Genomic DNA, 45,255 nt, shown 5'->3' with positions numbered 1-45,255 from the left:
CCTGATACAAGTAAGTCCCACCCACTGCTTATTGCTCCTCGCAATTGAAGCAGGGGACTTACTTGATTCGGTTAAAAAGTTCTGACTCATTCTCAATCAAATCTTCTGCCAGATATTTCGCATCCATATTTTCTATTCCATAACTGTCATTTGAAATTTGTTCAGCAAGTTTACTGGAATAATAAATATCAAATGCCTTTCGCAAATCTATCCCTTTCATTTCGGAAATTGCATTAATAATATCGTTTTCCAAATTTTGCTTATAAACTTCTTCCAATTGCTTCTTATCTACCATTGTTTTCCACCTCATATGCTCTTTTAAAAGTGATCACTCGATTCAGTGTTTCCTGATTTACAATACAGATTTGATTATTCATCTTATAGTATCGCAATTCATTTAAAACTTTTTCCTTATCCCATAATCCTCTAAAATACATATCTACAGTCTTAAACACGTCATCATCCGCAACATTTCCTATAATAATGTCATATTCCTTATTTAACGGCTGTCCTTTTCTACATGCACATACAAAATCGAGCCATTTCTCATTTTCTTTTTCAAAAGATAATACCTTAAAATCATCCCATTCTTCAGATAATTCATAAACATTAACTATTGCAGCCTTTTCCTGTCTCATGCCCTTTCGGACTGCCCATTTCTTTGCCTGATTTTCGAAAGTTGTAATATAAAATCCCCGGCCAAAATCCAGATACTTTTTCGAATGTACTACGTCCGGACTTTTTATAATTTCTGTTGATCCATGATATACGATCATACATTAACTCCTTTTTCTCTCACATAATCGGTAATATCTTCTACCAAATATTCCTTTCCCTGTGTATGAAGAACATCGTAACATTTAATAATATAGTTATCCAAAATTCCGGTTGAATTTAATATTTTATACACTTTGGCTGGAGACATCTTCCACTTATCCGCAAGACTATACAGCATGAATATTGAAAAGCTCAATTCTTTTTTCTCACACATAATCACCACCAACCTTTCCGTCATATTTATATTTAGATTATAACAAGTATTTTATGTTCATACACTATATTTTTCATTATTCAAAAAAAGCAGGCAATGAAAAGTCACAAAATCTCTTCAGTCACCCGCTTTTCACCCATACTCTCGCCACTACCACTTCCACGATATTGGATGTTCAACCACCCACATACCAAAAAATACAACTATTGATTCTCTTTATAATCCTCAATATAAAAATAATGTTCTTGCTGTTTTCAGATCATTTCAGCTGTTTTCAGGCGATGCAACGACAGATCCCGTCTAGTACCGATTTCCTGATTATGCTGCTCCATACAAAACTACCCCTTCTTTATGAATATTGGAATAAAATGGATAGTTCACGATCCACTTGTTAAAATGCGCTTCACTTTTTGCAATAGGCTTTATATCCGTGTCATGATCCATATTAAAGTCGTAGGTCATGTACGAGAGCTGTTGTGCATATGCCTTTAATTCCAGATCTGATATATCCACCAGGATCATAATGTCTACATCAGAATCCGGGCGGAAGTCCCCCCTTGCATAAGAACCATAAAGGATTATCTGGCGTACATGGGAACCATAAATCTTCTTGACCGCTTCCACATACTGTTTAATTAAATCCTGCATAATCTTTGGCATACATCATCACCTCATTTTCTGCTGATAATACTATAAGTTTCTCAATTCACAAATCTTTCTTCTTGATTTTATTATAACCAGTTTACCTTCGTTTCTCAATCAATATTTTCCATGTAACAATGTTCCTGCTTTCTTCGATGAATTTTGTTCACCGTTATGGTATACATCTTGTTCTATATTTTTACTGAAATCAAAAAAAGCAGAGCCTGCTCCACTCAGACTCTGCCTCTCACTTTTTTCTTTTTATACTGCCGTTATTCTTCTACTTCTCTCTCATAAACGATCTCACCGCCAAGAACTGTCATATCCACTTTCGTGGTCTTAATCTCATCCGGGTCGATCTCATAGATATCCTTCTCGATAACTACGAAGTCCGCATTTTTACCCACTTCGATGGTTCCGTTCTCTTCTTCTGTATAGGAAGCGTAAGCTGCGTTTTTTGTAAAAAGCTTCACCGCTTCATCTACAGACATTTTTTCGGATGGGATCCAGCCTTCCTGTGGCTGACCGCTGATATTTTTGCGGGTGACTGCAAAATAAATATTCTCCATGGCATCAAAGCTTACCACAGGAGCATCCGAACCGCCGGACGCATGGATTCCCATATCCAGCATACTCTTCCATGCATACACCTTATCCATACGGTGTGCACCGATGGCAGGTTCCACTGTGTTCATATCCAGATCGATAAATACCGGCTGGATATATGCCAAGAGAGCCTGGTCTTTCATCCCCTGCAAAATACGCGGATTGGTGATCTGGCAATGTACGATACCATGTCTGCCCTTTTTATTATCCTTCCGGTAAGGAGATTTCGCAACTGCCTCAATGACCATATCCATGGCACGATCGCCGATACAGTGTACCGCTGCCTGCATCTGATGCCTGTCAAAAAAAGCAAACAGATCGTCAAGCTCATTCTGACTGAATGTGATGATCCCGGTATTTCCCGGCGAATCCTCGTAAGGCTCATTCATGGCCGCTGTTCTTGCACCAAGGGAGCCATCCTGGATCAGCTTCATCGGCCCGATCGTAAAGTGCTCTCCCCTCTGCCCTGTACGATATCCTTCTTCAATAAAAGCCTTCGCATCCTCCGCCCGTTCAAAAAGGCACTGCTCATAATGGCGGATATTCAGCTCTCCCCGGGCATCCAACGCTTTGTAAGAATCCATGATCCGACGCCAGTTTTTTCCCGGAAGGGAGGCAAGATCATCGGACTGTACCCCTGTAAATCCACATTCATTCAGCTTCTTCGCACTGTATTTGATGTAGCCTTCCACTTCTTCCTGGGACGGTGCATCCAATACGGAAGAATAAAACTGTACTGCGTTCTCCTTCAGAAGTCCGGTATCCAGATCAACCTCCTTCTCAAACTCCGGGAACTCCGGGATTTTTTTCAGAAGCTCCAGACCGCAGCTGTTGCACACAGCCACATGCCCGCAGACACGCACCATAATGATGGGGATTTCCATTGAAAGTGCATCCAGCTCATCCTTATGCGGATAGCGTGGCTTATCAAAATGCTCCTCATTCCAGCCTCTGCAGTAGAGCCAGGTCAGCTTCTGACCTTTGCTCTCCTCCAGTCTTTTTTTTGCTGCGGCAAGCATTTCCTCAACACTTGTACAGTCAAACAGTTTCACAGATCTTTCCACAAATGCATAATGCAGCATATGCATATGTGTATCCACAAAACCGGGCAGCATCAGCCTTCCCTTAAGATCGATCCGTTTTTTGCAGGAAAAAGCTTCCGCTTCTTTATCTGTTCCCACAAAAACAATCCGGCCATTTTCGATTCCCACAGCCTCTGCTACTTTTTCACTGTTATCCAGTGTTCTTATACATCCGTTAAAAAAAATCGTATCCACTGTTTATTTTTCCTCTTTTTCTTTTTTATCCTCGTAGAAAAGTGCCATATCCTTGTCTACCTTTCCGATTCCCATGTAACGCGCCTTGTAATCCTTCAGCAGTTTAAAGAAGGTACCACTTAAGATAAATAATGTGGCAACATTTACAAATGTAGGGAATACGGTTGTAAAGTCTGCAATTACCCACAGCTGCGCCGGTGTTCCGTTTCCGTAAAGAGTAAGCACTGTGACCAGAAGACCCCATAATGGTGTTCCAAGGATAAAAACCTTCTCTGCGATCTTCAGAACCTTCTGATTATTTTTCAGCCAGTGCTTCAGGATCACGCTGTAGTAGGTGAACCATCCGGTTGATGTTGTCAGTCCGAAAAGGAAAATACTGATCGCGATCAGTGCTCTCGCAACAGAGCCCATTCCGGACTCAAATGCTGTCAGTGTCAGCTCTGATCCCTGAAGTCCTGAATTCCAGTAGCCGGTGGTGATAACAACAAGACCTGTCATGGAGCAGACTACGATGGTGTCTGCAAATACCTCAAATGCTCCCATCAGGCCCTGTTTTACAGGATGGTCTGTTTTTGCGGAAGCGTGGATCATCGGAGAAGTTCCCCAGCCAGCCTCGTTGCTGTATACAGAGCGGGCAAATCCAAGACGCATTGCTGTTGCAACACCGGCTCCCATAAATCCGCCGACTGCCGCCTGTGTTGTAAATGCCCCCTTGAAGATCAGTCCAAAGGTTTCCGGCAGCTTGTCAAAATTCACTACCAGTATTGCAAGAGATCCTACAATGTAAAGCATGCACATGATCGGTGTCATATAGGAAGAGATCACACCGACTTTCTTTACACCGCCGATGATGATCAGGTAGATCGCTGCCACATACAGAAGTGACGGCACGATGTACGGCAGGTGGAAGGTACTTCCGACAGCCTCTGATACTGTATAATTCTGTAAGGTGATGAACCATGTCATAAAAATACAGCCGCCGAACAGTACTGCAAAAAGTTTCCAGAAGGGAAGCTTTTTCTCTCCGCCAAGACCCTTCTGCATGTAGTAGGTCGGGCCTCCCTGGTACTCACCATTTGGCTGTTTTTCTCTGTAGTACACAGCAAGTGTTACCTCTGCCATCTTGATGACCATAGCAAGAAGCGCCGCGATCCAGAGCCAGAATAATGCACCAGGTCCTCCTGTTGCAATGGCTGTTGCAACACCGGACATGTTGGATACTCCAACGGTGCCGCCGATCGCAATGGAAATAGCCTGGAACGGTGTCAGGCTCTTTCCGTCGTCTCCGCCTTCCTGACGGCGTTCTTTACTGAACATGTTTTTCACAATGTAACCAAAATGGCGGAACTGGAAGAAACCGGAACGTACTGTCAGATATACGCCTGTAGCGAGAATCGTGATCAGCAGCGGCAGTCCCCAGAGCCAGTTGGTCAGGTTTTCAAAAAGTGCAAACATCTTTTCCTCTCCTGTTCTCTTATTCTTTTGTTTTTGCAACCCCTGTCTGAAAATTTACTGCTAGGGTGAGCCATCAGTTCCTGGAACCAATGGCTCACCCTGAATCAATGGTGCAGAAAATCCCCAGAGTATGAAGCTCTGTCCGGTGTTCTCGATGCATGACCTTAATCGATCATATATCTGCGAGCCCCGTTCTTCCTCTTCATGCCCTGGAGATCTTATTTCAGTCCACTTAGTTTTTCAAACCTCTGTAGTATACCATAAACGAAAATATTTTTCTACTTTCCGATATGAAAATCTGTATTTTTATTCAAAAATAATGAATATTTTTGTTCAGATAAATTTCACACATTCTGACAGCTTATTCCGTCACGATCCGGAACCAGTCTTTCTCCTCAAACTCAACGACTGTGCAGTCATTTGCATAAGTACATTCCGGCAGAATGATCATCGCATGAAGCACTTCGTTATTTACAGGAAGCGGACATAAATGCCAGATCGCAGCATTGATCTTTACCATACATCCCTTCGGTATAATGAAAGCCTTTGCAAGCTGTGGTACCGGTGTTCCTGCGGAAGCCGGAGCTACATGAATGATCATATCATCATCCAGAGCTACGATTCCCTCCCAGGTTGTTGTGTGGTACTCCGCACATTTTACGATCCTGTCATCTTTTTTTACTTCGATCGGGGAAAATCCCATACTTCCCATGGCAGTTCCGGATATCCGGTCCGGATAAAATTTATGAATCTCTCCTTCCAGCGGATATCCTTCCGGATGCGTCATATCACAAAATGTTCCGTATGGTGCAAATTCTTCCTTGGTGATCTTTACTGCTTTCACTTCTCTCATAATATATACCTTCTCTCTTTTTAATTTTTCACTATAAAATTCCCCAATTATATCAGCCGTTGTAAAAAATGCAGAACCACTTCTTCTCTGTGTTCTGCATTTTCTTTCATATATATAATATTTCTGATTTTTCCTCTACCGGATGGATTCCGGATATTCCACACCTTCCGGCATGGGGTCCCACTCATTCAGTCCAATGCTCTGCTTATATTTCGCCTGCTCCAGTGTAAGCTTCGGAAGATCAGCTTTGAGATAATCCATCAGCTCACTGATTCCTTCTCTTGTCTTATTATTTACCATGAAGATCCTCTCACAGCCCATGTTCTCCATCCATTGTCTGACCATGGGAATGTTCGCATGGGGAGAATCCACCTTGGTGATGATCCCGATCAACGGCCGGAGAAGAAAATTCCTGCTGCCGTCACTGAACAGGTTAAACGGCTCGTTGGCTGCCTGCACAATAGCGATCACATCCGCCTCAAAGGAAAAGCATGCCAATCCTACACTGAAATGCTTGGACTCCGCATATTCTCCCGGTGAATCAATGGTATCTTCGTTTGTATTTGTATACTGGGTCTTGTGATAATGAAGCTCTTCGCCCTTCAGTGCCTGCGTCAGAGAAGTCTTGCCAGCCTCGCTTCGACCCATCAGAAAAATTTTTTTCATTTTTTATCCCGTCCTGCTGTCAGCTTCTGTGGATCTCACAGACATCAAATTTCAGTGTTTCATGGAAAAAGCGTACAACCTCTTCCACCGCTGTCATAACTTCCATAAAACCGCCTGTCAGTATCAGTGTGCCACAGAAACGATCCATAAATCCGATCTCCACATGTGCAGCCTTCACTGCCACATCCGCTGCCACAACAATCGCTTCCCAGGGTGTGACACGAACCATGCCGATAGAATCCCCTCTGTGATCCTCACCTTCATGGACACCGATATGTAAAGCAAGATTCTCATATACAGATTTATCATTCGGTGTGAACACATGGGCAAAGGATAATTCTTTTCCCGGAACCCGTACCCGGGTGATCCGAAGTCTCTTTCCCTTCAGATTCTCATAATCATCATGGAAAAGCCTCTCCAGCAGTTCTTCCCTTGTTATTCGTTCTTCCATGGTACACTTCCTTATCGCTTGGTGATCTTACATACTACGTATCCAAGGGTATCACGGAAATAGTCCACGATCTCCTGCATAGCAGTCTCTACATCGGAAATCTCACCTGTAATGATCAGTGTACCTGTGAAACGGTCCGCAAAACCAAGATATACATTACCGCTCTTCACTGCAATATCGGATGCGATAACTGCTGATTCGGAAGGTGTCATATTCATGATGCCGATTGCAGATGAGCCATAATCTACCTGCGGGTTCAGTCCCAGCTTCTGATATATGATAGGTGCCGGGCCTCCCATCACATGGGCAAATGTGATCTCTTTACCGGCTACGGTCTCCTGCACGATCCTGATCTGGTCTTTATGTTCATCTGCCATTTATGATTCCTCGCTTTCAAAAATTTCGTACTGTATTCTTACTATTCGATAAGCCGGATCTCTATCGTATCCGGCTTATGATATTTCTACATTTTATCTAGTTAAATTTTACTATTTATAGATTTTAATGTCAAGACAATTCTTTGAAAACAAGGCAAAAAACAACGTTTTCAAAAATGAAAATCCACAAAAAACAACATTCCATTTTCAGTTTAAGCTGTATAACAGGCAAAAACGCCCGTCTTCACCACACATTTCCACAGCTGTCTGCTTTTCAGAACTCAAATGCAGCCTTGATACTGTCATAGTGAAGGAATTTTCCCTCTGCCGCAAACGCCCGAATCTGATCCAGTGTGGCGAACATGTAGCCGTCTGTCTCCTCTGTCTGGAGCTTCAGATCCGCATCCTCCACATCCATGACAAATCTGTACACATCCACAAAATAATTGTCGCCTTCTCCCGGGTTCTCTCTTTTATAGGTAAAAAGATATCCTCCCTCTGCGCTGCCGGCATCCAGCCCTGTCTCCTCTTTTACTTCGCGGAGCACTGCATCACGGGAAGCCTCTCCTGCCTGTGCTGCACCTCCGGAAACCTCCCACCAGCCCGGAGCCCATGCTTTGGTCATCACACGTTTTGTAATCAGAAACGTGTGATCCGATCTTGCCACAACTCCCAGCACTGTCAGATGATATTCTCCATCCTTCAGGCACCAGTCATTGCGTTTCATGGTACGTCCCGTCAGTTTCTTATCTGCATCATAAATATCCCAGTATTCCATTTTTATCTCCTCTTTCGCTGTAGATTCAGCAGTCTTTCTATCTGTTATGATACCACGTTAAAGTATCTTCTGTAAACCCTGGTATATGGAATCAACAGTACTGGAAAATCTATAGATTATTTTTATTATATTACTTGTATTATGAATTAGTTTTATAGATACTTTTGTTATATAATTAACACAAACAAACGATTCTATTTAAATAACCAGGGAGGTTTTTCCAAAATGAAGAATGATTATCCACATATTTTTGCCCCGTTAACAGTTAAAAATATGACGATCAAGAACCGTATTGTTATGATGCCGATGGGCACCAATTACGGTGAGCAGAACGGCGAAATGAGTTTTCTTCACATCAACTACTATGAGGAGCGTGCAAAGGGTGGCACAGGCCTTATCATCGTGGAGAATGCAAGTATTGATTCCCCACAGGGCTCCAACGGAACCACACAGCTGCGTATCGATCATGATAACTATCTTCCGCGTCTTTTCAAATTCTGCGAGAATATTCACAGATACGGAACAAAGATTGCAATCCAGATCAATCATGCAGGTGCTTCTGCAGTCTCTTCCAGAATCAATATGCAGCCGGTTTCCGCATCCAACATTCCTTCCAAGGAGGGAGGCGAGATTCCGCGTCCACTTTCCAAAGATGAAATTCTTCACATCGTAAAAAAATACGGAGAGGCTGCAAAACGTGCACAGACAGCAGGTTTTGATGCAGTAGAGATCCATGCTGGACACTCTTACCTTATCAGCCAGTTCCTTTCTCCGCTTACAAACGACCGTACCGATGAATTTGGCGGATCTGTTGAGAACCGTACACGTTTCTGCCGTATGGTCATCGACGAAGTCAGAAAACAGGTCGGTCCTTTCTTCCCGATCATGCTTCGTCTCAGTGCAGATGAGCTGATGGATGGTGGAAATACACTTGAGGATACACTCAAATACCTTGAGTACCTTCAGGAAGAGGTTGATATCTTCGATGTTTCCTGTGGTCTTAACGGTTCCATCCAGTACCAGATCGATGCAAACTATCTTCCGGACGGATGGCGTTCTTACATGGCAAAGGCTGTGAAAGAGAAATTCAACAAACCATGTATCTCCATGGGTAATATCCGTGACCCGAAAGTTGCAGAAAAAATCCTTGCTGATGGCGATGCAGATCTCATCGGTATGGGCCGTGGTCTTATCGCAGATCCTGCATGGGTGAACAAAGTTGCTACAGGTCATGAATGTGATCTCCGCAAATGTATCTCCTGTAACGTAGGCTGTGCAGGAAACCGTATCGGTGTCAACCGCCCGATCCGCTGTACAGTAAACCCGTCTGTTCTTGAAGGCGATGTCTACAAGAAACAGCATGTAAACAAAAACTGCAACGTTGTTGTTATCGGTGGCGGTACTGCCGGCCTGGAAGCTGCCTGTACAGCCGCAGAGGTTGGCTGCAACACTTTCCTTCTTGAAAAAGGAAACGAGCTTGGCGGACTTGCATCCCTGATTTCCAGGATCCCTGCAAAGAAACGCCTTGCTGATTTCCCTCACTACCTTATGAACCGTGCCGAGCAGCTTGATAATCTTTACATCTTCAAAAATACCGAGGGAACACCGGAAAACATTCGCAAGTTCCATCCGAACATCATTGTAAACTCCACAGGATCTGCTCCGCTTCTTCCACCAATTGCAGGCCTTATGGATCATATTGACAAAGACAACTATAATATTTATTCTATTCTTGGTATGATCAGCCACATTGATCAGTTCCCGAAGGATCTTGAAGGTAAAAAAGTTGTTGTTGTCGGTGGCGGCGCTGTAGGTCTTGATGTTGTGGAATTCTTTGCAGACAGAAATGCAGATATCTCTATCGTTGAGATGATGGATCAGATCGGACGTGACCTTGATCCGGTCAGCAAGAACGATACAAAGACTATGATGAAGAAACACGATGTACATCAGCTTACAAAAACTGCTCTCCTTGAAGTGAAGGACTCCTCCTTCCTTGTGAAGGGCGACGGTGAGCCTTATGAGCTTCCATTTGAATACGGATTCGTATGTCTTGGAATGAGAGCTCAGGGGCAGCTTTTCCAGAGCCTCACAGAGGCATTCGCTTCCGAGGATGTTGAGATCATGAACATCGGTGACAGTCAGAGAGCAAGAAGAATCATTGACGGTACCCAGGAAGGACGTAACATCCTTACTATTCTCGAGCAGAAGGGCTACCTTTAATTCTTTGATATTGCTATAACCTCCTCCGGGTATTCCCAATCCTGCCCGGAAGAGTGTCTATAGATTTTCCACGTCTTCCTCCCGCGGCAGTCATTATAAGAACAATCCGCAAGTTCTTATGATCCTTGTGGCGGGAGGTTTTAAGATTAATCAAACTTTACCCAGGATTTTTACCAACGAGAGGAGTAATTACCATGTCAGAAAGAATCACAGGACACACAGAGCTGATCGGTCTTATGGCTTATCCGATCCGTCACTCCAGCTCACCAGCTATGCAGAATGAAGCTTTTTCAAAACTCGGCTATGACTACGCATATCTTGCATTTGAGGTTGGTGCTGATGAGATCGAGGACGCTGTAAAAGCAATCCGTACTCTGAAAATGAGAGGTTCCAACGTTTCCATGCCGAACAAGACTCTGGTAGGACAGTATCTGGACGAGCTCTCACCTGCTGCTGAAATGTGCGGTGCTGTAAACACGATTGTCAACGATAACGGTCACCTTACAGGCCACATCACAGACGGTATCGGATTTATGGCTGCACTGAAGGATAACGATATCGATGTTATCGGAAAGAAAATGACCATCGTAGGTGCCGGCGGTGCTGCCACTGCTATTGAGATCCAGGCTGCTCTTGACGGTGTAGGTGAGATCGTGATCTTCAACCGTAAGGATGAGTTCTGGGATCGTGCCGTATCCACTGTTGAGAAGATCAACACAAAAACCTCCAGCCATGCTGTTCTCTATGATCTGGCTGATCTTGACCAGCTTAAGAAAGAAATGGCTGACAGCTATCTGTTCGTAAATGCAACAGGTGTTGGAATGAAGCCGCTGGAAGGACAGTCCGTAGTTCCGGACAAATCCTACTTCCGTCCTGAGCTTATCGTTGTTGATGTACCATACTCCCCTCTTGAAACTGCTATGCGTCACATGGCAAAGGAAGTTGGCTGCAAGACAATGAACGGCCTTGGCATGATGCTTTTCCAGGGCTCCGCTGCATTTGAACTGTGGACCGGCGAACCAATGCCGATCGAGCATATGAAAGAGATTCTTAACATCAGATACGATGACTGAGATATCCCATCCGTATCGGAAAGGACCATTATGAAAACAGTTCAGGTAAGAAATATCACTATCGGAGAGGGACGCCCGAAGATCTGTGTCCCGATTGTTGGACAGACGAAGGAGGACATCCTCCTCGAGGCAGGAACCTTCGCAAGAATCCCGGTTGACGTTGTAGAGTGGCGTGTTGACTGGTTTGAGAACGTTTTTGACACAGAAAAAGTACTGGATGTGGCAAAAGATCTCCAGACCGTTTTAAAGGACACTCCGATTCTCTTCACTTTCCGTACCGCTAAAGAAGGCGGTGAAAAAGCAATCTCCAATGAAGACTACAAAGCACTTAACATGGCCGTTGCAAAAAGCGGTTATGTAGACCTCGTTGATGTAGAAGCCTTCACAGGCGAGGAGATCGTAAAAAGCATGATCGAGGAAGCACACAGCTACGGTGTAAAAGTCATCGCTTCCAATCATGATTTTGACGCAACTCCGGCAAAAGATGAGATCGTGCGCCGTCTTCGCATGATGCAGGACTACGGCGCAGATATCCCGAAGATGGCTGTTATGCCTCAGAGCAAACAGGACGTACTTACACTCTTAAGTGCCACACTGGAGATGAGCGAGCAGTTCGCCGACCGCCCGATCATTACCATGTCCATGGCAGGAACAGGTGTTGTCAGCCGTCTCACAGGCGAGACCTTCGGTTCCGCCCTTACCTTCGGTGCAGCTACAAAAGCTTCCGCACCGGGACAGATCAATGTCAACGAACTTGAGCAGGTTCTTGACATTATCCACAAAAGTCTCTGATCCCATACCTCCCTTTGGGGATCGCTAAAAAAAAGAGGAACCGCCGGCAGACCCATCCTGCTTGCGGTTCCTCTTTTATCTTTTTATTTTATCTGCTTTACTCTTCTGTTTTTTCTTCGATCACTTTCTCTTCCGGTTTCTTTCTCGGATCCCAGTTGGAAAGGAAAATATTCAGTCCGAAGCCTACAGCCAGGGCCCATGCGGATGCCCATGCAGTACCCTGTGTTGCAAGAACTGCTGCCATAACGCCTGCGATCATCTTGTCACGGTCTGTCTTGCAGTAGTCCATACCGATTCTTGCACAGACAAAAGCCTGGAACATCAGTGTAATAGAAGAACCAACACCGAAGATCGGACGGAAGAAGCTTACTACCGGAATGATCAGCACACTCAAAAATGTAGCAATACGGAAGGACGCCATTCCGCCAAGAAGAGATTTCATGGCTTTCTTTCCTTCTTTGTAACGGATGGAGACAGATACTGTCATACCAACCCATAACGGACCGGAAAGTGGCGGGAACGGTGCGATGATGGAAAGGATCAGGTTTCTCAGACCGCTGACCAGATTGGAACGGCTGGAATTGAAATCAATATACTCATCATCTCTGGACTGACGTGCCTCTGTAACAAGTGTCTCTGTTGTAACAAAATCACCAAACGCGATAACGTAACATACCAGTGCCAGAGGAAGTGCCTTCACAAACATGGAAATCGGCGGGATACCCACGCCAAAGATACTTACCTGGCTGATGATCTCCTTAAACTGCGGAATCTTGATAAAGGTACCGATCTCAAGTCCCGGTTTGTCCAGCTCTCCTACAAGAAGACCGACTACCATGGCGATCAGATACGGAAACAGGTTTCCATAGCGGGCAACAAGATCCAGAAATTTATTGTTCTTTCTCTTCTCCTGATACTTGTCAGAAAAACTGATCAGGATCAGAAGACCTACACCTGCAACAATGGCCAGCGGATATTTGTGCATGTTGCCGCCCTCTCCCAGCTGACCTGCCATAACCGTAACCGGCGCAGCAAGAAGGATTCCACCTTTTACAGAATCCGGCACAGCATGAACGAATTTATCCGCAAGCTTGGTAATGCCCATGAATATGAATACCAGGCCAACCAGCATCTGCAGGGCTATCATCGCCTGTATTCGCTCTTTTCCCATAGGGAAGCCTTCCAGGAACACGATGGTAAGCGGTAAGGTCGGTGTGATCCATCCCGGAACTACCGGATCACCAAGTAAACTGTGCAGCATGTAAAGCATGGTCTCAATGATGACACAGCTCCATGCCAGCTCATAAGGCAGTCCCAGATACTGTTCCAGATATGGAACTGCTGCCAGTGCCGTAACCCCCAGAATCAGGCCCTGGATAAATTCCACAGATTCGATTTTGTAATGAATAAATGGAAAACGAATCTGAAATGGCCCAAACGGAATGTAGGGCAGTTCGTTTTCTCTTCTCTGTCTCGCTGCACGCGCCATAACGATTCTCCTTTGTCTTTTTTTATAAATACATATATAGTATGTTTTTTTCTTTTTGCCGTGAAAGTTTGTTAATTAACAAACATTTCCAGGAACAGCAAAGTCCAATCCGGGAATTGTTCCCGAATTGGAACTTTACTCTATCTGAATTCAGTCATCTTTGTCTGAATCCAGATAATATTGTTGTCTTTCACTGTCTCAGGCTTCCTTTGCACGGTTCATTTTAACAAACAGGGCAAGGAGGATTCCGATAAATGTTACTGCCATGTTGAGAAGCAGGATCATTCTCGGAGCACTGGTTCCGCAAGTCTTTGTGATGTAGCCTGCCAGTGTCAGAATTGTGTAGTTGGCAATACTGGATGCGATCATTACCATGGATGTTGCTGTTCCCTTATTCTCCGGGAAGAACTCAGCTGTTGTGGATACAGCCAGCTGAAGCACACCGCCGGCACCTGCAAAACCGATCACAAAACCACCGATCAGGCAGATGGCAGGATTCTGTACGAAGTAGCACAGTCCCAGCATGATAAAGGAAATCAGCGGATAAATGATCAGAATGTTGATCTCTTTCAGTCCTTTTTTAATAAATACAGAGGAGCACAGGATCGCTGCAAAGGTTCCTACTGCATAGAAGGACTGGATCTTGGACGGATCACTTAAGTTGTAAAGCTTTCCAAGCTCCTGGTTACAGTTCAGCCACAGCATAAATGTAGAAGAACTTGTAAATCCAATGAGAATAGCAGCAAAAGCGGCCGGTGTAATCTTGATCTTTGCCTTTTCTTTCTTTGCTCCGGCACCTGTTGCATTTCTCTCAGGGAATGGCAGGAACAGGATCAGGATACCATCGATAAAGATCGCAGCACCTGCAACGATAAAGATGGTTCTGTAGGACATATTAGCCGCTGCTACAAATCCGATCAGGAAAGGAAGCAGGAACTGGCTGATACACATGGAGAATTTTGTAAACAGGTTCGCTACAGACGGATTGTTTACGTAGATTTCCATACATGTCGGGCTTACGCATGTATCCAGGAAGGAGTTTGCGATACCACCTACGATAGCGAATGCATATGCGATTCCCATAGACGGTGCAAATGCAATTCCCATGAAATATGCTGCATAACAGATCACGCCGATGATTCCGCTTAATCTGCGTCCGAATTTATCAGACAGAGGACCGGAAAACGGAAGGGAGATCAGTCTTCCAAGTCCCAATGCAGCAATTACAGATACTACCATGCTGACGTCCATAGTTCCGTCACTTAAGGCCTTGGCTCCCCAGTGGGCAGCAAGCTCAGGCTTGTACTGTCCCATGATGGAAGCACCGATTCCGTGAATGAAATATGTAAAGTACAGCGCGATAGAAGTAATCACTAAATTTTTCTTACCTGTCTGGCTCATTTTTCTTATTTCCCTTCGTTCTCAGCCTGGAATTTCTGGTACTCAGCTGTCGGCATCTCAAGACCTGTGTAAAGCTTGTATGCTGCAGCACCCTGCCACAGAAGCATTCCTTTTCCGCCTACTGCAAGCTTAACGCCTGCCTCTTTTGCCTCTTTTACCATTCTTGTTTCTTCCGGATTGTATACGCAGTCTGCAACTACAAGATCCTTATGGAACATGGATTTGTCAACAAGAGTAAGGTCATCATGTGGTTTCATACCTGCAAGTGTTCCGTTTGCAAGGATATCAGCGTTTGCGATCTCTTCTCTCAGTTTGTCCTGATCGTCAAGGCAGTATACGCTTACTTTGCAGTCCGGTACTTCTTTTGCAAGTTTCTCAGCTGTTCCTTTTGCTCTTTCAAGGAACGGATCGTTCGGATTGAAGATTGAGATGGAAGCAGCTCCGTCAAGAGCACTCTGTACAGTAAGAGCTGTTGCAGCTCCGCCTGCTCCTAAAACTACCATCTTTTTACCCTTTACGTCAACACCGTGCTCTTTTAAGTTGCGGACAAAGCCGATTCCGTCTGTGATATGTCCGATGAGTTTTCCATCTTCGTTAACGATGGTGTTTACAGCACCGATGATTCTTGCTGCCGGTGAAAGCTCATCTACGCACTGGGCAACTTTGTTCTTGCAAGGCATGGTTACGTTACAGCCTCTCATCTTGAACAGACGCATTGCATCAAGAGCTGCCGGAACCTGATCCTCTTTGATATCGAATGCCATGTAAGCATAGTCCAGGTTATGGTACTGGAAGCTGAAGTTGTACATAGCCGGTGATCCTGAATGTCCTACAGGGCTTCCGATCAGTGCGAGTAAACCAGTTGTTCCTTTAATTCTCTGTTCCATCTTTCTTTACCTCCTGCATTGGTCCAGGCAGACGTAAGCTTTTGCTTCATGGTCTACCCGGATATCTTTTACTGTCCTAAATATGGTACATTTATTTTATATTTTTAAAAATGTCTTCTTTATCTGTTATAAGATCAGATCTGGGAAGCTACGGCATAAGCCTCTTTCGTAGCATCCAGGGCACGTCTTGCTCGGATCGCATCTCCGATCACATGTGTCTCAGGTACAAGATCTTTCAGCTGCTCTTCCAGAGGATTGTAGTTACGGAATCCCATGGAAAGGATTACGGAATCGTAACCTCTTGTCTCATGACACTGTCCGTCTGCTGTCTCATATTCTACACCATCTTCGTAGAACTTGCATACTTTTGCTCCTGTGATCTCTTTGATTCCGTAGTCCTCGAAATCTTTCATCAGATACACTCTGTGCTCATGGATCACATCTGCACCTACTGTATCACGGAACTCGATAACAGTTACTTCATGCTCCTGCTCGCCGAGGAATGCAGCTGTCTCGCATCCAACCATTCCGCCGCCGACAACGAGAACTTTTTTGCCTGCTGCTCTCTTGCCATCCAGAAGATCAGAACCGTGGATGATAGCCGGGTTGTCGATTCCCTCGATTGGAAGGATCAGTGTCTTGGAACCTGTTGCAATGATCACACTGTCCGGTTTCTCTTCTTTTACAAGCTCCGGAGTCACCTCACAGTTCATCACGATCTTCACGCCATCTTTCTGGCAGCGATGGATGTAGCTGCGGATCATGTTTGTGATATCACCTTTTCCTGGCGGGTATGCGGCAAGTCTCATGTTTCCGCCGAGAATGTCTCCTGCCTCATAAAGAGTTACTTCATGGCCTTTCTCTTTTGCGATGAACGCTGCACAAAGTCCGGCAACACCACCGCCGATGACCATAACCTTCTTCGGCTTTTCAGCTTTCTCAAGTGGCTCTGACTCATGACCCAGGAACGGATTGGTCAGACAGCATACCGGATTTCCTGCATACATGTTTGCAACACAGCCCTGAAGACAGGCGATACATGGAGTCATATCCTCCAGGCGCTCCTCCTGTGCTTTCTTCGGCATAGCCGGATCAGCAAGGCTCTGACGTCCAAATGCAACAAGGTCTGCTCTTCCTTCTTTTACCATAAGCTCAGCAAACTGCGGCTCTGTATAACGGCCTACTGTGATCACCGGAATGCTGACTGCACGTTTGATCTCCTCAACCTCAGAAGCGGAGAATCCACCGTGGATAACAGTCGGTGCCCACATAAACTCATCTTTGATATGAACAGCACGGGATACATGTATCGCGTCAAGTCCACAGCTCTCCAGGTATGCTGCGATCGCTGCACTGTCATGAACGTCAAGTCCACCCGGAACCTCGTCTGCACAGTTGATTCTTGCAAGGATAGCGATCTTGCCCTGTGTTGTCTTTTTGATCTCCTCGATGATCAGACGGGAGAAACGCATACGGTTCTCAAAACATCCGCCGAACTCATCAACTCTCTTGTTTGTTCTAGGAGAGAGGAATGTGCTTACCAGATAGCCGTGTGCCATATGGATCTCAACAGCATCTGCACCGGCTTCCATTGCTCTTCTTGCAGCCTCGCCGTATCCTTTGACCAGCTCATAAACTTCCTCAGTTGTAAGCTCCTTCGGGATATCTCTTCCGCATACAGACGGAATGCTGGTAGCTGCTGTGATCGGTGCTCCTGCATTCTTCGCATTTCCCTCAGGACCTGCATTCTGAAGCTGGATGGAAACCTTTGCTCCCTCTGCATGACATCCGTCGATAACCTTGCGGAAGCTCTCGATAGTGGAGTCATCATAGAGACATGGCTTACGCGGGCCACCTTTTGCTCCTTTGTGAACTACAGTAGCTTCGATAGTGATCAGACCGAAACCGCCCTTGGCTCTTTCTTTATAATAAGCTGCGGACTGCTCGCTCATGGTACCGTCTGTGTTTGCAAAGTTATTTCCCATTGGTGGAACAACAAAACGGTTTTTCACTGTCATAGGACCGATCTCGATCGGCTGAAACATCGCATTGAATTTCATTGATGCGTTCTCCTTTCCTTTTTATGAGGATTCCTGTCCGATGCAGTCTCGGGCAGGAATCCTGGATGAATATTTTTCTTTATCTTCTTATATCAGAGTACTTCCGGCCAAGCCTCTTCCAGTACTTTCTTTGTGTTCTCGTATGTATGCTTTGCAGCGTACTCGATACCTTTTGCAAGGTTTGCATCGCTGATAACCTCTACGCCGATTGCGTTTGGTTTGATGCCTTTTTCTTTGATCATTTTTACGAATGGTACTGTTGTTCCGATTCCTGTTCCAGGAGCAAGACGGTCATGCATGGACTCATCTCTTAAGATTGTTGTCGCATATGGTCTTTCCCATACATCGTTGATCTGGATGGAAACGATCTTATCTGCCGGGATTCCCTCAAGTACGGAAAGCTCGATCGGCTGATTTGCTCTTACCCAGTGCCATGTATCAAGGATCAGTTTTGCATTCTCACAGTCAGCTGCTTTTACAACTGCCCAGCCTTTTTTCACATCCGGGATTCCGCTGTATGGCATTGGCTCAACACCGATGATGTATTTGCCTGCTCTGTGGCAGAGCTCGCGAAGCTTCTGTGCTGTGTATTCTACAGAATAGTTCTCCATAAGACCACAGTTGATCTGTTTTACGTTAAATAATTCACACATATGGAAGCAAAGCTGCTCTTTGTATTTCTGCTCGTAGGAACGATGCTCCTCTGCCCACTGTACGATGTACTCAACCTCTGTTACTTTCATGTCATATTTATCCAGGATTGCCAGGATATCAGAATCAAAAAGTCCCTCATTAAGCGCATCTACATAGGTTTCTGCTCTCAGACCGATTCCTTCATAGCCAGCTTCTTTTGCTGCTTTTACGCGGTCCTCAAACTTGCACTGATCTCCCAGTGTCCAGGAACTGATTGTGATTGGAAATTCTTTAGACATGATAATTCCTCCCGAAAATATAAATAATTTTTTTAGTTTTTTTTAAATTATTTTGTATCTTTTTTCTATGAGCATTATATAACTTTGTTAAATACAAAACAAATTGATTGTACCAGGATAATTCATAGATTTTATCAATATATCGTGTTATACTATATACAGCATGTTCTGCCGTACTACCACCGTCACAGCATACGGCAACTCTAACTCTTACGAAAGGAGCAGCACAAAAATGAATCTGTATCATCTTCGATATTTCGTGACACTGGCTCATCTGGAACATTACACAAAAGCCGCCGATGTTCTGGCGATCACACAGCCCAGTTTAAGCCACGCGATCTCTTCCCTTGAGGAAGAACTTGGAGTGAAATTATTTGAAAAAAACGGACGAAATGTTTCTCTTACCAAATATGGCAAAACCTTTCTGGTTGACGTAGAAGAAACCCTGAACCGGCTGGACTCTTCTGTGAACGGTCTCCAGCTTGCAGGTAAAGGAGAAGGCCAGATCGACGTTGCCTTCTTGCGTACTCTTGGCGTGGATTTTGTTCCCAAGATCATCCGTAGCTTTCTCACTGCCAATGAAGGAAAACAGATCAATTTCAATCTGTTCTGTGACAAGGTTCTGACAGGTGATATCCTGAACGGACTGAAAGAAAAAAAATATGACATCGGCTTCTGTTCCAAATTTGACGACGAACCACTGATCGAGTTTATTCCTGTTGCCAAGCAGGATCTGGTCGTTATCGTCCCACCCAGACATCCTCTTGCGGAAAAATCTGAGATTCATCTGGAAGAAACACTGCCATACAAACAGATCATTTTTAAAAAGCGCAGTGGTCTCCGCCAGATTATCGACCAGCTGTTTAAGAGCATCGGACAGTATCCGGATGTTGCCTTTGAAATTGATGAGGATCAGGTAGCTGCCGGTTTTGTGGCCAATGATTTCGGCATCTGTATCGCTCCGGATATCCCGATTCTTCATTCTCTTGATCTTAAAATCCTGCCTCTTGTTTCTCCTAGCTGGCAGAGGAATTTCTACATGGCCATGCTGAAGGACGTTTATCATCCGCCTGTTGTGGAAGCATTTAAGAAATTTGTGATTGAAAAGACCTCTGAAGAGATTTTTTATAAGACGAATTAATATATCTATATTCTGGTTCTGAAATCAAAAAAAGGACAGCTGCCCGATCTCCGTTACATCTCTGTACGGTTTATCGGACATCTGTCCTTTTATTATGTATTCCAGCGAATATCCGCCATTTACGTTCTTTTATTTATTTCCGTCGGACTCGCGAAGTCTGTGGATCAGTTCCTCACAGATCTCAAGCTCAGTCTTTCCGTCTGTCTCGATGATGATATCTGCGGCTGCCTCATATTTCGGGCGACGTTTCTCCATCAGATCTCCGATGAAATCAACATTCTTGTTGTTCTCAAGAAGCGGACGGTCATGATTATCCTTTACACGGTCGAGAATTGTCTGCGGCTTCGCTGTAAGAAGTACTACGCGGCCGTTCTTCTTCATCTCAGTAACATTGCGCTCTCTCATCGGAACACCACCGCCGCAGGATACTACAACATTGGACTGGGACTGCATCTCAATAAGAAGATTCGTTTCAAGCTCGCGGAAGTATTCTTCACCGTAGGTCTCGAAGATATCGGAAATGCTCATTCCCTGTCTCTCCACGATGCACTGATCCATCTCCACAACGTCCATGGCAAGTGCATTCTTCAGATAATCGGAAATCGTAGATTTACCTGCTCCCATGAAACCGATCAGGAAGATATTGTAATTAAACAGGTTTCTGGACTGGATTCTCTTACTGTTCTGTGTAATGCTTGCGAAAACATCATTTACTTCTTTCTTATGACGTCTGCCTTCCATTCTGGCTTCCAGCCATCCTCTCTGTTTCGCTTCCTGCTCTGGCTGAAGTACCGGAAGATCATGTGCCTCCTTGTATACCATGATGTCCTCTACGATTCTGTTTCTCATGAGCAGTGCGTCCAGAATGATCTCATCGCACTGTCCCAGGCTCTCTCTTAATACTTCTAACTGGTTCATTATGCTGTTCTCCTTCGCTCCATTTACTATGGATTTTCCACATCCACTTTATCACTTTAAATCAAGTGTCTGCACTTATTATACCAACAGCCGTTTTTTATCTCAACAGAAATTTCTATTGAATTTCCACATATAATCAATAGATTTATTCTATAATAAAATCTCCGCCACAAAATAATAAGCGGAGATTTTTTATCTGCATTCTACTGCATTACTTCATAGATCCGGTAATGCTTGTAAATATAATCCCGGAACTGCTCCACCAGAGAACTCGGGTAACGGTTTTTGAGCATTCCCATATATATGTAGCGCCTGTAATGAAGATTCTCGATATTGAGTATCTTTACAGGAAGTGTATGGATCACAGGCACATCCGGCACGATCCCTACGCCAAAATCTTCAGCCACCATACCGGCCAGTGCGCCGTCCTCTTCCACTTCAAAAGCAATCTCCGGGGAAATTCCCTCTTTTTCAAAAAGCTCCCTGATCACAAAATACAGACCACTGGTAGGCGTAAACGTCACCTGCGGATACTGCCCCAGTTCCTGTATGGTAACTGTATTTTTGCTCGCCAACGCATGGTTTTCCGGCACAACAGCTACTAACTTTTCTTCCGCCACCGGAACGAAGCTGATTTCTTTTTCCCCTTCTGCACGGGAACAGAAAATCACATCAAATTTCTCTTCCTTGAGCCCCCGGATCAGGTTGCCGGTAGCTGCATTCTGGAAATGAAAACTGATCTTTTTGCCGTCCTGCTCACTTAAGAAACCACGGACAAGCTCCGGAATAAACCGGCGTCCCTGTGTATGGATATACCCAATGGAAATACTTCCACCCGGAATCCTTGCGGCTTCCTGAATCCGTTCTACCCCGAGATTCAGGATATGCAGGGAGTCCTGAACATATTTCAGAAACATTTCCCCGTATTTTGTCATGGTGACATTTCTTCCATGTCGCTCAAAAAGAGGTACCTGGAGCTCTTTTTCAAGATTGGAGATCGCATGGCTTAAGCTTGGCTGCGTAATATCCAGTCTTTTTGCGGCCCTTGTATAATTTTCGATCTGGGCAAGCGTCACAAAATATGTCAGCTGATTCAAATTCATATATAAATCCTTTCTATCTTCCCGCAAAAAAAACTCTCCGCCTGCTCTCTCCCGGATATCTGTTCAGATACCAAGACTAAGCAGCTCTTTTCCCGCAGTCAGTCGCTCATAAAACTGTTCGTAAAAATCCCGTCCATCATCATAAGGTTTTCTGTAAAACTGGTTCACAACATACATATTCAGATTTCGGATCAGCTCCGTATCCTCGCTCTGATAAAGAATCTCCTGCACATCCAGAAGAAAATAATGCCAGTCGCACACAAATTTCTCATATGTCTTAAGATCCGGTGTATCCACCCATTTCTTCACCTTGATCTTGCTGCGGGTAGTCTTTTTGCATTCATGGATCTGAAGAATATATTTAAAGCTTCCATCCTCATAATATCTTCCAAGAGGAAACAACCGACAGAAGCCCGGCCGGAAGCTATGAATGGAGCAGCGTCCATCTGCATTCAGAAACACACAGCGTTCGTCTACTCCTGCCATTCTTAAATGAGGCAGGATATTTCCGTCTGTCACTCCAAGCTCGATTTTTTCCGCAAGAAGCTGATCCACACTTAAATGAAGTCCCTGACTTAAACGCCACACATCCAGAGGATCCAGAACAACCGAATCTCCCATTCCGGTACAGCAGTCAAAGCATCCCTTACAGTCCTGGCAATCTGCCTTCACCATGTCATTTACTTCATAGAAACGGCCGTCGGAAATCTCCTCCAGCGTCACTTCCCGCCGCATCAGACAAGGGTCTCCAGCCCGGTGACGCCCCAGTCCTCTGCGAGACTTTTCAGTCCGTCCAGTATCTCTTCCCTGGAATAATCGTGGTCATCCAGGTAATCTCCGTCCATATCATTGAGATAAAGATAAAAGGTAAGCGCCAGCTCCAGATAATCCGGATCGTCCTCTTCCATATTCATAAGAAGCTCGTTCTCCGCTCCGTTGATATCACCTTCATCCGCAAGTCCGATGATCTTCGAAAAAAGCCGGTCTGCTTCTGTGTAATCCGCTTCTGCTGCCGGAAGTGTATACTGCGGCATATCTCCCTGCAGGAGAAGTCTTGTGATCAGTCTTGCTATATCCTGAATATTGCCTGACATTCTATCGTCCTGTAATCCCATAATCCGAATCCTCTCTTTCTGCTGCCTCCGCCACATCTGTACAAAAATCCACGGGACAGCCATCTTGTCTGGTTTCACTGTTATTACCTGTTCAATCCAGTTTAATGCCGGACAGTGCCTGGGCAAACGCATTGTTCACCGGCTCATTTGCCTCTTTCTGCTGTTTCTTAAGGTAACGCTGTACGTCTCTCTTATTGACGCCCGCGCCCTCCTTCGCCCTTCTCGCCTGGAAAGAAGAAAGCTTCTCCTTATAGCCGCACTGGCATACAAAGGTCTCTTCTTTTCCCTTAAGAAGCATTTCCATACGCTTGTGACATTTCGGGCAGCGCGCATTGGTGGTTCTGGAAACAGTCTCCCTGTAACCGCACTCCCTGTCCTCGCATACCAGCATCTTGCTGTTCTTGCCATTGACTGCAAGAAGATGCTTGCCACAGTTCGGGCATTTCTTGTTTGTCATATTATCATGGCGGAAAGTTCCCTGACCGCTCTTGATCTCATCTACGATCTCCGTTGCATAGCTCCGGATTCCTGTGAGGAATTTATCCTGTTTAAGCTTTCCGTTTGCAATATCCGAAAGCTTCATCTCCCAGTCTGCGGTAAGCTCCGGTTTCTTCAGATCCTCAGGTACCAGTTCCAGAAGCTGCTTCGCCTTGGATGTGATGTAGATCTCATTTCCTCTCTTTTCCATCATAAAGCTATTAAAAAGCTTCTCGATAATATCTGCTCTTGTTGCAACAGTTCCAAGTCCGCCGGTCTCTCCCAGTGTTCTGGCTGCTTTTTTGTCGTGGCTTTCCATGAAATGAACCGGATTCTCCATAGCACCAAGAAGTGTAGCCTCTGTAAATCTGGCAGGAGGTTTTGTTTTTCCGCTGGTAAGGCTGGCAGCTTCCACAGTAAATACCTGTCCTTCCGTGAGAGACGGAAGATTCTGATCTTTCAGTTTGTCTGCGGAATCCGAATCTTCTTCATCATCCTGCCATCCGCCTTCGTAGACCTCTCTCCATCCGGCGCTTTTTATGATACGGCCGCTTGCCGCAAAGTTCTCTCCTGCTGCCGTTCCTTCCATGCTTACCTGCTCAAAAACAGCCGGCGGATACAATACGCTTAAGAACCGGCGGACTACCATATCATAGATCTTCCGCTCCTCGTTAGTCATATGATCCAGCTGTACAAACTGTTCTGTAGGAATGATCGCATGGTGATCACTGACCTTCTTATCATCCACAAAGCTCGCATTCGCCTGGATCGGTTTGTTCACCAGTACTCCGGCAAGTTTTCGGTAAGGACCTGTTCCACATGCCTGAAGGCGTTCCTTGATCGTCGGAACTACATCCTTTCCGATATAACGGGAATCGGTTCTCGGATAAGTCAGGACCTTATGGTTCTCATAAAGTCTCTGCATGATATTCAGAGTTTCCTTTGCGGAAAAACCGTATTTCTGATTGGCTTCTCTCTGAAGTGTTGTCAGATCATAAAGCCCCGGCGCATAGGTCTTCTTCGGTTTTCGTACGACTCTGGTCACGGTCAAGCTGCTTTTTGCGGCTTTCTGCTGGATTTCCTGTGCACGCTCCTTCTTAAAGGTGCGGAGGCTTCCGCTCTTTGTGTCGCGCCAGGTCCAGCGTACATTTCCGGCCTGCAGGGTGATTCCGTAATAATCTTCCGGCCTGAACTCCCGGATCTTCTGCTCTCTTCTCGCGATCATGGCAAGGGTCGGTGTCTGCACACGTCCACAGGAAAGCTGGGCATTGTACTTGCAGGTCAGTGCTCTGGTTCCGTTCATTCCCACCAGCCAGTCTGCCTCTGCCCTTGCCTGCGCGGCGCGGTAAAGGTTGTCATAATCATGACCATTTCTAAGGTGTGCAAACCCATCCTTTATGGCCTTGTCTGTTACAGATGAGATCCACAGACGTTTGATGGGCTTGTGACAATCTGCCTTGGCAAGGATCCATCTGGCTACCAGTTCTCCCTCACGGCCTGCATCTGTGGCAATGATGATCTCACCGATATCCTTACGGTACAGCTGGGCCTTCACTGCATTATACTGCTTCGATGTCTGACGGATCACCACCAGTTTCATCTTCTCCGGCATCATGGGAAGCGTGGAAAGCTCCCATTTCGTATATTTCTTATCATATTCTTCCGGATCTGCCAGCGTCACCAGATGTCCCAGTGCCCAGGTCACTACGTATGTTTTTCCTTCCAGGATTCCGTTTCCCTTCTGGCTGCAGTGGAGGACTCTGGCAATGTCTCTTGCAACGGACGGCTTCTCCGCGATCACTAGTGATTTCATTCTTATCGTTTCACCTCTTGCTTATAAGTCCACCTATTATAGCATGAAAAAAGCACTTCGTCCAGAAAAGGGCCGAAGCCTTTTTCCGAAGAAATGCTTTTTTAAGGGGAATCTGCTATGCACATTTTCCGCTGATCTTATATCCTACACCACGAACCGTTTCCACCAGATCACCTGCGCTTCCAAGCTTCTGGCGGAGCGTCCGGATATGTACATCCACAGTCCTGCTCTCTCCGTCGAATTCATATCCCCAGATCTGGTTGAGAAGCTGGGTTCTGGAAAGAACAGTTCCGCTGTTTTTCAGAAGGAGACAAAGCATCTCGTATTCCTTCAGGGTAAGGTTCACAGGTTCCTGATCCACAGTCACCTCATGTCTTCCCGGACACACATAAAGATTCTCCATACGGTATTCCTCTGCGCCGTTATCCTCGGATCTTCGAAGCAGGGCACGTACTCTGGAGATCAGCTCCATCATACGGAACGGCTTCGGAATATAATCATCGGCTCCGCTGTCCAGTCCCACAACTGTATCAAATTCACTGCCCTTGGCTGTGAGCATAATCACCGGAAGCTTCCGCACATCCGGACGGATACGGATCTTTTTCAGAATGGATAAGCCGTCCTCCTCCGGAAGCATGATATCCAGAAGAACCAGAGAAGGCTGTTCCTTCTCCATGGCCTTCCAGAAAAGGGAAGGGCGTTCAAAGCCCTGCGCCTCCAGCCCCTGGCTGTTCAGTGTATATACAACAAGCTCGCGGATACTTTCATCATCTTCTACAAGGTATATCATAATCTTCCTCCGAATTCATTCTCTTTTTTACAAAACATCTTTTTACATGATAATTCTTTATTTATATCAAGTATAAATTTTCTTCGTAAAATCCAGGATGAAGATATCGTTAAATTTATGTAAAATATAAACCTGTGCTATCTGTTTTACTATATTTTAGAAATCCTTAAGAAATTTTAATTTGTAAAAGACCGCCTCCGATGTTATGATAAGGCTGAAAGTAGTTTGGAGGGTTTTTATATTATGTATTCTTTTATTGTGAATCCCAATTCGAGATCAGGCCAGGGACGTGACATCTGGAACCATCTCCGCAGCATCATGGAAAGTCAGGGGATCTCATATCAGTACTTTCTCACAGAATATGTAGGACACGCTACAGAGCTTGCCCACAGACTCAGTGCACAGGGCACGCCGGACAATCCTGTCACACTGATTACTGTCGGCGGTGACGGCACTATTTACGAAGTGCTCACCGGAATCTGTGATCCAGACAGTGTGATCTTCGGTTACATTCCTACCGGCTCCGGCAACGATTTCTGCCGCAGTATGGGACTTCCCATGGATCCGGAAAAGGCACTTCACTCCATTCTGGAGAAGGCGCGTATCATGTCCATGGATATCCCTAAGATAACGCTTGGTTCCCATGCTTACCGCTTCGGGATCAGTGCAGGAATGGGGTACGATGCAGCAGTATGTCAGGAGGTTCTGATCACCTCCGGCAAAAAATTTCTCAACCGTCTCCATATGGGAAAACTCGTCTACCTTATGATCGCGCTGAAACAATTCCTGTTTCTTTCTCCTGCATCGGTCACGGTAAAAGCTGACAGTCAGAACACGAGAACCTTCCCGAAAACCTGGTTTGCGGCAGTGATGAATCAGAAATACGAGGGCGGAGGATTTAAATTCTGCCCGGACGCACAGCCGGATGACGGCCTTCTGGATGTGATCGTCATTGAAGGCATTTCCAAGCTCAAAATGCTTTTCTGCCTTCCAGGCGCACTCTTCGGAAAACACACAAAACTTCATGGCGTACATATTTTTCAGTGTAAGGACGTAAGTTTTACAAGTAATCGTCCGCTTCCCGTTCATAAAGACGGAGAATCCGGCGGAATACAACGTGAATTTTCTGTGACAATCGAAAAGAAACCTTTAAAAATCATAATGCCTGTGTTATAGTAGCAGATAGATACTTAACACACAGAAGCTTAAGACTGAACGGCTGTCCGACAGCCACTCTTCAAGAAAGGAAGCAAAATGTTGAGTAAAATAAAAAAATACAGGCACGGTTTTGTGATAATAGCCTATTTTATCGTGTATCTCATACTGTTCAACTATCTTGAATACCGTCCTGTACGTGCCTACCATGTTGTACATACTGTTTTTGATGATATGATCCCGTTCTGCGAGGTTTTTATTATCCCGTATCTTTTATGGTTTCCGTATGTGATACTTACTGTTGTCTATTTTCTGTTTCGCCAGAATAAACGGGAATATTACCAGCTGATATTCAACCTGATGATGGGTATGACTGTTTTTCTTGTAGTCTCCTATGTTTACCCGAATGTCCAGCAGCTCCGTCCGGCAGTATTTCCGCGTAATAACATATTTACACAGCTTATTGCAGGTATTTACCGGACAGATACACCGACCAATATTCTGCCAAGCATCCATGTATTCAATTCCCTGGCTGTTTATTTTGCAATTCACAACTGCCAGACACTGAAGGATAAGAAATGGCTCCAGGGAGGATCTTTGATCCTTTCCTCGCTGATCATCCTGTCTACTATGTTTATCAAGCAGCATTCGGTTATTGATGTCTGTCTCGGTACCACACTGGCCCTGTTCGGTCACCTGCTGTTTTATCCGCAGAGAACTGAGGATTATGAAGATCAGAGATCTGTAGCTCATATGCGTGGAAAGAAAACAGAACAGAATCTGTAAATCAACACAAAAAAAGATACGCCGGTATATATGTTCCGGCGTATCTTTTTTTATTTAAAGTTTAGTTAAATCCGTAGAACTTCTGGCAGATCTTATATGCTGCCACAAACATCTTTCTTCCGCCTTTTCCCGGAAGGTTGGAAACTCTTCCGAAAAGACTTCTGCGGAGCTTCCGGTAAAGTCCCATATTCTGGTCTTTGATATAATCCTGCAGCTCCTGTTTCTTATCCAGGCACTCCTGTGTACCTGCCCTTACAAGCATGATGGAAGAAACCGTTGTAATGATATCCAGATAGCTGAACATATACATACGCAGTCTGCGGTTACTTACATTGGCTTTCAGATAAGCATCTACCATAAGCTTGTTCACGCGGATCTGCTGGTCGATCCTTTTGATCATGACCTTCTCATTGACAGACTGATCATCTCTTCCGATGAAATATCTGTAAAAATTCACATCCAGATAATAAAGGTTCTTCACATATGGAAGTGGCTCAAAGGCAAACAGATTATCTACATAGAATGTATGCTTCGGAAGCTCCATACCGCAGTCATAAAGAAGCTTGGTACGGTAGATCATGGAATGCATGAGAAGATACTGGCCTTTTTTCATATGACGCACTTCATCCCAGCCAAAGATCTGATTGGTCGGGAAGCAGTGTCTGTACTGCATGACCTTCTTGCGGGTAGCACCCTGCTTCTCATAGACAAAGTTGCTGATCAGAAGATCAACTGTCTCAGACCCACGTGTCAGCTCATAAAGAGTTTTCAGAATCTCATAGTATGCATCCTGGTTTACCCAGTCATCACTGTCAACTACCTTGAAATAAAGACCTGTGGCATTGCGGATACCTGTATTTACAGCCTGTCCGTGTCCTCCGTTTTCCTGATGGACTGCCTTTACGATAGTCGGATATTTTTCTGCATATTCATCTGCGATCTCAGCGGTACGGTCGCTGGAGCCGTCATCTACGATGATGATCTCCACTTCCTCTCCTCCGATCAGCAGGGAATTGATACATTTTGACATATAAGCCTCTGAATTATAGCATGGTATTGCTACGCTCAAAAGTTTCATGGGTTTTCCTCCTTCATGTATTTCGTGTATGCGCTAAACGCAGATGGTATTGTATATTTTCTGTCTGTTTCTTTTTTGTCTGCAAAAAGAAAGTCTGCATGTTCTGCCTTTTCCAGGGATGATACCGCAATGCGGTACGCATGCATTCTCCACTCTATATGCGAAAAAATATGCTTCGCATCCGGCAGCTTCTCGATTCTTAAAGGCTCAAGCCCCATATCTTCCACCAGCTTAAGAGCAGCTTTCCGGGTAAGATATCCCTCCACATTGGGAATCTCATACAGCCCTGCAAGAAGTCCTTCAGGCGGACGTCTGCGGATTGCAGTTGCAGCTCCGTCCTGGATCACAAGAACCGTCCTGTTCTCTATTTTTCTTGCCTTCTTCGGTGCTTTTACGGGAAGTTCTTCCACAGTTCCATGCTTTCTTGCAAGACAAAACTCTTTCAGTGGACATTCCTCACATTTTGCTTTTCCATTGGGGACGCAGACTACAGCTCCAAGCTCCATCAGAGCCTGATTAAAATCTCCGGGTCTGTCCAGCGGCATAATCTCTTTCAGGCTGTCCTCTACGGATTTCCGGACTGACTGTTTCATAATATCTTCACGATTTTCCGTAAGTCTTGCATATACCCGGAGAACATTGCCATCCACTGCCGGAACGCACTTCCCGTAGGCGATCGACGAGATGGCACCTGCTGTATAACGTCCTATTCCCTTTAACGAGAGAAGCGTTTCAAAATCTTCGGGAATCCTGCCTCCGTAATCTTCCATCACAGAAATGGCCGCTTTCTGCATATTGCGGACTCTGCTGTAATAGCCAAGACCTTCCCAGAGCTTGACCAGACGGTCCTCCGGTGCCGCTGCAAGGGCTGCAACATCAGGCAGTTCCTGAATAAAACGCTGAAAGTATGGCTTCACAGCCTCTACTCTTGTCTGCTGAAGCATGATCTCCGACACCCAGGTATAATAGGCATTGTTCTGATCCCGCCACGGCAGGCTCCGCTTATTCGCATCATACCATTTCAAAAGAGCAGACACCTCCGGCCGTTCCAGATCTACCGGCACCGGATCACAGATCTCCATGGTGTCTTCTTTAACTGCACAGTCGTATGCCAGGATGTGAACGCCTGCTTTTGCCGCCCTTCGCAAGGTATCTCCAAATTCCGGATGTGTCCCCCAGTTTGGTGCAAAATATTTCACATCCTTCATCTGGATCACCAAAAGAAGATAAGCTTCATATCCATCCGAAACAGCCTTTATCAGCTCTTCCAGATGCTTGACCCCGCGTATTGTAGGCGCATCCGGAAAACGTACGATATTTTTTTCCTCCAGGGTGACACCCTTAACCTCAATGAAAGCCCTGCGTGCAGAGGATTCCACATACAGATCGAATCTGGAATTCCCGTAGTTTTTTTCCCGCTGTACTGTGACCTTCTCCGTAAAAAATTTTCCGGCTGCCACCCACTCTTCGGCAGCTTTATTGGGTGCCTGGGAATCCATATTGATCAGGCGCCCTTCTTTATTCACACAGATCAGATCGTATTTCGTCTTTCTGGACGGATCATCACTCTTCTCAAGGATGACTTCCACGCCCGGAACAAGAAGTTCCCTACATCTCCCGGTATTCTTCACATGAACGGTCTCGATTTCTCCATCAATCTCTACATGTGCAATAAACCGGTTTGGCCTGTCCTTAAAAATACCTCTGACCGTATTTTTATATCTCATATTATTTTTACCTCACAAATTCTACTATAACATAAAATCTCCAAAAGTCACAGTTGCTTTTTCATCTTTTCTCAGATAAAATTACTTTGGATTGCATTCAATGTAATCCCCTATATTAAATAATTTTTTTCAGGAGGTTTTTTATGGACAGCATCATTTTTGACGTTGACGGTACGCTCTGGGATTCCACCGGAATCGTAGCTGAATCCTGGCGCGATTATCTTATTCATACAGAGCACATGGACACTGACGTAAGCTCCAAACGGCTGATGGGACTTTTCGGCCAGCTTCTTCCGGACATTGCCAGGGCTCTTTTTCCGGAACTTCCGGAATCTGAGCAGCTTCGCATCATCGATGGCTGCTGCCAGGCAGAGCACGAAGCCCTGCTTCGCAAATGTGCCCCGCTTTATCCACAGCTTGAGGATACACTTAAGATCCTCTCCACTCGTTTTCCGCTCTTTATCGTCAGCAATTGCCAGGCTGGCTATATTGAAGTATTTCTCAAGGCCACAGGCTTCGGTCACTACTTTAAGGGGCATCTCTGTCCGGGAGATACCGGTATGGCCAAAGCAGAAAATATCATGAAGATCCGCAATGACTATGACCTTAAGGATCCGGTATACGTAGGTGACACCCTGGGAGATTTCAACGCCTGCAAAAAAGCCGGAGTACCTTTTATCTTCGCAAAATACGGATTTGGTGAGGTTTCTGATCCTGATTTTCGGATCAACATGCCTATGGATCTTGTGGAGCTTTGTCGGTAATCATGAAAAAAACAAGAACTATCGACCTGACTTCCGGACCGATTTTCCAGACTCTGGCAGAGCTGGCGCTTCCGATCATGGCTTCCTCTCTTCTGGGAACTGCCTACAACATCACGGATATGGCCTGGATCGGTCTCCTCGGCTCAAAAACCGTCGCAGGTGTGGGCGTGGGCGGTATGTACGTATGGCTCTCCCAGGGACTTGTAGCACTTCCAAGAATGGGAGGACAGGTAAATACCGCTCAGGCCTGTGGCCGGAAGGATTATGACGAAGCCCGTTCCTACGCAGCCAGCGCCCTGCAGATCACCATTCTGTTCGGAGTGATCTTTGCAGCCGTGTGCCTGCTCTTTCTCGATCCGCTGATCGGCTTTTTCAACCTGACGGATCCGGAAGCTTACGAAGCAGCAAAAGTCTACATGCTGATCACCTGTGGACTCATTATCTTCTCTTTCCTGAATCTGACACTGACCGGACTTTTTACCGCGCAGGGTGATTCCAGATCTCCTCTTATGGCCAACTTTCTTGGTCTGGTAGGAAATATGATCCTGGATCCGCTTCTGATCCTTGGTGTCGGTCCTTTCCCGAGACTGGAAACAGTCGGCGCAGCTGTCGCAACTGTGACTGCACAGATCCTTGTATTTGCTGTGCTGGCGTTCCGGATTTTTACTTCCAGACTGGAACCGAACGTGCTTCGCGGAGTGAGACTTTTTTCACGACATTCCGGAAAATTTTATAAAAATATCTTCCGTATCGGATTTCCTACTTCCATTCAGAGTATGATCTACTGCATGATCTCCATGGTGCTCACAAGAATGGTTTCCGCTTTTGGCGCTGCTGCCATTGCTACCCAGCGTGTGGGCGGTCAGATTGAATCCGTATCATGGAATACAGCAGATGGCTTTGCCGCTGCGCTGAATGCTTTCACCGCACAGAATTACGGAGCCAGAAAGTATGACCGTATCCGCCATGGCTACCGGATCTCTTTCGGAATCCTGGCTGTGTGGGGACTTATCATAACCGCGGCCTTCGTATTTCTTCCGAAGCCGATCGCAGGGCTGTTTTTCCATGACGCTGAGTCCCTTTCCATTGCAGTCAATTATCTGATCATTATCGGTTTCAGTGAAGGCTTCATGGCGATCGAACTGATGACTATCGGTGCTCTGTCCGGACTTGGACTGACTAAGTTATGCAGTATCATCAGCATCCTGCTGACCGGTGCGCGAATTCCTCTGGCTCTTGTCCTCTCCCATACGGAAATGGGACTTAGCGGTATCTGGTGGGCTCTTTCCCTTACTTCCATTGTAAAGGGGATTGTATTCACACTGACCTTCCGGCATACAAGCCACACCCGTTTAAAATGATTATAATATTATAAAATAAAAAAATCCTCTGTATCCTGCCACACCATCTGGTGTCTGCTGAATACAGAGGATTTTTTGTTATCTTTTTTTATTTACGACATCTAGTTCGTACAACAAATGTATATCCGATCAGGATCACAAGAATTACTACCACATATACGATCTCGGCACTTACGCTTGTCGTAAAAATATCAATAGCTGTTGCGATTCCAATAAGAAGCAGGCAGATTCCGGAAGCTTTTTCCATCTTTTTTGTATCGTATTTCTTGGCTCTCTCCTGGGTATTTCCGCCCTTCATCAGCGCTCCGCCATGACCGGTGAGAAGCAGGATTCCTCCAACCAGTGCTGCAAACGTTAATAAATAGCCGAATGTATCATCCATCATAAATGTATCCTCCTGATATAGGACAGGTTCCTTTCACCGGAACCTGTCTTTTTGTCTTATGTTATTAATAGAAGCAGATGATCGGAACATCATACTGGATGATGTTATAAAGCTCTCCTGCTTTATCCGGCGGCAGGTTAATACATCCATGGGATCCTCCGCTGAGATACCGGTCTCCGCCAAAATATGGCTGCCAATCTGCATCGTGGAATCCAATTCCTCCGTTAAACGGCATCCAGTAAGTTACCGGCTGCTCATAGGAATAGGTTCCGTCCTCTTTCTTACTGCCACGAAGTACATCCGGGCTCTTCTTATAATAAAGTGTAAAGATTCCCGGAGGAGTCTTACGTTCAGGATCACTTGGAAGTCCGGATACGATATCCGATTCAAAGATTACATTGCCATCCTGATAGTACCACATATACTGTTCTGTAAGGTCTACTTCTATATAAGTGCTACCAAAATCATTAACTCCGTACGCATTGGCTCTCATAGAGTACACAGGCTCTCTCGTTGTCTGTGTTCCGGACTGAATCTCCTGGGTAAGCTGTGCCACCTCACCATCCTGGTCGATCTTCCAGCCATATGCGGAGCCGGATACGGATACGGTTCTTCCGCTTGTTGTCTGAAACTGTCTCTCTGTTCCAACAGTATCATGCTCTGCGGCAAGCTGGGCAACATAATCCACGATGTGCTGTTTAAACGATGCCTCATCCTGAATCAGCTGTCCCTTCTCATCAAACTGCAGCCAGTCCTTGATTGTCGTACCATCCAGCGTTACTGTCTGGTCTCCAAATGTATATGTGATACTTGCTTTCGCAAAGTTATTATAAGCATCTACCGTAGCCTGAAGATCTGCGTTGTCACTTGTCACATCTGCCCTGACATAAGCATCCGGATTGCTGGCAAGATCTACTTCCGGCTCATCACTGCTGATAGCTTCACTGACCATCTGATAGGCTTCTTTGACCTTCAGCTCACTTCCCTCAGTCTCCGGAACAATGGTAAACTCTGAATTATTATAACTCACATATGCGTTCTCTGGAGCTGTCTGATTCTCTTTCTGTGCACAGTTCAGTGCTTTCACTGCTGTTTCCAGCTTCGTTCTGTCAAAAGCTGTCTGCTCATCTGCTGTATAAACTTTTTTTTCAAAGAGCCCCCGCACCCACATATATGGCTTCTGTTCTTTCAGAAGCTTAAGAATCTCACCGCTTGACACATACCGATAATCAATATCGGTTCCTGCGATTGTCTGCGGTTCCTGATCTCTCGCTTTTATCTCAATGGAATAATCTGCCATCTTACCGGCAATTTCCTGTTCCACCTCGTAAGCTGTCTTATTGGAGCTGTCTATTCCATTGATCGTCGTTCCCTCAAAAAAATGATCGGTGTAGTAATACGACACCCCTGCATATACACATCCGGCAGCTACCAGAACCATAGCAGCGATCAGTCCCGTTATCTTCAGTCCCTTATGCTTCTTCTTTTCCGGGAGAACAACGGGTTCAAATTCTGATTCATCAATGGGAACATATGTGATTTTCTTCGGCCTTGCTGATTTCAAAGGACGTGCCGATCTCTGTCCGCCAGATTCTCCTGAGTTCTTCCCGGACTGGGCTTCTCCCACAGTATCGCTGACGATCTGGGCCATAGCCCTGTTGATCTTGTCTTCGATGTCCTTTCTCTCCTCGTTGCTCATATTTATACTCCACCTCTATGTTTCATGTACCCTTCCATACTTTCTGCATACATCATGCGCTTCGGCTCGGGCACCTTTTTGTTGATACTTTCTGGTATTAGTTACCAGCTTTCTCATTATAACATACTTTCTGAAATTTGCATCTTATTTCACGTTTTTTTTAGAAGTTATTTCCCGAACATAATTTCTTCGCCATGTCCTTCATTACATAGAAGTACATGATCCAGAGAAGCGTTGTGGCAAAGATCCAGGCCATCGGGCTTGCCATACAGGTTCCCACATAGCTGTTTTTCTGTGCTGCGATCATTGCCGTAATTCCCCTTCCTGCAAGTTCTGCCACACCGGACATCATCGGAAGCAGACCATAGCCCATTCCCTGGATTCCGTTTCTGAGTACATTGACAAAATAAAGCGGAATAAAAAACAGCGCAACACATTTCAGATAGGTATCCACCATCGGAAGTACCTCTGCGATATTATCAGAGATAAACAGATACGCGAAATTTTTTCCGAAATAGAACAGGAAAGTTCCCACGATCGCGCAGTACACACACCCGATCAGATGGGATGCACGGAAGCCTTTTCGCACACGATCCAGCTTGCCTGCTCCGATATTCTGTGCATTGTAGGTCGCGCTTGCTGTTCCCTGTGCCACAAATGCCTGGGAAAAAATCTGCTCGATCTTGCTTCCCGCTGTAAACGCAGCCACGGCATAGGAGCCCAGCATATTCAGAGCAGACTGTACCATCATGCTTCCGATCGCCGTGATGGAATACTGAAGCCCCATGGGAATTCCCACTCCGATCTGTTTGCCTGCAATATTACGGCGGAAATGCCAGTCATCCCGGCGCATGCGAAGCTCCGGCACACATTTCCAGATATATACCAGACAGAGAAGCCCCGATGTTCCCTGTGAAATAACGGTAGCCCAGGCTGCTCCCGGTGCTCCCATCTTAAATACGATAATAAACACAAGATCAAGAACAATATTCAAAAGTGCGGACAGAATCAGAAAATACAGCGGCACCTTGCTGTTTCCCAGTGCACGAAGAAAGCTGGCCAGGATATTATATAAAGCCTGGGCAAAAATTCCTCCGCAGATGATCATTACATACGCATAGGCATCCTGAAAGATATCCTCCGGCGTGTTCATGAATTTCAGAAGTGCATGCATTCCTGTCATACTGATGAGTGTCATCAATGCCGAGATTCCTGCTGTCAGGATCATAGCATTTCCTACTGTCTGGCGCATTTCATCCATCTTACCGGCACCATATTTCTGTGCGGTCAGCACCGTGAAACCTGTAGTGATTCCCAGAAGGAAACCGATAATCAGAAAAATAATGGTTCCCGTTGCCCCGACTGCTGCCAGTGCTTTTGTCCCTACAAATTTTCCGACTACTACGGCATCGACCATGCTGTAAAACTGCTGAAATACATTACCGATAAATACCGGGATAGTAAATCCCAGGAGCACCTTCATCGGCTTTCCCTGTGTCATGTCTGTTTTCATTTAATGTCATTTACCCCCTGCAAAAATAAATTTTGTGCTGCTTTTTTTATGTATCAGAGGGATTATAGTTGAAATATATCTAATTTACAAGATGCTTTTGAAAAATTTTTCCATATATAAAAATCTAGCGTTTCACCACAGAAAAAAGCCCTGCAGAATCCTATCATCTGCAGGGCTTATAAGCATAAATATTTTTAATTATTTCTCAACAAGAAGAGATTTTCCTGTCATTTCCTCTGGCTGCTCCATTCCCATAAGCTGGATCAGTGTCGGAACGATATCTGCAAGGCATCCGTTCTCACGAAGTGTATATTTCGGATCTGCATTTACAAGAATGAACGGTACAGGATTGGTTGTATGAGCTGTCCATGGCTCTCCTGTCTCGTAGTTTACAAGCTGCTCTGCGTTACCGTGGTCAGCACAGATAAAGAGCTGTCCGTCAACCTCTTTGATTGCCTCTACAGCCTTGCCTACACACTCATCAACAGTCTCAACAGCCTTGACAGCAGCTGCCTCAACACCTGTATGTCCAACCATATCCGGGTTCGCAAAGTTGATGATGATCACATCGTATTTCTCAGACTTGATTGCCTCAACAAGCTTCTCACAAACCTCCGGTGCACTCATCTCAGGCTGCATGTCGTAAGTCGGAACCTTCGGGGATTTTACAAGGATTCTGTCCTCTCCCTTGTTCGGCTCCTCAACACCACCGTTGAAGAAGAATGTAACGTGTGCATATTTTTCAGTCTCAGCGATACGTGCCTGTGTCATGTTATGAGCTGCAAGATACTCGCCAAATGTGTTATGAAGTAGTACCTTGTGGAAAGCTACCTGCTTGTTCTGGATCGTATCGTCATACTCTGTGAAGCATACGAAAGTAGTATCCAGTCTCTTTGCTCTTTCAAAGCCTTTGAAATCATCATCACAGAAAGCTCTTGTGATCTCTCTTGCACGGTCAGGACGGAAGTTAAAGAATACAACGGAATCTTTATCGGAAACAGTTGCAACCGGTTTACCGTCTTTCTCGATAACCGTCGGAAGAACGAACTCATCTGTCTTATCATTATCATAGGAAGCCTGAACTGCTGCCACGGCATCTGTTGCCTTTACGCCCTCGCCTTCTGTAAGAGCTTTGTATGCAAGCTCAACACGATCCCAGCGGTTATCACGGTCCATTGCATAGTAACGTCCGGAGATCACACCAATCTCACCAACGCCGATCTCTTTCATCTTGGCTTCCAGCTGCTCTACGAATTCCTTACCTGATGCAGGCGGTGTGTCACGTCCGTCAAGGAAGCAGTGTACGTAAACCTTCTTAAGTCCTTCTCTCTTAGCCATCTCAAGCAGTCCGTAGAGATGTGTATTGTGACTGTGTACACCACCATCAGAAAGAAGTCCCATGAAATGGATTGCGGAGTCGTTCTCCTTTGCATTCTTCATTGCAGCGAGAAGTGCCTCGTTCTTGAAGAAATCGCCATCCTGGATCTCTTTTGTGATTCTTGTGAGCTCCTGATATACGATACGGCCTGCACCCATGTTCATATGTCCAACCTCGGAGTTACCCATCTGGCCATCCGGAAGACCTACTGCGAGACCACTTGCATTACCCTTTACAAAAGGATAATCCTTCATCAGTCCGTCCATGACTGGTGTTTTTGCTTCATATACAGCATTTCCGTCATGTCTGTCATTCAGTCCGTAACCATCAAGGATCATTAATACTGTTGGTTTTTTACTCATAATTTTCCCCTTCTTATCTTTGATCAAAGCTCTGCGGTGCCTCTGCTTCTGATGCTTTCACACCGTCTCATGTTCCGCAGGATTCTTTTGTTTTCCATTCTATATAGTACCAAAATCCAGAAATTTTGCAACGTTTTCTTTGACAAAAATTTTATTTCTCGTACACACGGATCATGGAAGAGATCTTTCTTACAGATGCGCTGTTCTCCAGCTCTTCCTTAACCTTAAAGAAAGCGCCCTCGCTTACCAGCTTGGTGATCACAACAACCTCTGCTGTATCCGGTCTCTTGCTCTCCTTCTGCATGATCTGTGCAACACTTGCCTGATATTTGGCAAAATGCTCCAGGATCTCAGCCAGCACGCCACAGCGGTCCTCTACCTGAAGGCGGAGGAAATAGCGGTTATGGGTATCTGCCATCTCTTTTACCGGAAGGCTCTTGTAGCAGGTACATCCCACACGGCCACAGCAGTCTGCCTTCATATTGCGTACTACCTCAAATACATCTCCCACAACAGCACTTGCTGTCGGAAGCTCGCCTGCTCCGCGGCCGTAGAACATAGTATCTCCCACTGCATCTCCGTGCACAAAAACAGCATTGTAGGAATCATTGACAGAAGCAAGCGGGTGCTCAGCCGGAATCAGCATCGGGCATACATATGCTTCAACCCCATCCTCCTGACAGCGTGCCACACCAAGAAGCTTGATCTCACAGCCCATCTCCTTCGCATAACGGATATCCTTCGCTGTGATCTTTGTGATTCCCTCCACATGAACATTATCCAGTGTAACTCTGGAATTAAACGCTACGGAAGCAAGGATCGCAACCTTTCTTCCTGCATCAATTCCCTCGATATCAGCTGTCGGATCAGCTTCCGCATATCCCAGCTCTGTTGCAAGAGCAAGTGCATCCGAAAATTCCATTCCCTCCTGGGACATCTTGGTGAGGATAAAGTTGGTTGTTCCGTTTACGATTCCCATAACCTCTGTCACATGATTGGCTTCCAGACTGTTCTTCAGAGGTCCGATGATCGGAATTCCTCCTGCCACTGCAGCCTCAAATAAAAAGTCCTTCTGTGCAGCCTTCGCCGTCTCCAGAATTTCCTTTCCGTGAACAGCAATAAGATCTTTGTTCGCTGTCACAACGTTCTTACCAGCTTTCAGCGCAGAGAGAATATATGTGCGTGCAGGCTCAATGCCGCCGATCAGCTCGATCACGATATCTATAGAAGGATCTCCTGCAATATCGTCCCAGTTTGTTGTAAGAACTGAGGGATCTTCTAATTTCTTAGATGCTTTCTCTATGTTACGCACCAGGATCTTCGTGATCTTCACCTGACAACCAAGCTTGGCTGTCATTTCCTGTTCCTGGCTTCTGATTACTTTATATACGCCTGTTCCTACGGTGCCCAGGCCAAGAAGAGCCGCATTTACGACTTTTTCGCTCATTTTCTGATGTCCCCTTTCAAGTTTTTTCCATTTTTTCAGAGTTATCTCCTATGTTATGGCAGAAAACGCTTTTTGTCAAGCTCCGGCAACGGAAGGAGTTCCAGACAGCTTCCGAAAAATCCAACGATCAGCGCCTGCACCATGGCCTTTGATTCCGGTTCCATCTGGTCAAGCTGTTTTATCATAGCTGTCAGGCTTTTCAGCCCACCCTCCTGGATTCCGGAGATCGTCTTCGCCCCGGTAGCCTCCAGTACAGAAAAAAGCTCCTGGATCAGTCTATCCCGTTCTTTTTCATTCATATTGTCGATCCATTTATGAAGAGTACGGTCTGAAGCCTCGGCCCGTCTTGTAAGCGTATCTCTTCTCATAAAACCTTTCCCCATGACCTCCCAGGTAAAAGCATCATGCTGCAGGATTCCTTTCTGGGTGCTGGACACGATCATTGGTTTCTTTTTATGCTCCAGCAGCATGCCGATCACGGATGCCTCCGGTATGATCCGGGTCACCTTCGGCAAAATCTCCTCACATCTTTTCTCCGAAAAAAAATCTTTTGAAAATCCCGGTCCATCATTGTCATACACAGCCAGAAGCTTGCTTCGAATTTCTTCTTCGCATTGCATAGCCGCATACATTGCCAGATTGCCGCCCTTCGAATGTCCTCCGAGCCGTATCATTGCCTGCATATATCTGCCGTTTTTTTCCAGATATTCAAGTGCCTTCCTGTGAGATGGAACAGTTCCGTTGCTGAGATAAAAATCCTCTTTCCAGCCAGTGATCGTATCATCCGTCCCCCGAAAAGAAATATATGTGGTTCCGTCCGTAAGCTCCACGGTCACCGCCGCAAACTGCTGCGTCTTATCTGTCATGATTTCATTGACAAATCCACCTACACGGCAGTCACGAAATCTTTCGGACTCTGCCATTTTTTTCAAAAGTGCAGGCATATTCTGCAGAAAAGTACCTTCTGCCTTCATTTCTTTTTCCTGACTTTTTTCAAAAAAGTGCTCTGTCAGCTCCTCTATGCTAAGAGTATTGCCATCCTGTATCTCCCTGATTCCATCCAGCTCCAGGTAAGAAAAACATGCAAGAATCAGATTGTCCACTTCGTTAAACGGCGACTGCGAAAAGGCAAGATCACCTCTCCAGTCCAGATAATCCAAAATATTTCCCATAAATTCCACCACCCACTGTTTGTTGTTTTTCGCAATGAAAGCAGATTTTCCTGCATCTGTCAGGCTGCTTTGGCATGGTTACGGTCTTTCTTTCTACTATATTACCATAATTCCGGATCATTTTCTCTGGTCATCAAGTTTTTTTCGGAGATAAAAAATGTAATGCAGGCAGCCGCAGCAAAACCCCGGCATCAGAACAGACAAACCAGCCGCTGACAACATATACACCGTAAGTCCTCCCTTTCCTTCCGGGGCACCTCCCACAAAACAGTAAAACATGGCAGCTGAAAAACACAGAGTAACCGCTACCGAAAACAGCATCTTCAAATTCTTTTTCATCATTTCTCCTTTCTACAGTGTCTCTATAAGGACACTGTTCTGATTTCAATTTTACATTCATAATAAATTTAATTCAAGAATGAATCAGACAGGACATACATATGATAAAATATGACAGGTTTTGGGTAACGATGAAGAAGCGTGGAATTTCCCAGTATGATCTCTATGAGCATTACGAAATCACCCGTTCTCTTTTGGACAGACTACGAAAAAATAAGAATATTGAAATTTTTACATTAGACAGGCTGTGTTCCATCCTGCACTGTGATATTGGCGACATTGTAGAACACGTTCCTGATTCTGATGAGACTGATGAAAACATGGAAGAAAGCCAGGAGAAAAACATTTCTTCTGCTGAAAATAACAAAAACTCTCTCTGACTGTAGGTTGTCGTTTTTTGCATTACATAATACAATCAGGAGAGTTTTTTATATTTTAAGTTTTTTTTGCAAAAAACACCTCTTTACACATTCGGCCGATATTTTCTTGTCGACCGTTTCTGTGTTCAGAGGTGTCTTTACATTCTTTATTTATTCAGTTTTACTAAACAGATCTGCGATTTATTTGTAGTTTACGATCTTACCGAAATCTGCTTTCAGGGAAGCGCCGCCTACAAGGCCGCCATCGATGTCAGCCTGAGCGAATAAGTCTGGTGCTGTTGTAGCATTTACAGATCCGCCGTACTGGATACGGATCTCAGCTGCTGTTGCATCATCATAGATCTCAGCGATGCATTTACGGATCTCACCGCAAACTTCCTGAGCCTGCTCTGTTGTAGCTGTCTTACCTGTTCCGATAGCCCAGATCGGCTCGTAAGCGATAACTGCTGTCTTAGCCTGATCTGCTGTAACGCCCTGGAATCCAACCTTAACCTGCTGACGGATGAAGTCCATTGTTACACCCTGCTCTCTCTGAGTAAGTGTCTCACCACAGCACATGATCGGTGTGATGCCATGCTCGAAAGCTTTGAGAATCTTCTTGTTTACGTCTTCGTTTGTCTCGCCGAAGTACTCTCTTCTCTCAGAATGTCCAAGTACAACATACTTAACACCTGCATCTACAAGCATAGCCGGGGAGATCTCACCTGTGTAAGCACCCTTCTCCTCGAAGTACATGTTCTCAGCACCAACCTGAATGTTTGTTCCTTTAGCAGCCTCAACAACAGGAATGATGTCGATAGCCGGTACGCAGAATACTACGTCAACTTCATCGTTAACAACAAGCGGTTTTAATGTCTCAACAAGCTTTACAGCCTCGCTTGGTGTCATGTTCATTTTCCAGTTTCCAGCAATAATTTTCTTTCTTGCCATTGTTTTTATCTCCTTTTTGTGTTCCTTCGGAACACTTTATTTTTTATCAGTCTTTATCGTTAGCAGCTGCTACGCCCGGGAGCTCTTTGCCCTCAAGGAACTCAAGAGATGCACCGCCACCTGTGGAGATGTGTGTCATCTTGTCGCCATATCCAAGGATATTTACTGCTGCTGCGGAATCACCGCCACCGATGATTGTTGTTGCATCTGTCTCAGCAAGAGCTTTTGCAACTGCCTCTGTACCATGTGCAAAGTTCGGCATCTCGAAGCATCCCATCGGTCCGTTCCATACAACTGTCTTAGCATCTTTAACAGCGTCTGCAAAGATCTTCTCTGTCTCTGTTCCGATGTCCATTCCTTCCCATCCGTCCGGAATTTCACCACGTTTAACGATCTGGATGTTGCAGTCGTTGGAGAAGTCATCACCGATTCTGTTATCTACAGGAAGAAGAAGCTTAACGCCTTTCTCCTCTGCTTTCTTCATCATGTCAAGTGCATACTGAAGATAGTCATCCTCGCAGAGAGATTTTCCGATATGTCCGCCCATAGCTTTGGAGAATGTGTAAGACATACCACCACCGATGATCAGAGTATCTACCTTGTCAAGAAGGTTGTTAATAACAGAGATCTTGCTGGAAACCTTAGCACCGCCAAGGATTGCAACAAACGGTCTCTCCGGATTGTTTACAGCGTTTCCAAGGAAATCAATCTCTTTCTGCATCAGATATCCTACAACTGCTGTCTTCACATATTTGGTAACACCTACGTTGGAGCAGTGAGCTCTGTGAGCGGTTCCGAATGCATCGTTTACGAATACATCGCAAAGAGAAGCAAGGTCTTCGCTGAACTTATCTTCATTCTTTGTCTCTTCTGCACGGTAACGTGTATTCTCAAGAAGAACTACATCGCCATCCTTCATCTCAGCTACAGCAGCTTTTGCGTTTGGTCCTACTACCTCAGGATCTGCTGCAAATTTCACTTCCTGTCCAAGAAGCTCAGAAAGACGAACAGCTACAGGTGCAAGAGAAAGCTCCGGTTTCGGCTCTCCCTTCGGTTTTCCGAGGTGGGAACAAAGAATAACTTTTCCACCGTCTGCGATCAGTTTCTTGATTGTAGGAAGAGCTGCTACAAGACGGTTCTCGTCTGTGATCTTTCCATCCTGAAGCGGAACGTTGAAATCACATCTTACAAGTACTCTCTGGCCTTTTACATTGATATCGTCAACACTTTTTTTGTTCAGCATTTCTATATCTCCTTAAAATTTATTCCTGCCATATGGCAGTTCATAAGGGCGAGCGGTATTGTTGTCCACTCTGTTAACAGTTCTGTTCCGGAAGACATTTTTCTGTGTGGTCTTCTGGAAAAAAAGGGCCCGGTCCTCTACAGACCGGACCCTTTCTGAGTCTATTCTTCTACACTCGTTCGCTGAAAATTAAGCGTTCAGAAGGCTTCCGAAATGCTTGATTGTACGAACCATCTGGCTTGTGTAGGAGTTCTCGTTGTCATACCAGGAAACTACCTGAACCTCTGTTGTGCCGTTCTCAAGTGGAAGTACCATTGTCTGAGTAGCATCGAAGAGGGAACCAAATCTCATACCAACGATATCGCTGGATACGATCTCATCCTCGTTGTATCCGAAGGACTCGTTAGAAGCTGCTTTCATAGCTGCGTTGATCTGCTCTTTTGTAACATTTCCTTCAACTACTGCTGTAAGGATTGTTGTAGAACCTGTTGGGGTAGGAACACGCTGTGCAGAACCGATAAGTTTGCCGTTAAGCTCTGGGATAACAAGTCCGATAGCTTTAGCAGCACCTGTGCTGTTCGGAACGATATTAACTGCAGCTGCACGGGATCTTCTCAGATCGCCTTTTCTCTGCGGTCCGTCAAGTGTCATCTGATCGCCTGTGTAAGCATGGATTGTGCACATGATACCGGATTTGATCGGTGCAAGATCGTTAAGAGCCTTAGCCATTGGTGCAAGGCAGTTTGTTGTACAGGAAGCTGCGGAGATGATCTTGTCCTCGTTTGTAAGACCCTGATGGTTTACGTTGTAAACGATTGTCTTAAGGTCGTTTCCAGCCGGAGCGGAAATAACTACGTGCTTAGCACCTGCATCGATATGAGCCTGAGCTTTGTCTTTGGATGTGTAGAAACCTGTGCACTCAAGAACTACGTCTACACCGATCTCTCCCCATGGAAGCTCTGCAGCGTTAGCCTTAGCATAGATTTTGATCTCTTTTCCGTCTACTGTGATGGAATCCTCTCCTGCTTTAACTGTATCAGCAAGAGCATATCTTCCCTGTGTAGAATCATATTTTAATAAGTGAGCAAGCATTTTAGGAGATGTAAGATCGTTGATTGCTACGATCTCGAATCCCTCTGCTCCAAACATCTGACGGAATGCAAGACGACCGATACGTCCAAAACCATTAATTGCAACTTTTACTGCCATGATAAATTCCTCCTATG

General features: G+C 45.3%; 42 protein-coding genes. 9 read left to right on the top strand and 33 right to left on the bottom strand.

The genetic code is table 11. The annotated features are described in order from the left end of the window. Positions 1-58: 58 nt before the first annotated feature. The 11 genes from WMO28_RS07805 to WMO28_RS07755 all read right to left on the bottom strand — a co-directional run bounded on the left by WMO28_RS07805 (position 59) and on the right by WMO28_RS07755 (position 8,096). Positions 59-295 (bottom strand): hypothetical protein, encoded by a 237-nt coding sequence (locus WMO28_RS07805; RefSeq protein ID WP_119239628.1) that lies wholly within the window; start codon positions 293-295, stop codon positions 59-61. Then, the gene (locus WMO28_RS07800; RefSeq protein ID WP_349056598.1) at positions 285-776 is read right to left on the bottom strand and encodes a DUF3990 domain-containing protein; all 492 of its coding nucleotides are present in this window, start codon (positions 774-776) and stop codon (positions 285-287) included. Before WMO28_RS07800 ends, WMO28_RS07805 begins: the two co-directional genes overlap by 11 nt. Further along, entirely contained in the window at positions 773-991 is a 219-nt protein-coding gene (locus WMO28_RS07795) for a DUF3791 domain-containing protein (RefSeq protein WP_081019526.1), read from the bottom strand. Before WMO28_RS07795 ends, WMO28_RS07800 begins: the two co-directional genes overlap by 4 nt. Before the next feature lie 318 nt (positions 992-1,309). After that, the gene (locus WMO28_RS07790; protein ID WP_117557014.1) at positions 1,310-1,651 is read right to left on the bottom strand and encodes a nucleotidyltransferase domain-containing protein; all 342 of its coding nucleotides are present in this window, start codon (positions 1,649-1,651) and stop codon (positions 1,310-1,312) included. Between the two features lie 254 nt (positions 1,652-1,905). Beyond that, positions 1,906-3,516: an amidohydrolase gene (locus WMO28_RS07785; protein WP_349056596.1), complete on the bottom strand. Its 1,611-nt coding sequence runs from the start codon at positions 3,514-3,516 to the stop codon at positions 1,906-1,908. A 3-nt stretch (positions 3,517-3,519) separates the two neighbouring features. After that, the gene (locus WMO28_RS07780; protein ID WP_148447369.1) at positions 3,520-4,971 is read right to left on the bottom strand and encodes an alanine/glycine:cation symporter family protein; all 1,452 of its coding nucleotides are present in this window, start codon (positions 4,969-4,971) and stop codon (positions 3,520-3,522) included. Between the two features lie 361 nt (positions 4,972-5,332). Next, positions 5,333-5,824 (bottom strand): ureidoglycolate lyase, encoded by a 492-nt coding sequence (locus tag WMO28_RS07775; protein WP_349056594.1) that lies wholly within the window; start codon positions 5,822-5,824, stop codon positions 5,333-5,335. 135 nt (positions 5,825-5,959) lie between these two features. After that, complete coding sequence (locus WMO28_RS07770; RefSeq protein WP_178643320.1) at positions 5,960-6,490, bottom strand: EutP/PduV family microcompartment system protein; 531 nt, start codon at positions 6,488-6,490, stop codon at positions 5,960-5,962. A 19-nt stretch (positions 6,491-6,509) separates the two neighbouring features. Beyond that, complete coding sequence (locus WMO28_RS07765) at positions 6,510-6,941, bottom strand: BMC domain-containing protein (RefSeq protein ID WP_178643322.1); 432 nt, start codon at positions 6,939-6,941, stop codon at positions 6,510-6,512. An 11-nt stretch (positions 6,942-6,952) separates the two neighbouring features. Then, entirely contained in the window at positions 6,953-7,318 is a 366-nt protein-coding gene (locus tag WMO28_RS07760; protein WP_178643324.1) for a BMC domain-containing protein, read from the bottom strand. Positions 7,319-7,592: 274 nt separating this feature from the next. Continuing rightward, positions 7,593-8,096 carry an NUDIX domain-containing protein gene (locus WMO28_RS07755; protein ID WP_178643326.1) on the bottom strand — a complete coding sequence of 168 codons (504 nt, stop codon included), beginning with the start codon at positions 8,094-8,096 and terminating at the stop codon, positions 7,593-7,595. Positions 8,097-8,321: 225 nt separating this feature from the next. On the opposite strand from WMO28_RS07755, the gene WMO28_RS07750 reads away from it, so the two are divergent. From WMO28_RS07750 to aroD, 3 genes are all read left to right on the top strand, one after another. After that, on the top strand, positions 8,322-10,319 hold the full coding sequence (locus tag WMO28_RS07750; RefSeq protein ID WP_349056593.1) for an oxidoreductase: 1,998 nt from the start codon (positions 8,322-8,324) through the stop codon (positions 10,317-10,319). Positions 10,320-10,513: 194 nt separating this feature from the next. Then, positions 10,514-11,392: a shikimate dehydrogenase gene (locus WMO28_RS07745; RefSeq protein WP_178642781.1), complete on the top strand. Its 879-nt coding sequence runs from the start codon at positions 10,514-10,516 to the stop codon at positions 11,390-11,392. 30 nt (positions 11,393-11,422) lie between these two features. Further along, on the top strand, positions 11,423-12,184 hold the full coding sequence (gene aroD, locus WMO28_RS07740; protein WP_178642780.1) for a type I 3-dehydroquinate dehydratase: 762 nt from the start codon (positions 11,423-11,425) through the stop codon (positions 12,182-12,184). Positions 12,185-12,281: 97 nt separating this feature from the next. Here the strand turns inward: aroD and WMO28_RS07735 are convergent, their stop codons facing one another. The 5 genes from WMO28_RS07735 to WMO28_RS07715 form a co-directional block, all read right to left on the bottom strand. Then, positions 12,282-13,673: a SulP family inorganic anion transporter gene (locus WMO28_RS07735; RefSeq protein ID WP_178642779.1), complete on the bottom strand. Its 1,392-nt coding sequence runs from the start codon at positions 13,671-13,673 to the stop codon at positions 12,282-12,284. Between the two features lie 198 nt (positions 13,674-13,871). Then, positions 13,872-15,074, bottom strand: a complete 1,203-nt coding sequence (locus tag WMO28_RS07730) for an MFS transporter (RefSeq protein ID WP_178642778.1) — start codon at positions 15,072-15,074, stop codon at positions 13,872-13,874. A gap of 5 nt (positions 15,075-15,079) precedes the next feature. Continuing rightward, positions 15,080-15,961 carry a shikimate dehydrogenase gene (aroE, locus tag WMO28_RS07725; protein WP_178642777.1) on the bottom strand — a complete coding sequence of 294 codons (882 nt, stop codon included), beginning with the start codon at positions 15,959-15,961 and terminating at the stop codon, positions 15,080-15,082. Positions 15,962-16,095: 134 nt separating this feature from the next. Continuing rightward, on the bottom strand, positions 16,096-18,021 hold the full coding sequence (locus tag WMO28_RS07720; RefSeq protein WP_349056592.1) for an oxidoreductase: 1,926 nt from the start codon (positions 18,019-18,021) through the stop codon (positions 16,096-16,098). 92 nt (positions 18,022-18,113) lie between these two features. Next, positions 18,114-18,953 carry a TIM barrel protein gene (locus WMO28_RS07715; protein WP_178642775.1) on the bottom strand — a complete coding sequence of 280 codons (840 nt, stop codon included), beginning with the start codon at positions 18,951-18,953 and terminating at the stop codon, positions 18,114-18,116. 232 nt (positions 18,954-19,185) lie between these two features. Here WMO28_RS07715 and WMO28_RS07710 point away from each other — a divergent pair, with 232 nt between their 5' ends. Beyond that, positions 19,186-20,094: a LysR substrate-binding domain-containing protein gene (locus tag WMO28_RS07710; RefSeq protein ID WP_178642774.1), complete on the top strand. Its 909-nt coding sequence runs from the start codon at positions 19,186-19,188 to the stop codon at positions 20,092-20,094. A gap of 129 nt (positions 20,095-20,223) precedes the next feature. Here WMO28_RS07710 and WMO28_RS07705 read toward each other — a convergent pair whose 3' ends face one another. From WMO28_RS07705 to WMO28_RS07680, 6 genes are all read right to left on the bottom strand, one after another. Beyond that, the gene (locus tag WMO28_RS07705; protein ID WP_349056591.1) at positions 20,224-21,012 is read right to left on the bottom strand and encodes a shikimate kinase; all 789 of its coding nucleotides are present in this window, start codon (positions 21,010-21,012) and stop codon (positions 20,224-20,226) included. 203 nt (positions 21,013-21,215) lie between these two features. After that, entirely contained in the window at positions 21,216-22,115 is a 900-nt protein-coding gene (locus tag WMO28_RS07700; RefSeq protein ID WP_349056590.1) for a LysR family transcriptional regulator, read from the bottom strand. Positions 22,116-22,178: 63 nt separating this feature from the next. Further along, the gene (locus WMO28_RS07695) at positions 22,179-22,850 is read right to left on the bottom strand and encodes a YkgJ family cysteine cluster protein (RefSeq protein ID WP_178642771.1); all 672 of its coding nucleotides are present in this window, start codon (positions 22,848-22,850) and stop codon (positions 22,179-22,181) included. After that, the gene (locus WMO28_RS07690) at positions 22,850-23,230 is read right to left on the bottom strand and encodes a DUF6483 family protein (RefSeq protein ID WP_178642770.1); all 381 of its coding nucleotides are present in this window, start codon (positions 23,228-23,230) and stop codon (positions 22,850-22,852) included. Before WMO28_RS07690 ends, WMO28_RS07695 begins: the two co-directional genes overlap by 1 nt. 91 nt (positions 23,231-23,321) lie before the next feature. Beyond that, positions 23,322-25,520: a DNA topoisomerase 3 gene (locus tag WMO28_RS07685; protein WP_178642769.1), complete on the bottom strand. Its 2,199-nt coding sequence runs from the start codon at positions 25,518-25,520 to the stop codon at positions 23,322-23,324. Positions 25,521-25,635: 115 nt separating this feature from the next. Then, positions 25,636-26,310 carry a response regulator transcription factor gene (locus WMO28_RS07680; protein WP_349056589.1) on the bottom strand — a complete coding sequence of 225 codons (675 nt, stop codon included), beginning with the start codon at positions 26,308-26,310 and terminating at the stop codon, positions 25,636-25,638. Positions 26,311-26,553: 243 nt separating this feature from the next. Between WMO28_RS07680 and WMO28_RS07675 the strand changes: the two genes are divergently transcribed. Both WMO28_RS07675 and WMO28_RS07670 read left to right on the top strand, forming a co-directional pair. Continuing rightward, a complete protein-coding gene (locus WMO28_RS07675) occupies positions 26,554-27,486 on the top strand; it encodes a diacylglycerol/lipid kinase family protein (RefSeq protein ID WP_178643431.1) in 933 nt (310 codons plus the stop codon). Positions 27,487-27,564: 78 nt separating this feature from the next. After that, positions 27,565-28,251 carry a phosphatase PAP2 family protein gene (locus WMO28_RS07670; RefSeq protein ID WP_349056588.1) on the top strand — a complete coding sequence of 229 codons (687 nt, stop codon included), beginning with the start codon at positions 27,565-27,567 and terminating at the stop codon, positions 28,249-28,251. Between the two features lie 61 nt (positions 28,252-28,312). Here the strand turns inward: WMO28_RS07670 and WMO28_RS07665 are convergent, their stop codons facing one another. After that, positions 28,313-29,329 carry a glycosyltransferase gene (locus WMO28_RS07665; protein WP_178643427.1) on the bottom strand — a complete coding sequence of 339 codons (1,017 nt, stop codon included), beginning with the start codon at positions 29,327-29,329 and terminating at the stop codon, positions 28,313-28,315. Continuing rightward, the gene (gene mutY, locus WMO28_RS07660; RefSeq protein WP_349056587.1) at positions 29,326-31,056 is read right to left on the bottom strand and encodes an A/G-specific adenine glycosylase; all 1,731 of its coding nucleotides are present in this window, start codon (positions 31,054-31,056) and stop codon (positions 29,326-29,328) included. Before mutY ends, WMO28_RS07665 begins: the two co-directional genes overlap by 4 nt. A 143-nt stretch (positions 31,057-31,199) precedes the next feature. On the opposite strand from mutY, the gene WMO28_RS07655 reads away from it, so the two are divergent. Both WMO28_RS07655 and WMO28_RS07650 read left to right on the top strand, forming a co-directional pair. Then, entirely contained in the window at positions 31,200-31,820 is a 621-nt protein-coding gene (locus WMO28_RS07655; RefSeq protein ID WP_178643423.1) for an HAD-IA family hydrolase, read from the top strand. Positions 31,821-31,822: 2 nt separating this feature from the next. Beyond that, positions 31,823-33,181: an MATE family efflux transporter gene (locus WMO28_RS07650; RefSeq protein ID WP_349056586.1), complete on the top strand. Its 1,359-nt coding sequence runs from the start codon at positions 31,823-31,825 to the stop codon at positions 33,179-33,181. An 88-nt stretch (positions 33,182-33,269) separates the two neighbouring features. Here WMO28_RS07650 and WMO28_RS07645 read toward each other — a convergent pair whose 3' ends face one another. The 6 genes from WMO28_RS07645 to WMO28_RS07620 all read right to left on the bottom strand — a co-directional run bounded on the left by WMO28_RS07645 (position 33,270) and on the right by WMO28_RS07620 (position 41,137). Next, positions 33,270-33,566: a DUF3784 domain-containing protein gene (locus tag WMO28_RS07645; RefSeq protein WP_178643419.1), complete on the bottom strand. Its 297-nt coding sequence runs from the start codon at positions 33,564-33,566 to the stop codon at positions 33,270-33,272. 64 nt (positions 33,567-33,630) lie between these two features. Beyond that, positions 33,631-35,265: a L,D-transpeptidase family protein gene (locus WMO28_RS07640; protein ID WP_349056585.1), complete on the bottom strand. Its 1,635-nt coding sequence runs from the start codon at positions 35,263-35,265 to the stop codon at positions 33,631-33,633. A 160-nt stretch (positions 35,266-35,425) separates the two neighbouring features. Further along, entirely contained in the window at positions 35,426-36,778 is a 1,353-nt protein-coding gene (locus WMO28_RS07635; RefSeq protein ID WP_178643417.1) for an MATE family efflux transporter, read from the bottom strand. A 198-nt stretch (positions 36,779-36,976) separates the two neighbouring features. After that, positions 36,977-38,518 (bottom strand): 2,3-bisphosphoglycerate-independent phosphoglycerate mutase, encoded by a 1,542-nt coding sequence (gpmI, locus tag WMO28_RS07630; RefSeq protein ID WP_178643415.1) that lies wholly within the window; start codon positions 38,516-38,518, stop codon positions 36,977-36,979. A 151-nt stretch (positions 38,519-38,669) separates the two neighbouring features. After that, positions 38,670-39,965, bottom strand: coding sequence for a homoserine dehydrogenase (locus WMO28_RS07625; protein WP_178643412.1), 1,296 nt, complete (start codon positions 39,963-39,965; stop codon positions 38,670-38,672). A 53-nt stretch (positions 39,966-40,018) separates the two neighbouring features. Beyond that, a complete protein-coding gene (locus WMO28_RS07620) occupies positions 40,019-41,137 on the bottom strand; it encodes an Mbeg1-like protein (RefSeq protein WP_178643410.1) in 1,119 nt (372 codons plus the stop codon). A 440-nt stretch (positions 41,138-41,577) separates the two neighbouring features. Between WMO28_RS07620 and WMO28_RS07615 the strand changes: the two genes are divergently transcribed. Then, positions 41,578-41,856 (top strand): helix-turn-helix domain-containing protein, encoded by a 279-nt coding sequence (locus WMO28_RS07615; RefSeq protein WP_349056584.1) that lies wholly within the window; start codon positions 41,578-41,580, stop codon positions 41,854-41,856. Between the two features lie 180 nt (positions 41,857-42,036). On the opposite strand, the gene tpiA is transcribed toward WMO28_RS07615, so the two are convergent. The 3 genes from tpiA to gap all read right to left on the bottom strand — a co-directional run bounded on the left by tpiA (position 42,037) and on the right by gap (position 45,238). Beyond that, positions 42,037-42,786: a triose-phosphate isomerase gene (gene tpiA / locus WMO28_RS07610; protein WP_349056583.1), complete on the bottom strand. Its 750-nt coding sequence runs from the start codon at positions 42,784-42,786 to the stop codon at positions 42,037-42,039. Between the two features lie 46 nt (positions 42,787-42,832). Continuing rightward, positions 42,833-44,029: a phosphoglycerate kinase gene (locus WMO28_RS07605; RefSeq protein WP_349056581.1), complete on the bottom strand. Its 1,197-nt coding sequence runs from the start codon at positions 44,027-44,029 to the stop codon at positions 42,833-42,835. 189 nt (positions 44,030-44,218) lie between these two features. Beyond that, positions 44,219-45,238 (bottom strand): type I glyceraldehyde-3-phosphate dehydrogenase, encoded by a 1,020-nt coding sequence (gene gap / locus WMO28_RS07600; RefSeq protein WP_349056580.1) that lies wholly within the window; start codon positions 45,236-45,238, stop codon positions 44,219-44,221. Positions 45,239-45,255 lie beyond the last annotated feature (17 nt).

The sequence above is a fragment of the Blautia aquisgranensis genome (assembly GCF_040096615.1).
Taxonomy (GTDB): Bacteria; Bacillota; Clostridia; order Lachnospirales; family Lachnospiraceae; genus Blautia_A; species Blautia_A aquisgranensis.
This window is presented reverse-complemented; position numbering and strand designations above follow the sequence as displayed.

What these genes read in the sequence shown, in the direction of transcription:
- WMO28_RS07715 (WP_178642775.1), bottom strand. Translation starts at nt 18,953, where the DNA reads ATGTCTAAAGAATTTCCAATCACAATCAGTTCCTGGACACTGGGAGAT.
- WMO28_RS07765 (WP_178643322.1), bottom strand. Translation starts at nt 6,941, where the DNA reads ATGGAAGAACGAATAACAAGGGAAGAACTGCTGGAGAGGCTTTTCCAT.
- WMO28_RS07605 (WP_349056581.1), bottom strand. Translation starts at nt 44,029, where the DNA reads ATGCTGAACAAAAAAAGTGTTGACGATATCAATGTAAAAGGCCAGAGA.
- gap (WP_349056580.1), bottom strand. Translation starts at nt 45,238, where the DNA reads ATGGCAGTAAAAGTTGCAATTAATGGTTTTGGACGTATCGGTCGTCTT.
- WMO28_RS07675 (WP_178643431.1), top strand. Translation starts at nt 26,554, where the DNA reads ATGTATTCTTTTATTGTGAATCCCAATTCGAGATCAGGCCAGGGACGT.
- WMO28_RS07795 (WP_081019526.1), bottom strand. Translation starts at nt 991, where the DNA reads ATGTGTGAGAAAAAAGAATTGAGCTTTTCAATATTCATGCTGTATAGT.
- WMO28_RS07690 (WP_178642770.1), bottom strand. Translation starts at nt 23,230, where the DNA reads ATGGGATTACAGGACGATAGAATGTCAGGCAATATTCAGGATATAGCA.
- WMO28_RS07650 (WP_349056586.1), top strand. Translation starts at nt 31,823, where the DNA reads ATGAAAAAAACAAGAACTATCGACCTGACTTCCGGACCGATTTTCCAG.
- WMO28_RS07640 (WP_349056585.1), bottom strand. Translation starts at nt 35,265, where the DNA reads ATGAGCAACGAGGAGAGAAAGGACATCGAAGACAAGATCAACAGGGCT.
- WMO28_RS07680 (WP_349056589.1), bottom strand. Translation starts at nt 26,310, where the DNA reads ATGATATACCTTGTAGAAGATGATGAAAGTATCCGCGAGCTTGTTGTA.
- WMO28_RS07805 (WP_119239628.1), bottom strand. Translation starts at nt 295, where the DNA reads ATGGTAGATAAGAAGCAATTGGAAGAAGTTTATAAGCAAAATTTGGAA.
- tpiA (WP_349056583.1), bottom strand. Translation starts at nt 42,786, where the DNA reads ATGGCAAGAAAGAAAATTATTGCTGGAAACTGGAAAATGAACATGACA.
- WMO28_RS07760 (WP_178643324.1), bottom strand. Translation starts at nt 7,318, where the DNA reads ATGGCAGATGAACATAAAGACCAGATCAGGATCGTGCAGGAGACCGTA.
- mutY (WP_349056587.1), bottom strand. Translation starts at nt 31,056, where the DNA reads ATGAGATATAAAAATACGGTCAGAGGTATTTTTAAGGACAGGCCAAAC.
- WMO28_RS07790 (WP_117557014.1), bottom strand. Translation starts at nt 1,651, where the DNA reads ATGCCAAAGATTATGCAGGATTTAATTAAACAGTATGTGGAAGCGGTC.
- WMO28_RS07665 (WP_178643427.1), bottom strand. Translation starts at nt 29,329, where the DNA reads ATGAAACTTTTGAGCGTAGCAATACCATGCTATAATTCAGAGGCTTAT.
- WMO28_RS07745 (WP_178642781.1), top strand. Translation starts at nt 10,514, where the DNA reads ATGTCAGAAAGAATCACAGGACACACAGAGCTGATCGGTCTTATGGCT.
- WMO28_RS07620 (WP_178643410.1), bottom strand. Translation starts at nt 41,137, where the DNA reads ATGGGAAATATTTTGGATTATCTGGACTGGAGAGGTGATCTTGCCTTT.
- WMO28_RS07800 (WP_349056598.1), bottom strand. Translation starts at nt 776, where the DNA reads ATGATCGTATATCATGGATCAACAGAAATTATAAAAAGTCCGGACGTA.
- WMO28_RS07685 (WP_178642769.1), bottom strand. Translation starts at nt 25,520, where the DNA reads ATGAAATCACTAGTGATCGCGGAGAAGCCGTCCGTTGCAAGAGACATT.
- WMO28_RS07755 (WP_178643326.1), bottom strand. Translation starts at nt 8,096, where the DNA reads ATGGAATACTGGGATATTTATGATGCAGATAAGAAACTGACGGGACGT.
- WMO28_RS07735 (WP_178642779.1), bottom strand. Translation starts at nt 13,673, where the DNA reads ATGGCGCGTGCAGCGAGACAGAGAAGAGAAAACGAACTGCCCTACATT.
- aroD (WP_178642780.1), top strand. Translation starts at nt 11,423, where the DNA reads ATGAAAACAGTTCAGGTAAGAAATATCACTATCGGAGAGGGACGCCCG.
- WMO28_RS07780 (WP_148447369.1), bottom strand. Translation starts at nt 4,971, where the DNA reads ATGTTTGCACTTTTTGAAAACCTGACCAACTGGCTCTGGGGACTGCCG.
- WMO28_RS07670 (WP_349056588.1), top strand. Translation starts at nt 27,565, where the DNA reads ATGTTGAGTAAAATAAAAAAATACAGGCACGGTTTTGTGATAATAGCC.
- WMO28_RS07750 (WP_349056593.1), top strand. Translation starts at nt 8,322, where the DNA reads ATGAAGAATGATTATCCACATATTTTTGCCCCGTTAACAGTTAAAAAT.
- WMO28_RS07655 (WP_178643423.1), top strand. Translation starts at nt 31,200, where the DNA reads ATGGACAGCATCATTTTTGACGTTGACGGTACGCTCTGGGATTCCACC.
- aroE (WP_178642777.1), bottom strand. Translation starts at nt 15,961, where the DNA reads ATGGAACAGAGAATTAAAGGAACAACTGGTTTACTCGCACTGATCGGA.
- WMO28_RS07730 (WP_178642778.1), bottom strand. Translation starts at nt 15,074, where the DNA reads ATGAGCCAGACAGGTAAGAAAAATTTAGTGATTACTTCTATCGCGCTG.
- WMO28_RS07615 (WP_349056584.1), top strand. Translation starts at nt 41,578, where the DNA reads ATGATAAAATATGACAGGTTTTGGGTAACGATGAAGAAGCGTGGAATT.
- WMO28_RS07700 (WP_349056590.1), bottom strand. Translation starts at nt 22,115, where the DNA reads ATGAATTTGAATCAGCTGACATATTTTGTGACGCTTGCCCAGATCGAA.
- WMO28_RS07720 (WP_349056592.1), bottom strand. Translation starts at nt 18,021, where the DNA reads ATGAAATTCAATGCGATGTTTCAGCCGATCGAGATCGGTCCTATGACA.
- WMO28_RS07770 (WP_178643320.1), bottom strand. Translation starts at nt 6,490, where the DNA reads ATGAAAAAAATTTTTCTGATGGGTCGAAGCGAGGCTGGCAAGACTTCT.
- WMO28_RS07695 (WP_178642771.1), bottom strand. Translation starts at nt 22,850, where the DNA reads ATGCGGCGGGAAGTGACGCTGGAGGAGATTTCCGACGGCCGTTTCTAT.
- WMO28_RS07775 (WP_349056594.1), bottom strand. Translation starts at nt 5,824, where the DNA reads ATGAGAGAAGTGAAAGCAGTAAAGATCACCAAGGAAGAATTTGCACCA.
- WMO28_RS07625 (WP_178643412.1), bottom strand. Translation starts at nt 39,965, where the DNA reads ATGAGCGAAAAAGTCGTAAATGCGGCTCTTCTTGGCCTGGGCACCGTA.
- WMO28_RS07645 (WP_178643419.1), bottom strand. Translation starts at nt 33,566, where the DNA reads ATGATGGATGATACATTCGGCTATTTATTAACGTTTGCAGCACTGGTT.
- WMO28_RS07635 (WP_178643417.1), bottom strand. Translation starts at nt 36,778, where the DNA reads ATGAAAACAGACATGACACAGGGAAAGCCGATGAAGGTGCTCCTGGGA.
- WMO28_RS07710 (WP_178642774.1), top strand. Translation starts at nt 19,186, where the DNA reads ATGAATCTGTATCATCTTCGATATTTCGTGACACTGGCTCATCTGGAA.
- WMO28_RS07705 (WP_349056591.1), bottom strand. Translation starts at nt 21,012, where the DNA reads ATGAACCAGTTAGAAGTATTAAGAGAGAGCCTGGGACAGTGCGATGAG.
- gpmI (WP_178643415.1), bottom strand. Translation starts at nt 38,518, where the DNA reads ATGAGTAAAAAACCAACAGTATTAATGATCCTTGATGGTTACGGACTG.